Source organism: Streptomyces sp. NPDC014861 (assembly GCF_043081625.1).
In the GTDB taxonomy this organism is placed as follows: domain Bacteria; phylum Actinomycetota; class Actinomycetes; order Streptomycetales; family Streptomycetaceae; genus Streptomyces.
The window spans coordinates 1-54,778 of record NZ_JBIBWV010000037.1; the positions used below are offsets into that span (position 1 = coordinate 1).

Sequence of the window (54,778 nt, forward strand, 5' to 3'; positions counted from 1 at the left end):
CAGGCCCTCCGGGCGCTTCCTGCGCTTTCTTCGTTTCCGACTCTATCAGATCTTTCCGATCCGATTTCCTCGGTGCTTTCCGGTCCCGAATTTGTTTTCCTCGGGGCCTTCCGGCGGGGTCAAACATTACCAGGCTTTCTCGGTCCCCCTGACCATCCCCTCCGCGCTCTCCGGAAGGAACCGGGGCAGGCAGAGGTGTAGACCACTGGGGTTAGGATCTGGCTTGATAGGTGCTGCCGACCCGCGACTCAAGGCCGCGTTGGGGTCAGGCAGGAGTACGACAGTACATCCCACCGTCAGTAGAGGCAAATCGTTTCCGGTAGTCCCTAGGTCCGCCAACTGGTACGTCTCGTGCGGAACCGGGACTTCTTATGACTTACGCTTCTGAACAGTACGCGCCGCCCAGGACAGGTGTGGCGGCGCCACACGATCTCCGCCCCTGGGAGGCTTCCCATGTCAACCGTGACGTCGCCACTTGCTGGACGCGCCATCGGTCTCGCCAACGTTCCCGACCCGGTCTTCTCCGGCGCCATGGTCGGGCCCGGCACCGCCATCGATCCCGTACGTGAGGTTTCCGAGGCGGTCTCCCCCATCGACGGGGTCATCGTCTCCATGCACCCGCACGCCTTCGTCGTCGTGGACGGCGAGGGACACGGCGTGCTGACGCACCTCGGCATCGACACCGTGCAGCTCAACGGCGAGGGCTTCGAGCTCCTCGTCAACAAGGGGGACACCGTCACGCGCGGCCAGGCCGTCGTGCGGTGGAACCCCGCCGCGGTCGAGGCCGCCGGCAAGTCCCCCATCTGCCCCGTCGTCGCCCTCGAGGCCACGGCCGACTCGCTCTCCGACGTCCGTGAGGACGGCGACGTGAAGGCCGGCGACCAGCTCTTCGACTGGAGCTGAGCCCGGTCCGTCCTCAGGACGGCCGCGAGTACGACATTCAACGCGGCGGCATCGGCCGCCGCTCTATCGGAGACGGGTGAGATGGAGACAACGCTGCGAGGCGTCGGCGTCAGCCACGGAGTGGCGATCGGCCAGGTGCGGCACATGGGCACGGCGGTCCTGGAACCGCCCGCCAAGTCGATCCCCGCCGAGGAGGCGGAGCGCGAACAGGGGCGCGCCCGTCAGGCGGTGGAGGCCGTGGCCGCGGACCTGATCGCGCGCGGCAACCTGGCCGGCGGTGAGGCCCAGGCGGTGCTGGAGGCCCAGGCGATGATCGCCCAGGACCCTGAGCTCATCGCCGACGTCGACCGCCGGATCGCGGTCGGCAGCACGGCCGAGCGCGGTATCTACGACGCCTTCTCGCACTACCGCGAGCTGCTGGCGGGTGCCGGCGAGTACATGGCGGGCCGGGTCGCCGACCTGGACGACGTGCGGAACCGGATCGTCGCGCGGCTGCTCGGCGTGCCGATGCCCGGTGTCCCGGACAGCGACGAGCCGTACGTGCTCATCGCCCGCGACCTGGCGCCGGCGGACACGGCGCTGCTCGACCCCGCGCTGGTGCTCGGGTTCGTGACCGAGGAGGGCGGGCCAACCAGCCACAGCGCCATCCTGGCGCGTGCCCTGGGCGTGCCGGCCGTGGTGGCGCTGCCGGGCGCCGGTGAACTGGCCGAGGGCACGGAGATCGCGGTGGACGGTTCCACCGGCGAGATCTTCGTCGACCCGAGCGAGGAGAAGAAGGCGGCGCTGACCAAGGCCGCCGAGGAGCGGAAGGCCGCGCTGTCCGCGTCCAGCGGTCCCGGCGCCACGTCGGACGGTCACAAGGTGCCGCTGCTCGCCAACGTCGGCGGCCCCGCCGACGTGCCGGCCGCGGTGGAGGCGGGCGCCGAGGGCGTCGGCCTGTTCCGTACCGAGTTCCTCTTCCTCGACGACAGCCAGAAGGCTCCGTCCGAGGAGAAGCAGGTCGACGCCTACCGGAAGGTGCTCGAAGCCTTCCCCGAGGGCCGTGTGGTCGTGCGGGTGCTCGACGCCGGTGCCGACAAGCCGCTCGACTTCCTGACGCCGGTGGACGAGCCCAACCCGGCGCTGGGCGTGCGGGGGCTGCGGTCCCTGCTCGACCACCCCGAGGTGCTGCGGACGCAGCTGACCGCGCTGGCCAAGGCCGCCGAGGGTCTGCCCGTGTACCTGGAGGTCATGGCGCCGATGGTGGCCGACCGGACGGACGCGAAGGCGTTCGCCGACGCGTGCCGCGAGGCGGGGCTCCGGGCGAAGTTCGGCGCGATGGTGGAGATTCCCTCCGCCGCGCTCCGGGCCCGCTCGATCCTCCAGGAGGTCGAGTTCCTCTCCCTGGGCACCAACGACCTGGCGCAGTACACCTTCGCCGCCGACCGTCAGGTGGGCGCGGTGTCGCGGCTTCAGGACCCGTGGCAGCCGGCGCTGCTCGACCTGGTGGCGATGTCCGCCGAGGCGGCCAAGGCCGAGGGCAAGAGCTGTGGTGTCTGTGGCGAGGCCGCCTCGGATCCGCTGCTCGCGTGTGTGCTGACGGGTCTGGGGGTCACCTCCCTGTCGATGGGCGCGGCGTCCATCCCGTACGTGCGGGCGACGCTCGCGAAGTACACGCTCGCGCAGTGCGAGCGGGCGGCGTCCGCGGCGCGTGCCGCGGACACGGCGCACGAGGCGCGGCTGGCCGCGCAGGCGGTGCTGTCCGGGGAGTGATCCCGGAGTCGTAGCGCGTGGTCCGGAGGGGCTTCCCGTCACCAGGTGACGGGAAGCCCCTCCGTCGTGTCCGGGGTCAGTCGCGGTCCGGGCGGTGCTCGTGGGGGCCGGGGGCGAGGGGGAAGCCCGCGCGGTGGTCGACGCCGTGCTCGGGGGGAAGGGGTTCGCCGGTGCGGGCGTCGGTGCAGTAGGCGGCGAAGACCTCCGCCTCGGTGAGGGGGCTGAGGGTGCCGTCGGTGAGTCGCCAGCCGTGGAGCCGGTCGGGGCGGCCGGGGTGGGTGGCGCGCAGGACGAGGCCGCCCGGGGACGCGAGGACGATCCCGGCGGCGAGGACGGCGGTGAACTCGGTGGCGGCGGTGGGGTCGTGGTGGTTCGTGCCCTGTTCGTCCCGGCTCGTGTGGAGCACGGCCAGCAGGTGGTCGTCGGCCGCGGGGACGCTGCAGACGAGATGGTGGGCGCCGGTGCCCGCGCCGTCGAGGAGGCCGAGGAGCAGGCGGGTGGCGCGGTCGAAGGCGTCGCGGCCGAGGTCGACGCCGCAGTCCGGGCAGTCTCCGGCGGTGGCGAGGACGGTGGTGGCGTACTCCCAGGTGGCGCGGCGGACGGCGGTGTCGACGAGTTCGGGGAGGAGGACGGTGAGGGGCTGGCCCGTGTAGACGACGCGGGCGCCGGTGGTGGCCAGGTGGTCGGTGAAGCGGCTGCGGCTGGTGGGGTCGTCGGGCGCGAGGCCCGTCTCGGCGCAGAAGGAGAGGTATTCGTCGGGGTCGAAGAGGGCCACGGTGGTGTGGGTGCCCTGGCGGGCGAGGGATTTGAGGAGCGCCTCGACCTCCTTGAGGTAGGCGGAGTGGTCGTCGAAGAGGAACGTGCGGTAGCGGCGCATGGCGGTGAAGTCCTGCTCGTCGGCGAGGAGGCCGACGGTGCTGGGGATCTCGCGGCGCAGGGCGCGGCGGAGGCGGGTCGCGGTGCGGGTGGTGGTCATGGGTCCCCCTCGGGTGCGGAGCTCCGATCACGGACGATCAGCGCTCACTCACCGTAACCGTCGCCACTGACAGTGACGACGGGGTGGGCTTCTCGACGCGGTCGCGGAGGAGGCGGTGCTGGGCCGCGGCGGCTCCGACGAGGGCGAGGCCGAGGACGGGCCAGGCGAGGGGGCCGACGGTCATGACGCCGGTGACGAGGAGGGGGCCGGCGAAGCGCTGGGTGGACTGGGCGAGGCCGTGGACGCCGAGGTAGGCGCCTTGGGCGTCGGCGGGCGCGAGGGCGACGGAGAGTTCCCACGAGGAGGTGGCGTGCAGGATCTCGGCGAAGGTGAGGGCGACGACCGCGACGACGAGAGCGGCGATGGCGAGGGTGCGGCCGCCGGCGGCGGACGCGGCGAGCGCGAGGGTGCCGGCCACGAAGAGTCCGGAGAGGGGGACGAGGAGGCGGCGGGCGGCCCGCGTGGTGGCTCCGAAGCGGGCGAGGGGGACCTGGAAGAGGACGACGAGGACGGTGTTGAGGACGAGGAGGAGCGGGACGAGGCCGACGGGGGCGTCGGTGGCGTGGACGATCCAGAGGGGGACGGCCACCTGGAGGATGGTGTCGTCGAGGAAGAGGGCGGCGTCGGTCGCGGTGTAGCCGAGGAAGGTGCGGTCGCGCCAGGGCCCGGCGGACTCCGGGCGGGGGGCGTCGGTTGGTGTGGCGGCGGCGCGGGCGGGGGCGGGTGGTTCGGCGCAGCGCAGGGTGAGGACGGCGATGGCCAGGTAGGAGAGGACGTTGCCGATCAGGAGGTAGGTGTACGCGCGGTCGGAGCCGGTGGCGAGGGCGGCCGCGGCTCCGACGCCGCCGAGGGACCAGCCGATGTTGACGGTGGTGCGCTGGATGGCCTGATAGCGGACGCGGTCGGCGCCGGCCTGGCGGGCGGCGTACAGCTTGATGAGGACGCTGCCGGCGCGGTCGGGGAGGGCTCCGAGGGCGGAGTAGAGGACGAGGAGGAGGAAGTGATCGGTGGTGAGGAGGGCGAGGAGGGCGGCTCCGCGCATGAGCTGGGTGCCGACGATGACGCGGACGAGGGGGAAGCGGTCGGCGAGGAGGCCGGCGAGCGGGGCTCCGGCTATGCCGACGCCGCCGGAGACCGTCATGAGGAGGCCGACCTGGGCGAGGCTCAGGCCGGAGACGTAGGTGAAGTAGAGGGCGGTGCAGCCTGCCCAGAGGCCGGTGCCCGTCTTGTCGATGATGCTGACGACGAGCATGCGGCGGCCGTCGCGGCCTCCGGGGATGCGGTCGAGTGCGGTGCGGTGCCACGAGGACGGGCGGCTCACGTGATTCCCCCTTGACGCGAGTTATGTATTGATACATAGTTTTGAACGTGGCAACACAATATGCGATCGAAGGAACGACGGCCAAGGGGATTGCCGCGTCCGTGGAACGCGGCGTGGCCGAGGGCGAGCTCGCGCCGGGCGACGCGCTGCCCCCCGTACGGAAACTGGCGGACGATCTGGGGGTCAGCCCCGGCACGGTGGCGACCGCCTACAAGGAACTCCGGGGGCGGGGGCTCGTGGTGACGCGGGGCCGGGGCGGCACGGTCGTGGCCGAGGCGCCTTCCGTGGCGTCCCGGCGCCCTCCCCGGATCCCTGAGGGGCTGACCGACCTGGCGAGCGGCCTGCCCGACCCGGCCTTCCTGCCGGTGCTGCACCCGCCGGGCGACGTGACGCCCGTCCACGGCTCGCACCGGGCCGCCCCTCGGCTCGCCGCTCTGGAGGAGCTGACCCGGACGTGGTTCCGGCGGGACGGCGTGCCCGCGGAGCGGGTGACGTTCGCGCACGGGGCGCTCGACTGCATCGCCCGGCTCCTCGCCGTGGAGCTGCGGCCCGGTGACGCCGTGGCCGTCGAGGACCCCGGCTTCCACCACCTGCTGGACCTGGTGCCCGCGCTGGGGCTGCGGATGGTGCCGGTCGCCGTGGACGGCGAGGGGATCACGCCGGACGCGGTGCGGGCGGCGCTGCGGGCCGGGGTGCGGGCGATCGTGTTCAGCCCGCGCGCGCAGTGCCCCACCGGAGCCGCGCTCACGCCCGCGCGGCGGGACGAACTGGGAGCGTTGTTCCAGGAGTTCCCCGAGGTCCTGGTGATCGAGGACGACTACCTCGCCGAGCTCGACGCTCCCCCGGCGCCGACCGTCGGCGCGCTGCGGCCGGCCCGGTGGGCGCAGGTGCGCACCGTCTCGAAGCGGCTGGGCGTGGACCTGCGGTGGGCCGGGCTGACCGGGGACGCGGTGACGCTCGCACGGCACGACGGCCGGATGCTGATGACCTCCGGCTGGGTCAGCCACGTGCTCCAGGAGACCGTCGTCCGGCTGTTCACCGATCCGGAGGTGGCGCGGCTCGTGGCGCGGGGCGAGGCCGCGTACGCCGAGCGGCGGCGTGCCCTGATCGACGCGCTGGGCGCGCGGGGGATCCGCGCGGTCGGGCCCGGGGGACTGAACGTGTGGGTCCCCGTGCGGGACGAGTCGGCGGTGGTCAACGGGCTGCGGACGCACGGCTGGTGGGTGGCGGCGGGCGCCCGGTTCCGGATCGACGCGCCACCCGCCGTACGGATCACCGCGTCGATGCTCCTGCCGGAGGCGGCGGAGCGGCTGGCCGGGGACTTCGCGCGGGTGCTCGGCGACGCGCAGGCGACGTACGGGGGGTGAGGGAGCGCGTGAGCCCGCCGTCCGGGCCGGGGAGGGCCGGACGGCGGGCTCACGCGCGCGTGCGCGGGTGGTTCAGCGGGTGCGGTAGGCGTTGCCGAGGGTCTGGTCGAGGGTGTTGCCCGCGATGTCGGTGAGGGTGGCGCGCAGCGAGACCGTACGGCCCGGGGCCGGGTTGCGGATCTCGACGGCGCCGTCGACGACCGGAGCCTCGGTCCACGTGGTGCCGCCGTCGACGGAGACCCGGACCTGGAGGGAGCGCGGGCCGGGCTCGGCGGCGGATCCCTGGACCGTGACCGGCACGCGGACCGTCGCCCCCGCGGGGGCGGTGCCGTCGAGGGCGAGCGGCGGGGTGAAGCGGACGACGCTCAGCGGGAGCGCGGCCGGGGCCGCGGTCGCGGCGGAGTCGAAGGTCCAGACGGCGGTGGTGCGGCCCTCGCCCGTGCCCGTGCCCGTGCCGTGCGAGGCGGTGGCGGTGAGCCGGTAGCGGGCCGGGTCGGGTGCGCTGAGGGTGAAGGAGGCCCGGCCCGGAGTGCCCCGGTGCGTGCCGACGAGGACGCCGTCGCGATGGAGGGTCGTGGCGGCCGAGCGGAAGACGGGATCAGAGGGGGCGTGGCCCTCGCCGTCGGCGAGCAGCGGCAGGTCGAGGGCGATCCGGTCGCCTTCCCTGACGAGCGCGGGCGGCGCGTCGGGGCCCGGGTCGAGGGCCGGACCGCGGACGGCGTTGTCGAAGGTGTGCGTGGTGGTGGCGCCGGGGCGGACCTGGACGTCCCGCGCCTCGTACAGGTTCGGTCGGGCCCCCGGCGTGCCGGGGGTCATGTACGAGAGCTCCCAGGTACCGCGTTCGGGGGTGACATGGAAGGTGGCGGTGCCGGGACGGACGAGTTCACTGGTGAGTCCCACGGTGGTGCCCTCGGACGGCTGGATCGCGGCCGCGCCGACACCGCCGGCGCCCTCCGGATCGGCCGCGGTGGCCCGGACGGTGGCCAGGTCGCCGGGGGTGGGCCTGCGCACGAAGCCGGTGAGGGCGCGGCCGGAGGAGAAGCGGTAGCCGAGACCGTAGTCGGACCGTTCGCCGATCCAGTAGGCGTCGAACGTGGCCGTCACGGAGCCGGGTTCGGCGGCGGGGCCGAGGTGGGCCACGCGCAGGCCGGTCGCCGAGGACATCAGGTTCACGGAGCGGGTCTGTCCGCCGTGGTGGACCTCGACGAAGGACATGGCGTGCCGGGGTTCGGCGCCGGTCTCGGGCGGGCGCACGTCGACCGGGGACGTGGTGCGGGGGTCGATGGTGACGGTCGTGTCGCGGTCGAGGTCGAGGCGGGGCTGGACGAGCCAGTCGGTGCCGGCGCCCTGGTGGAGGGGGTACACCTCCGAGTCGAGGAGGTAGCGGCCCTTGGGCAGGCGGAGGGTGAGGGTGCCGGAGGCGTCGCGGGCGGCTTCCCTGACGTCCTCGCCCGGTCCGGAGATGCCGGTCACGCGGGTCGAGTAGGCGTCGGTCGGGGCGCCGGTGCGGTCGAGGTGGCGGAGGGTCAGGGTGACCGTCTCGTTCTGCGCGGCGGCGGCCGGGACCGCGGGCGGGGCGGTGAAGGCGGTGGCCGTGAGGGCGGCGACGAGGGCGAGGGCGGGGAGGGCGGGGCGGATCCTGGATCCGGTAGGTCGGACATCGGATCCAGCAGGTCGGATCTTGGATCCGACAGGTCGGACATCGGATCCAGCAGGTCGGCCATCGGATCCAGCAGGTCGGATGTTGGATCCGGTCTTCGGTGTTTCGTTCATGCAGGGAACTGGGCCCTGGGCGGACGGAGTTCCCGTGACCTGCGCCACAAGGAGGGCAGGGCCGGGATGCCGTGTGGCGCGGGTCACGGGAACCCGGGTGAACCGGCGGTCAGTACCCGGTGTGGAACAAGAGATGAGAGAACGTTTCCGGGCCGGGGATCCCTCCGCGCTCGGTGAGGCGTACGACGAACACGCGCGGGTGCTCTTCCAGTACGCGTACCGCGTGTGCGGCGACCGGGCCGCGGCCGAGGACGCCGTGTCGGCGACCTTCCTGGAGGCGTGGCGCTGCCGGGGCAAGGTGCACGCCGAGGGTGGCAGCCTGCGGCCGTGGCTGCTCGGGATCGCGACCAACGTGCTGCGCGGGGCGGCCCGGGAGGCGCGGCGGCGGGACGCGGCGCTGGCGCGCGTGCCCGATCGCGGGGTGCTTCCGGACTTCAGCGACGCGGTGGCCTCGCGGCTCGCGGACGAGGAGAGGCTCCGGGCCGCCCGGGTGGCCCTCGGTCGGCTCCGGCGCCGCGAGCGGGAGGTCTTCGGGCTCGTCGTGTGGGCCGGCCTCGACTACGCGACGGCGGGCGAGGCGCTGGGCATCCCCGTCGGCACCGTACGGTCCCGGCTCTCCCGGGCCAGGGAGCGACTGCGGGCGCTCGCGGAGGCGGAGCTGCGCTCCGGCCGCCGTACGCGCGGCCCGCGGGCGCCCGGAGGCGGCCCGGTCCCGGCCCCCGCGCCCGCGCCCGCTCCCCCGCCCGAGCCCGTGACCCGGCCCGCGCCCCTCTCCGGTGCCGTGCCTTCCGGCATCCCGGCCGGCGCCGCCCCGCCCGCGCGTACGGGCCGTACCGTCCTCGTCCCCCGAACCTCCCCGGAGAAGCCGGCATGAACGACATCGATCCCCGCCCTCAGGACACGCTGCGCGCGGAGCTGACGGAGCTGCTGCCCCCGCCCGCCGTACCGGAGTTCGCGCCGGACCGCGAGCGGGAGCTGCGGCGGAGCCTGATGGCCGCGGCGCGGCCGGCGCGGCCCGCCGTGTGGTGGACCCGGAAGGCGGTGCGGTTCGCCGTGCCCGCCGTGGTGTGCGGCGTCGCGGCCGGGGCGGTGCTCGTGGCCGCTCCCCCGGAGCCGCGCGACCAGCGCCCGGTCGTCCGGGCCGAGGGTGCCTCCGCGCTGCTGTCGCGGGCCGCGCTCGCGGCCGCCTCCGCGCCCGCGCCGGACGCGCGGCCGGAGGAGTTCGTGTACGTGGAGAGCCTGGTGTCCCGGGCCGGGCGCCCGGCCGATGGCGGGGCCGTCGTCGTGGAACCCGCGCACCGGCGACAGGTGTGGCTGTCGGCGGACGGGAGCCGGGCCGGGCTGCTGCGGGAGGAGGGGGCCGCCGACGAGGAGCTGTCGCCGCGGCTGCCCGTGTACGAGCTGGAGCATCGGGGCGCCGAGCCCCGGCGGACGTTCCTGGAGCCGGAGGGGCCGTCGGTGACGGCTCCGACGCACGCCTTCGTGGCGGGGCTGCCGACCGACCCGGAGGCGCTGCTGCGGCTGGTGCGCGAGCAGACCCGGGCGAGCGGCGGGGACGCGGACCAGCGGGCGTTCACGGCGATCGGGACGCTGCTGGCCGAGACCTGGGCGCCGCCGGAGGTGACGGCGGCGCTGTTCGAGGCGGCCGCGCGGATCCCGGGTGTCGTGACGGTGCCCTCGGCGCGGGACGCGGCCGACCGGGAGGGCGTGGCCGTGGCCCGTACCTCCGGCGGTGAGCGGACCCAGTGGGTCTTCGACCGGTCGACGTCCGCCTTCCTCGGGGAGCGGACCGTGCTCGCGGTCGCCTCGGACGCCGGGCCCGCGGGGACGGTGCTGAGCGGGACGGCGGTGCTGGCCAAGGCCGCCGTGGCCCGTGCCGGGCAGCTGCCCGGCTGATCCCGGACGTGGTCCGTCCTGGAGGGGCGCCCCCCGCGGGGGGGGCGCCCCTTCGGCGCGTCAGGCGCCGCGGGTCGCCGCGAGTGCCTCGTAGAACCGCAGGAGGTCGAGGTTGTCGACGGAGCCCGCGTTGACGGCCTTCTCCAGGGGGGTGCCCTGGAGGAGGCGCTTGACCGGGACCTCGATGCGCTTGCCGGTGAGCGTGTGGGGGACGCCGGGGACCTCGATGACCTCGTCGGGGACGTGGCGCGGGGAGAGCTCGGTGCGGATCGTGGTCCTGATCCGGGCGATCAGGTCCTCGTCGAGGGTGGCGCCGTCGGCGAGGTGGACGAAGAGCGGCATCCAGTATCCGCCGTCCGGCTCCTCCAGGCCGATGACGAGGGACTCGCGGATCTCGGGGAGCCGTTCCACGGCCTCGTAGATATCGGCGCTCCCCATCCGGACGCCCTGGCGGTTGAGGGTGGAGTCGGAGCGGCCGTGGATGACGACCGAGCCGTGGTCGGTGATCGTGATCCAGTCGCCGTGCCGCCACGCGCCGGGGAACATCTCGAAGTAGCTGTCGCGGTAGCGGCTGCCGTCGGGGTCGTTCCAGAAGTGGATCGGCATGGACGGCATGGGGTTGGTGACGACGAGCTCGCCGACCTCGCCGACGACCGGCTTGCCGGACGGGTCCCAGGCCTGGAGGTCGGTGCCGAGCCCGGCGGCCTGGAGCTCGCCGATGTGCACGGGGAGGGTGGGGACGGCGCCGGCGAAGCAGGAGCAGACGTCGGTGCCGCCGCTGACGCTGGCGATCCACAGGTCCTCGCGGACCTCGTCGTGCAGCCAGCGGAAGCCGTCGGGCGGCAGCGGCGAACCGGTGGTGGCGACGCACTTGACGGCGGACAGGTCGAAGTCGCGGCCGGGGTGCACGTCGGCCTTGGCGCAGGCCATCACATAGGCGGCGGAGGTGCCGTACAGGGTGGCGCCGGTGCGCTCGGCGATGCGCCACTGGGCGCCGGTGTCCGGGTGGCCCGGGCTTCCGTCGTACAGGACGACGGTGGTGCCGGTGAGGAGACCGGAGACGAGGAAGTTCCACATCATCCAGCCGGTGGACGTGTACCAGAAGAAGACGTCCTGGGGCCCCAGGTCGCAGTGGAGGCCCAGCTGCTTGAGGTGCTCGACGAGGATGCCGCCCTGGGACTGGACGATGGCCTTCGGCAGGCCGGTGGTGCCGGAGGAGTACAGGACCCACAGGGGGTGGTCGAACGGCACCTGCTCGAAGACCGGCTCCACGTCGGCGGCGACCAGGCCGTCCCAGTCGAGGGCGCCCTCGGGGGCCGGGGTGCCGAGCAGCGGGATGTGGACGACGGCGCGGAGGGTGGGGAGTTCTGCGCGCAGCTCGGCGACGGTGTCGCGGCGGTCGTGCTGCTTGCCGCCGTAGCGGTATCCGTCGACGGTGAAGAGGACGACCGGCTCGACCTGCTGGAAGCGGTCGAGGACGGAGCGGGCGCCGAAGTCGGGGGCGCAGGAGGTCCAGACACCGCCGACGGCGGCGGTGGCGAGGAGGGCGACGACGGCCTGGGGGACGTTCGGCAGGTAGCCGCTGACGCGGTCGCCGGGGCGGACGCCGAGGGTACGCAGCTCGGCGGCGAGCGAGCCGACCTGGCGGCGCAGTTCGGCCCAGGTGATCGGGGTGGGTTCGTGGGTCTCGTCCACGTGGAGGAGCGCGGTGTCGTGGGGGCGCTCGTCCGCGGCGCGCAGGGCGTGCTCGGCGTAGTTGAGGCGGGCGCCGGGGAACCATTCGGCGCCGGGCATGGAGCGGTCGCCGAGCACGCGCGCGTAGGGGGTGGAGAAGCGGACGTCGAACCATTCGGCGACGGCCTGCCAGAAGGTCTCCAGCTCGTCGACGGACCAGCGGTGCAGCGCGGGGTATCCGCCGTCCGCCGGGGCGCCGTGGCGCTCGGCGGCCCACGCCTGGAAGCGGGTGACGGCGGCGTGGGCGATGCGCTCCTCGTCCGGCTGCCAGAGCGGCTCGGTCGGCTCGGTCGGCGCAGATGTCATCGGGTGGCTCCCTGGCTGTACGCGGGTCGGCGTGTGTCGCGCGCACGTGCGGGGGTGTGCGCGTGACACGGCTGACAGGACGATGCCATGGGAGCGGCTTTCGCACCAGGGCAGCCCGCCCGTGGTCGGCAGGTTGAACATGTGCTCCCACCACGGGTGAACGGCAGTTGAACGGGGCTCGCGACGCCGCCGGCGGCTGGCAGTGTGATCTCCATGGACGGTCGTGGACTGGTGCGTTCGGTGAGGGTGTTCGGTTCGGTGCGGGGGCTCAGGACGGTACGGGCGGAGTGGCGTCAGCGGCGGGCGGACGCGGCGGCGCTGCCGCGGCGGGGGGCGGAGCGGGCCCGGGTGCCGGGCCTCGCGGAGGGTGCGGAGGGGCTGCCGGGCGGGGGGATCGTGCGGTTCGCCCGGTCGTCGCTGCGGGTCTGCGTGTCGGCGGGCGGCGCGGTCTTCTGGGGGTGGGACGGGGCGGCGCCCGAGCCGTCGTACGCGCTGGCGGGTCCGGTGCCCGAGCCGGACCCGCGGGCGGTCCTGGAGCCGGACACGGACGGCGGCTGGCGGGTGGTGTCGGAGCGGGTGACGGTGGCGGTCTCGCGGCACGGGGCCGTGGAGATCCGGACGCCCGGCGGGGTGATGCTCCGCAGGGACCTGCCGCCACGCTGGTGGGAGCCGGTCGGCGGGGGGCCGTCGCGGTGGGCGCAGCGGGCCGAGGTGCCGGCGGACGCCCGGTTCTTCGGGCTGGGCGGGCGTTCGTCGGGGCCTCGGCTGCGGGACGGCTCGTACCGGCTGTGGAACACCGACCCCAAGGGGCGGTTCGGGCCGGGCGACGATCCGCTGTACATCACGATGCCGGTGCAGTTCGTGGTCGCGGACGCGGGCACGCACCTGGCCTTCCACGACAACGCGTGGGACGGGCGGGTGACCCTGGCGGAGGGCGAGGAAGGGGCAGGATCGGGGCACGACCGGCCGGGCACGAGCGAGCTGCGGATGGAGGGCGGGCCGCTGCGCTGCTGGGTGGTGGTCGGGACCCCCGCGCGCGTGCTGCACCACTGGGCCGCGCTGACCGGGGCGCCGGCGCTCCCGCCCGCGTGGGCGCTGGGACCGCAGCACGCGCGCTGGGGGTTCGGCAGCGCGGCCGAGGTGCGGCGGGTGGTGGCCGGGTACCGGGATCGGGGGCTGCCGCTGTCGGCGCTCCATCTGGACATCGACCACTACGACGGGCACCGGGTGTTCACGGTGGACCGGGAGCGGTTCCCCGATCTGCCGGGGCTCGCCGAGGAGCTGCGCGAGGAGGGCGTGCGGCTGGTGTCGATCGTGGACCCGGCGATCGCGGCGGAGCCGGGGAACGTGCTGTACGAGGAGGGGCGGGCGGCCGGGGCGTTCGTACGGGACGCTCGGGGCGAGGAGGTGCGGGGGGTGGTGTGGCCCGGGGAGTGCGCCTTCCCGGACTTCACGGATCCGGCGGTACGGGAGTGGTGGGGCGGCCTGTACGAGGAGCGGCTGCGGCAGGGCTTCTCGGGCGTGTGGCACGACATGAACGAGCCGGTGTCGTTCGCCCCGTTCGGCGATCCGACGCTGCCCCGGTCGGCCCGGCACCATCTGGACGGGCGGGGTGGCGACCACCGGGAGGCGCACAACGTGTACGGGCTCCTGATGGCGCGGGCGGGCCACGAGGGGCTGCGGCGGCTGCGGCCGGAGGAGCGGCCGTTCCTGTTCACGCGCTCGGGGTGGGCGGGGATGCAGCGGTACGGGGGCACCTGGTCCGGTGACGTGGCCACCGGGTGGCCGGGGCTGCGGGCCTCGCTGGCGCTGGTCCTGGGGCTGGGCCTGTGCGGGGTGCCGTACTCGGGGCCGGACGTGGGCGGTTTCGACGGGAGTCCGTCGCCGGAGCTGTTCCTGCGCTGGTACCAGCTGGGCGCCTGGCTGCCGCTGTTCCGGACGCACGCGGCGCTGGACGCGGGACGGCGCGAGCCGTGGGAGTTCGGCCCGGAGGTGCTGGAGCACGCGCGCGTGGCGCTGGCCGAACGGGAGCGGCTGCACCCGTACTTCACGACCCTCGCCCGGCTCGCGCGGATGACGGGGGCGCCCTACGCGCGGCCGGTGTGGTGGGGGACGCCGGAGGACCGGCAGCTGCGGGAGTGCGACGACGCGTTCCTGCTGGGCGACGCGCTGCTGGTGGCTCCGGTGCTGCACCGGGGCGCGGACCGGCGGGCGGTGCGGCTGCCGCGCGGCCGCTGGTACGACACGGCGACCGGCGCGGCGTACGAGGGCCCGGGGCAGGTGCTGCTCGACGCGCCCCTCGCGCGCGTGCCGGTGCTGGCCCGGGCGGGTGCGGTCCTGCCGGTGCGGGGGGACGACGGCGGCCTCGGGCTCGAGGTGTGGGCGCCCGCGGAGGGGCGGACGGGCGGAGGCCTCGTCGTCCGGGACACCGGCGACGGCTGGGAGCCAGCGGAGATCGAGCGGTACCAGTCGCGGCTCGTGGAGGGCCGGGTGGTCGTGGAGCGCATGACGGAGGACGGGCCGGTGGAGGCGGGGCTGCCGGTGCGGGTACGGGGGGTGTGAGGGCGGGCGAGGGGGGCTGGGGCGGGGGGTCGAGGCGGGCTGAGGTGGGCGCCGGGGGTCGAGCCGGGCGGGTGACGCGGGGAGTGAGGCCGAGGCAGGGCGCCGGGGGCCGAGAGCTGCCGGGGGGAGCGGCGAGGGGTGTGCGGGGGCGGAGGGTGTTGTCGGACCCTGCGCCTAGCATCCGGAGCATGAACCCTGAAGCCCTGCTGGGCGCTGACGTCGAGCTTCCTCCCGGCCGCCTGGTCACGGCGGACGAAGGGGGCGGTGACACACGGCCGTTGTGGCTGAGCGACGGGCCCGCGCCCTTCGGGGCATGGGGGCGGATACGGGCCGCGCACGCGCGGACCGGGCTGTGGCCGCTGCTGCTCGAACCGCTGCGCGCGGGCGCCGAAGAGTTCCGGCCGTGGGCGACGGGCGAGCTGTACCCGGACGGGGCGTCCCGTCCCGCCGACCACGCCCCCGAGGCGGTGCTCGTCCGCTGGTGGGAGTCCGCCACCTCGGTGGAGGAGGACGACTTCCTCTCCCCCGAGCAGCGGCACGCCGTCACCGCCCCGTACGGCGCGGTCTGGCCCGGCCTCGCCCCGGGACGGGAGGCGGTGGAGGACCCCGACCTACTGGCCGCCGAGCTCACCGACCTCCTCCTGTCCTTCGGCACCGAGGCGCGGCTGGGGCTGGTCGAGGCGGCCTCCGGGGCTGAGGCGCTGGCCGTCGCCGGCTGGTCGGGGCCGGCCAACCACGAGGGCGACACCGCGCGGATCGCCGCCGTCGTCGCCGACTGGGAACGGCGCTTCGGCGCGCGGGTGTTCGCCGTCGGCTTCGCGACGCTGCGGCTCTCCGTCGCCGCTCCCCCGACCACCCCGGCCGAGGCCCTGCGCGTCGCCGCCGAGCACTTCGCCTTCTGCCCGGACAACGTGTGGCAGGGCTCCTGCGAGGACCTCGGGGCGTACGCGGAGCAGTTGGTGGGTGCGGACCAGTGGACCTTCTGGTGGGACTGAGCGGCGCGGTGTGGGGCTGAGGCGGCGCGGTGTGGGGCTGAGGCGGCGGGGGCCCGGTGGGGGTCAGCCGTACGCGCCGGCGAACCACTTCCTCATGGCCTCGGTGTGGAGGGGGAAGACCAGCTCGCGCGGCTCCGGCACGACGAGCCGGGCGGAGGTCTCCGAGGTCGGGGTGAAGGCGGGCAGCGTGTCCGCGGGGACCGGCGGGAGGAGACCGAAGACCAGCAGGTGCTCGGGGGAGCCGAGGACGTCGGCGAGGCGGACCCCGCCGGGGTCGGCGTCCAGGCCGGTCTCCTCCCGGAGTTCGCGGACGACGGCGGTGCGCCAGTCCTCGCCGTGGTCGATGAAGCCGCCGGGGAGGGCGATGCCGCCGTGGCCGGGGTGGATGGCCCGGGTGATGGCCAGGAGGCCGGTGCCCCGGGGGGAGGTGACGGGGAGGAGGGCGACGGCGACGGGGAGGGGGTTGCGGTAGGCGGTGGTGGCGCAGACGGGGCAGGTACGGGGCCAGGCGGTGGTACCGGCGGGGTACGGGGCTCCACAGGCCGAGCAGTGGGAGTGGAGGACGGGGGGCGCGGGCACGGTGTCGGTCACGGGGGGACCGTACGCGATGGGGGTTTCCCGGCGGGGGCGGAACTGGTAGACCCGGTGCGCATGACCGGACTCGCCTCTGCCTCGCGTTCCCTCGCCGTCACCGGCGCGGCCGTCCTCCTCGCGTTCACGGGGGCCGTCGCCTCGCCCGCCGCCGCCTCGCCCCCACCCGTCGCCTCGCCCGGCGTTGCCGTGCCCTCACCCGTCGCAGCCGCGCTCGCCGCCATCCCCCGGCCCGCCGTCGCCTCGCCCGAGCCGAAGGCGCCGCGGGAGTTCGTGGCGCTGGATTCGGTGGACCGGACGATCCTCCAGGAGATGCGGTACACCACGGCGCACAACTTCGTGGGCGAGCCGATCGACGGATATCGGCAGCCGCTGTGCGTGCTGACGCGGCCCGCGGCCGAGGCGCTGCGCCGGGCGCAGCGGCGGCTGCTGGCCCGGGGGTACACGCTGAAGGTGTACGACTGCTACCGGCCGCAGCGGGCGGTGGACCACTTCGTGCGCTGGGCGGAGGATCTGGCGGACGAGCGGATGAAGGCGGAGTTCTACCCGCTGGTGGCCAAGGAGCGGTTGTTCGCGGACGGCTACATCGCGGAGAAGTCCGGACACAGCCGGGGTTCGACGGTGGACCTGACGGTCGTGCGGCTTCCGGCGGCGCCCACGCGCGCGTACGTGCCGGGCGAGCGGCTGACGTCGTGCACCGGGCCGTGGAAGGAGCGGTTCCCGGACAGTTCGGTGGACATGGGGACCGGGTACGACTGCTTCGACACGCTCTCGCACACCGACGATCCGCGGATCACGGGCGTCCAGCGGGCGAACCGGCTGCTCCTGAAGGGCGTGCTGGAGGCGGAGGGGTTCGTGAACCTGCCGGAGGAGTGGTGGCACTTCACGTTCCGGCCGGAGCCGTTCCCGTCGACGTTCTTCGACTTCCCGGTGGCGAGGAGGTCGGTGGCCGGGCACTGACCAGCTCCGTCCCCCGCGTCCCCGCGTCCCCGTCCCCGCGCCCCCCGCGTCCCCCGCCTCCGGGAGGCCGCCCGGGCCGGCACCGGTGTCTTCCCCGGCCGGTGGAGCCGTGCCAGACTCGGGACCAGACTTCTGACGCTTCGCCAGATCGGCGGGAGGTTCCGGAGATGGCTCGGACGCGCAGGCCCGTGGTGGCGGGCTGGTTCACCGACGACACGGTCCCGGAGGGGGAGTTCCGGCTCCTCGCCACCCGGTGCTCGGCCTGCGCGGCGGTCTTCTTCCCGCGCGTGGACGACTTCTGCCGGAATCCGGGGTGCGGGGGTGACGGCACGCTCGACGAGCTGCCGCTCCCGCCGCGCGGGCGGGTGTGGTCGTACACCGACGGGCGCTACCGCCCGCCCGCGCCGTACGTCTCCGACCCGGACGCGTCCTGGGAGCCGTACGTCCTCGTCGCCGTCGAGCTGGGCGCGGAGGGGATGGTGGTGCTCGGGCAGGTCGCGGACGGCGTGCGGACGGCGGACCTCGCGGTGGGGGCGGAGGTCGAGGTGGTGCCCGGGGTGCTGAATGAGGACGCCGAGCACGTCTGGACCACCTGGCGGTGGCGGCCCGTGGCGACGACGGAGGGCCGGGCGTGAACGACATCGCCGTCATCGGGGCCGGAATGCACCCCTGGGGCAAGTGGGGGCGGAGCTTCGTCTCGTACGGGACCGCCGCCGCCCGCTCCGCGCTCGCCGACGCGGGCGTGCGCTGGTCGGACATCGGATCCGTCGTCGGGGCCGACACCGTGCGGTGCGGCTATCCCGGGTACGTGGCCGGGGCGACCTTCGCCCAGGCCCTCGGCTGGCAGGGAGCGCGGGTGACCAGCGTCTACGCGGCGTGCGCCTCGGGCGCGCAGGCCATCGGCGCGGCCCGGGCGCAGATCCTGGCCGGGCTCGCCGACGCGGTCCTCGTCGTGGGCGCGGACTCCGCCCCCAAGGGGTTCTTCGCCCCCGCCGGAGGGGAGCGCCCGGACGATCCGGACTGGCTGCGCTTCCGGCTCCTCGGCGCGACCAACCCCGCCTACTTCGCGCTCTTCGCCCGCCGCCGGATGGCCGTGCACGGGGACACCGTCGAGGACTTCGCGCAGGTGAAGGTGAAGAACGCGGCCGCGGGGGCGCTCAACCCGCTGGCCCGCTACCGCAAGGCGGTGACGCCCGAGGAGGTCGCCGCCTCCGCGGTCGTCGCCGATCCGCTGCGGCTGCTCGACATCTGCGCCACCTCCGACGGCGGGGCGGCGCTGGTGCTGTCCAGCCTGGACTTCGCGCGCCGGCACGGGCACCCGGACCCGGTGCGGATCCGGGCGGTGTCGACGGTCTCCCCCACGTACCCCAGGACGGTCCTCGACCTGCCCGACATCGCCACCGACTCGACGACCGCCGTGGCGCCGTCGCCGCACTCCTTCCGCGCCTCGATCGCGCGGGCCGCGTACGAGGAGGCGGGGCTCGGGCCGGAGGACCTGTCGCTGGCCGAGGTGTACGACCTGTCCACCGCCCTGGAACTGGAGTGGTACGAGGACATCGGGCTGTGCGGTCGCGGCGAGGGCGCCAAGCTGCTCCGGGACGGGGTGACCCGGCTCGGCGGCGCGCTGCCGGTGAACACGAGCGGCGGGCTGGCCTCCTTCGGGGAGGCCGTGCCCGCGCAGGCGATCGCCCAGGTCTGCGAGCTGACCTGGCAGCTGCGGGGCACGGCCGGCGCCCGGCAGGTGCCGGGGGCACGGGCCGGGATCACCGCCAACCAGGGCCTGTTCGGACACGGTTCCGCGGTGGTGGCGGTCCGCTGAGCCGCCGCCCGGGGCCGGGGCGCCCGGACAGCGCTCGGACACCGGTCAGGTCGCCACCGGCTCGTGGCCCCGGTCGGCGAGGACGAGGGCGTGCTCGACCAGGGCGACGAGGACGCCCTTGACCGACTCGCGGTCGCGGGCGTCGCACATCACCAGCTCGACCTCGGGGTCGAGGTCGAGCGCCGCCCGCACGGTCTCCGTCGGGTAGCGGCCGGCACCCTCGAAACAGTTGACGGCCACCGTGAAGGGGATCCCGCGCCGCTCGAAGTAGTCGATGGCGGCGAAGCTGTCCTCCAGGCGGCGGGTGTCGGCGAGCACGATCGCGCCGAGCGCCCCCTGCGCCAGCTCGTCCCAGAGGAACCAGAAGCGGTCCTGTCCGGGGGTGCCGAACAGGTACAGCACGAGGTCCTCGCGGAGGGTGATCCGGCCGAAGTCCATGGCGACCGTGGTGGTCGTCTTCGCCTCGACGCCGTGCAGGTCGTCCACCGGGCGGCCGGCCTCGGTGAGGACCTCCTCGGTCCGCAGCGGCCGGATCTCGCTGACCGCGCCGACCAGTGTCGTCTTGCCGACCCCGAAGCCGCCCGCGACCAGGATCTTCAGCGTCACCGGCTCGACGGGGTTCTTCTTGCGGCTAGAGCGCCCGAAGGCCATTGATCACCTCGCGGAGGATGCTCACGTCCGGCAGCTGGGCCGGCGGAACGGGGCGGGTCACGTGCACGAGTTCCTCGTCGACGAGGTCGCCCACCAGGACCCGGACCACCCCGACGGGGAGGTCGAGTCCTGCGGCGAGCTCGGCGATCGACTGGGGCTGCTCCGAGCAGCGTTCGACGATCTCCACGTGTTCCGGGGAGAGCGACTGGTCGCGGCCGGGGTCGTCGGCGGCGGGTTCGGGGACCACCACGGCGATGAGGTCGAGCCGGTGGCGTTCCGCGGCGCTCGTCCGCCCGCGGGTCATCGCGTACGGGCGGACGACGGGTCCCGCGTCGTCGTCGTACCAGTGGTGGGGGGCGGGCGTCTCCCGGCCGGGGGTGTCCCGTCCGGTCCGGCCGCGCTCGGCTGCGTCGCTCATGCGGGGCGGCTCACCCTCCCGTGGACAGACCGGTCCGGGGGGCCGTGCCGAGGTGGGTGCCGACCCGCTTGACCATCAGGGTCATCTCGTACGCCACCTGGCCGACGTCGGAGTCGGCGTCGGCCAGGACGGCGAGGCAGCTGCCGTCGCCCGCGGCGGTCACGAAGAGGAAGGCGTCCTCCAGCTCGACCACGGTCTGCCGGACCCTGCCCGCCTCGAAGTGGCGGCCGACGCCCTTGGCGAGGCTGTGGAAGCCGGAGGCGACGGCGGCGAGGTGCTCGCCGTCCTCGCGGCTCAGGTCCTTCGACGCTCCGGTGGCCAGGCCGTCGCTGGACAGCACCAGGGCCTTGCGGATGGCGGAGACGCGCTGGACCAGCTCGTCGAGGAGCCAGTTCAGCTCGCCGTTGCCGTGGAAGGAGCTGCTGTTTGCTGCGGCGTTCGGTGCGGTCATCGACCGTCCCCCTCGGGTGTCGTTCCGTGTGCTGCGGTGTCGTCCGGGCCGGTGCCGTGCAGGCGTCCGCGCTGCCAGCCCCGCTGCATGGCGGCCATCCGGGCCCGCACCTCCTCGGCGTCGCGCTCGAAGTCGTCCTCGGCGGCGGGCCGGTCGGCGGGGGCCGGGCCGGCCGTCGGCGCGGTGCCGGCCGGCTGCTCGGGCTCGCGGAGCTGCGGCACGAGGCTCGCCTGACGGACCCGGCGCGGGAGCCCGGCGAGCGGCGCGGGGCGGGAGTCGGTGCTCGCCGGGTCCGCTGGCGGGTCCTCCCGGCGCGCGTCGGTGCCCTCCGGGCGTACGGGGACGAGCATGGGGCCGGTGGCGCGCTGCGGCGGCCGGCGGTCCGCGCCGGGGGCGGGGTGGGCGCGGCCGGGCTCGTCGAGCCGGCGTCCGTGGTCGACGACCAGGGTCGGCTGCCGGCGGCGCGGCAGGGGCACCGGGGCGCCCGCGGCGCCCTCGCCCGGGGTGTCGTCCTCCCCGGGAACCGCGGTCTGGTCCGGGGCCTGCTGGTGCTGCTCCCCCGCCGGGGCCGGGCCGGTGCGCCGGCGCTGGGGGCGGAAGAGGCCGCCGCGTTCGCTGTCGCTGTCGAGGAGGTCGGCGGAGCGGTCGAGGAGCGTGCCGATGTCCTCGGGGCCGAACGGCGGCTCCAGCTCGACCGGTCCGTCCACAGGACGGTCGAGCACCCGGCCCGCGTCCGCGTCGAACGCCCCGTCCCCGGCACCGGGCCGGCGTCCCGCCGGGCCCGTCCCGTCCGCCAGGTCGGGCACGCGCGCGAGGGCGGGCCGGCGCTGCGGCAGGGGGCCGTCGCCGAGCACGCCCGCGGGCGCCCCGGAGGTCGTACGGGATGATCCGCCGGAGGCGTGCCGGTCGGCGCCCTCCGGCGTGCGCGGGTCGAGGGACTTGCGGTCGAGACGGAAGCCCGCGCCCTGGGTCTCGGGGGCGTCGGTGAGCAGTGCGGCCGGGATGAAGACGACCGCGGTGGTGCCGCCGTACGGGGAGGTCTGCAGCGAGACGCGGACGTTCTGGCGCTGGGCGAGGCGGCTGACCACGAAGAGGCCGAGGCGGTCGGTGTCGGACAGCTCGAACTCGGGGGTCTCGGCGAGCCGCAGGTTGGCGTCGAGCAGGACGTCGGGGCTCATGCCGAGGCCGCGGTCGTGGATCTCCAGGGTGAAGCCGTTGGCGACGCGCTCGCCGAGGACCTGGACGGCGGTGTGCGGCGGGGAGAACACCGTGGCGTTCTCCAGGAGTTCGGCGATGAGGTGGGTGAGGTCGGCGACGGCGGGTCCGCCGACGCCGAGCCGGGGCAGCCGGCGGACCTCGACGCGCTCGTAGTCCTCGACCTCGGCGACGGCGGCCCGGACCACGTCCATCAGCTGCACGGGCTTGCGCCACTGGCGGGAGGGGGCGGCGCCGGAGAGGATCACCAGGCCCTCGGCGTGGCGGCGCATGCGGGTGGTGAGGTGGTCGAGGCGGAAGAGGTCCGCGAGCTCCTCGGTGTCCTCGGTGCGCCGCTCCATGGTGTCGAGCAGGGTGAGCTGGCGGTGGAGCAGGACCTGGTTGCGGCGGGCGAGGTTGACGAAGACCTCGGAGACCCCGCGGCGCAGCTCGGACTGCTTGACGGCGGCCTCGACGGCGGCGCGCTGGAGCGTGTTGAGGGCCTGGCCGACCTGGCCGACCTCGTCCTCGCCGTACCGCAGGTGGGGGACCTCGGTCTCGACGTCGACGGGCTCGCCGGCGGCGAGGCGGCGCATGACGCTGGGGAGGCGGACGCCGGAGACCTCCTGGGACTCCTTCTGGAGGCGGCGCAGGTCGCGGACGAGGGAGCGGCCGATCCGGACCGAGATGCCGACCGAGGCGAGGAGGGCGAGGAAGCCGAGGACGCCGGCCACGCCCGCTTTGAGCAGGACGCTGTACGCGGCGGGCTGGACGCGCTCCTGGTAGCGGTCGCCGGCGGCGGTGTTCGCGCGGGCGAGCTCGTCGAGGACGGGGCTGGCCTCGTCCTGCCAGTAGGCGGCGGTGACGGAGCGGGGGCGCTCGGTCGGGCCCGCCTCGACGAACGCCTCCTCGGCGGTGCGCAGGGCCGAGGTCTCGGGGCTGCGCCAGTACTGCTGGAAGCGCTGCCGCTCGGCGGCGGGGAGGAGTTCGAGGTTGACCTCGTAGAACTGCTTCCGCACGGCGATCAGGTCGGAGACGGCGCGGATCTCCTGGGCGGTGACGCGGTCGGCGACGAGCGCGGAGAGGACCAGGGCGTCCTCGCGGGAGAGGAGTTCGCGGGCCCGGGTGATGCCGACGAGGGCGCGGCCCTGCTTGTCCATCTCGACGTTCTCCAGCGCGTGGAGGGTGACGAGGAAGCTGTAGCAGGGGTCGACGAGGCGGTTGTAGAACTCCAGGGCCTGGAGCCTGCCGATGCCGCGCTTCTCGACCGAGCGGCGCAGGGAGGTGATCTCCTCGAACGCGGCGAGGAGCGAGTTCAGCTTCTGGGTGGTGACCGGGCGCATCTCCTCGCGGACGCCGGGGTCCTCGGCGTTGGCGCGGATGCGGTCCATCTGCCGGTCGGTGGCGAGGCGGGCCTCGCGGAGCTGGTCGAGGGCCTCGGAGCCGCGCGGGTCGGCGAGGTAGACGAGGGACTGGCGGCGTTCGAGCTGGATGACCCGGGCCGTGTCCTCGATGGGGTAGCCGATCTTGTCGACGATGTAGCCGACGTCGAGGAGTTGGTCGGCCTCGCGTCCGGTGAGGACGGTGGAGAACCCCCAGAGGCCGGTGAGGGAGACGAGCGGTACGAGGAGCAGCGCCACGATCTTCCGGCGGATGGACTTCCCGCGAAAGCGCATGGCCTCCCCCAGTACGGCCCCCGGCCACGGAGGTCCCTCGAACGGCGTCGCCGCGTCAACACGGCGCGTCAACCTTCGGTTTCAACAAACGGCGGCGTGAGCCTACTACTGCACCGCGACCATCTCGAAGGTGTGTCTGGGCGATTTTCAGCCTGCCGAGTGAGCGTTGATCATGAGATGTCCGGGAATTCCAGGAGTTGGGATCGGCCACTGTGGCGCAGGACACGTGACGGTGCGCGATTTCCCGCCCTGGGCGCAATGGCTGGAATCGTTCGTTCCGTTCGCGATGTCGGGTGACGTGGGGAAACCTTTTCCCTGTCCGGAGCGTCATGAAGTACGGGGGAACGTGCCGCCCGAGGGCGGACGGGGCGAGGACCGGCCGTCCGCGCCGTGTAGAACCGCGGGAAGCGGGCAGCCACCCCTGGGAGCGCCGTGCTGTGGGGAGTGACAGAACATGGATGACGAGACGCGGACCGCGCCTCAGCTGTGGGTGGAGGACGAGCGCGGACTGCGGAGGATGCCGGACCCGGTGCGGAACGCGGCGGTCCGGGCGGTGATGATCAGCTCGGTGACGATCATCCTGGCCGTGGTCGCCTTCCTCACCTCGGTGACGGGTTCCTGGCTGGCCTATCCGATGACGATAGCGGCCGTGGTCGCGACGGTGGTGGCCACCTGGAGCGTGCTGGACATCTGGATCACCCGCCAGGTGTGGCGGCAGCGCGCCGGCGTGGTCTCCGAGCCGAGCAGCAGCGCGTACCAGGGCCGGCGCGAGCGGGTCGCGGAGGAGCGGGTCGCGTGAACTCGGGGGGTTCGTCCGGAGGCGCCTGACCGAGCGTCGACTGATCGCGGGTCGACTGACCGAGGGGGCTTCGTCCGGGGGCGCCTGACCGAGGGGCGAACTGCGGGTCGACTGACCGCGGGGCGCATGGCCACGGGGCGACCGCCCCCGGGTGTGACGAGGGCCCGGTGGCCCAGAGAGGGATCTCTGGGCCACCGGGCCCTCGTCACGGTCACGTCCGGGATCCCGAGCGGTCACGACGCGGTCGGCGGTTCCTCGTCCTGGTGGCGGCGGAACATCCGGGTCGCCTTGATCTCGCCGTGGATCGTCTCCCCTTCGCCGGCCGGCTGCGGCAGGCCCGGCCGCAGGTGCTCCTCGACGCTGATGTACTTGAGGCCCGCCCTCAGGTCGGCGTCGTTGCGCAGCCGGATGACCAGCGGGAACTCGGCGAGTGCCGTGGTGTCGAACAGGCCCGTGGTGTACAGCAGCTGGACGCCGAGCGCGTCCGACACGGCACGCTGGAGCTCCAGCAGGTACGTGGCGTTGGCCCGGCCGATCGGGTTGTCGAGGAAGAGCGTGCCCGCGTGCCGGTGCTTGTCACGGCCCCGGTCGTTGGAGCGCAGCGCCGCCATCGTGCAGTAGAGCGCGATGGCCGCGGTGAGCAGCTGGCCGCCGGAGAAGACGTCGCCCATCTGTCCGACCGGCACCCGCTCGGCGCGCAGCACCGCGTCCGGCTTGAGGATCTCGACCGCCACGCCCTTGGGTTCGAGCGCCGCGTGCACCCCGCGCAGCAGCAGCGACATGCCGTCGCGGCGCAGGTCGGAGTTCTTCCGCACGGCGGCGCGGGTCGCCTCGTCGACGACCTCGCCGAGCCGCTCGGTGAGGGTGGCCTGGTCCGGTTCCTCGAAACGGATCCGCAGGAACTCCTGCCCGGACCACTCCCCCAGGCCCTCCGGGAGCCGGGAGAGCCGCTGAGCGGAGCGGAGGGTGGCCAGCGAGGTCTCCACCAGGCCCCGCAGCCGATCCACGATCGATTCGCGGTTCCGCTCCAGCTGGGCCAGCTCGTCGGTGAGGACCCGGAGCCGGGGCGCGAAGGCCTCGGCCCACTTGGCGGCGTGTTCGGGCAGCGCCGAGGCGGGCAGCTCGCGGATCTGCTGCCGGGCCGGGGTGCGGACCTGCTCGTAGCGGGTGGAGTTGGCGTGCCGGACGAGGATGTCGCTCGCCTCGCGGACGGAGGCGTCGGCGGCGGACAGCTCGGCGGTGCAGGCCCGCAGGGCCCTGCGGGCCTCGCCCGCGGTGGTCCTGGCCTCTTCCAGGGAGCCGGGGTACGGCTCCTGCTCCTCCTGGTCCTCCTCCGCGTGGTCGCGCAGCAGGTCGCGCAGGAGCGCGGCGGTCTCGTCGAAGCCTCCGGCGGCGTCCTCGGCGGCGCGGTGGTCGCGCAGCAGCCCGGTGTGGGCGGCGCGGGCCGCGTCCAGGGCGTCGCCGCGGGCGGCGAGTTCGGTGCTCGCGGTACGCAGCAGGGCCTGCGCCCGGTCGGCGTCGGCCGGGACCAGCTCCTCCGGCAGCTCGGTGTGGGCCCCGCCGTCCTCGGGGGCCAGCCGCTCGGCCTCGCCCCGGAGCCGTCCGAGCTTCTCGCTCGCCTCGGAGGCGCGGGTCTCCAGCATCTGCACCAAGGCCTCGGCGCGGGCCGCGGCGGCCTGCCGGGACGGGCCGTCGGCGCCGTCGGTGGACTCCAGGAGCTGCTCGGCGCGGGTGCGGACCTTGTTGGTGAGCCGGTCCAGTTCGGCGAGGGCGGCGGACTCGTCGCTCTCGGCGCGGGCCTGCTCGGCGCGCAGATCGGCGCCGACGCCGACCTTCTCGTACACCTGGGAGGCGGCCCGGTACGCCTCGCGGAGGGTGGGGAGGGCGGTGCGGGGCGCGGCGGCGTCCTCGTCCGGCAGCTGCTCGGGGGCGCCGGCGATCTCGGCGCGCTCGGCGCGCAGCGCGCGGGCGGTGCGGTGGGCGTCGTCGGCGGCGCGCTGGGCGGCCCGGCGGTCCTCGTCGGCGGCACGCGCGCGCTCCAGGCAGGTCTGGGCGCGGGCCTCGGCCTCGGCGGCGTCGTCGGCGAGCTCGCGGAGCTTGGCCTGCCAGGCGGAACGCTCCCGGAGCCGAAAGGCGAGGCCGGCGAGGGCGTCGGCGGCCCGGCGGGCGCGCTGGGCGGCCTCCTGGCGGTCGTCGCGGACGGCGAGGGCCTCGGCGGCGGTCTCCTCGGCCTCCGCGCGCGTGGCGCGGGCCTCTTCGAGGGCCCGGGCGGCGGTCTCCGCGGTCTCGCGGGCGGTGGCGGCGACGGCGGCGAGCTCGGCGAGCATGCCGGGCGGACAGTCGGCGCGCCAGGCGCCGATCCGGGCGGCGAGAGCGCGGTCGCCGGCGAGCCGGGCGGCGAGGGCGCGGATCTCCTCGTCGCGGGCGGCGGCACGCGCGCGGAGCGCCTGACGCTCCTCGTCGGCGGCGTGCTCGTCGTGCATGGCCGGGTTCGGCGGCACCAGGAAGACGCCGGTGTCCTCGCCGGCCTGCTGGGCCGGTACGGGGGCGAGGAGGGCGGCGGCGGTGCCGACGGCGACGGCGGAGCGGGGCAGCAGGGCTGCGGAGCCGAGGGCCTCGCGGGCGCGCCCGTACGAGACGGGGTCGGTGATGACGACGCCGTCGACGAGTTCGGGGCGGGCGGCCAGCACGCGCGCGTGGTCGGCGGGGTCGACGGACTGGGCGAGGTAGCGCCAGCCGGGGAGGGCGGGGATGCCGTGCTCGCCGAGGAACTCGACGGTGGCGAGGACGTCGGGGCCGGGCGGAAGCAGGCCGCCGTCGCCGAGGGCGCCGAGGATGCGGGAGTCGTCGGCGGCGGCCGTGCGCAGGTCGAAGAGCTGGCGCTCGGCGGAGGTGACGGCACCATCGAGCAGGCGGCGCAGTTCCTCGGCGTAGCGGTCGAAGTCGGTGACGGAGAGCGGCGGCTGCGCGTCGCCCTCGGGGGCCCGCTCGTCGTCCTCGGAGGTGTCGCCGTGCGTGTCGGCGGCGCGCTGGCCGGGGAGCGGGGAGCCGGAGCCGGGCAGCCCGAGGAGTTCGGCGAGGCGTTCCTCGCCGGCCAGGGCCTCGGCGGCCCGGCGCTCGGCGTCGTGGGCGTTGCCGGTGGCCTCGGCGGCGTCGGCGGCGCGGGCGGCGGCGAGTTCGGCGCGGGACTCGGCGGCGGCGGTCTCGCGGGCGCGCTCGCTCGCGGTGCGAGCCGCTTCGCGGGCGGCGTCCCAGGCGGCGACGGTGGTCTTCTCGGCGTCGGCGGCGGCGAGTGCGGCGCGGGCCGGGTCGGCGTCGGGGGCGGAGTCGTCGAGCCAGCCGGCCCGGACGGCCTCGGCGGTCTCCTGCTCGACCTCGGCGAGGCGCTGGCGCAGGTGGCCGGCCTCGCTGCGGGCGCGCTGGGCCTCGGTGGCGGCGGCGGTGGCGTCCCGGTGGGCGGCCTCGCCCGCCTCCTGGAGGGCGGTGGACCGCTCCTCCTCCTCGGTGGCGTGCCGCTCGCCCTCCTCGGCGGCGGCGGCGAGGGCGCGTACGAGGTCGGCGGCGGCGAGGGCGCGGGCGGCGAGGGCCGGGGCGGCGTCGCGCTCGGCCTCGCGGATGGCGGCGGCCACGCGCGCGGAGCGGTCGCCGGCGGCGCGGTGGCGGAGCACGGACTCGGCGGCCTGCCAGGCGGAGTGCAGGGTGCGGGCCTCGATGAGCTCGCGGCGCTGGGAGGCCGCGCCCTTCTCGGCGGCGGCGAGTGCCAGGGAGGCGTGCCGGTAGGCGAGTTCGGCGGCGATGAGGGCGCTGCGCTCGCGGGCCGTCTCGGCCTCGGAGACGGCGTGGCCGGCGGAGGTGACCTGCTGGGCCAGTTCGGCGGCGCGGGCGCGCTCGCCGGCGGCGCGGCCGGAGAGGCGGCGGGCGAGGTTCCGGGTGCGGCGCTCGGCCGCGACGTGCACCTCGCGCGCGTGGGACCGGGTTCCGGCGGCGTCGACGATCCGGTTGAGGAGGTCGACGGAGCCGGCGGTGAACTCGCGTTCGGCGGTGAGTTCGGCGCGGCGGCCGAGCTTGTTGCCGAAGCCGCCGACGAGGTCGGCGAGGCCGTCGGTGTCCCGGGTGTCGGTGACCGCGCGGAGGAGGAGGTCGGTGAAGTCGGAGTCCTTCTTGACCGCGAAGAGGCCGGCGGCCTCGCCCTCGTCGGCGTTCATCTCGCGCTGGTAGCGGAAGAGTTCGGGGTCGAGGCCGAGCTCGCCGAGGTGCTCGTTCCAGCGGTCGTGGATCTCCTCCCACACCACGTCGAGATGCGGGTACGCCTTGCCGGCCTCGGTGAGGGCGTCGCGGAAGCCCTTCATGGTGCGGCGGCGGCCCGAGGCGCCGGAGGCGCCCTCGGCGGCGGGGCGGACGGAGGTGGCCTCGGCGACCGGGAGGTTGTCGAGGCTGAGGCCGGGGCCGGGGCGGAAGGAGTACCACGCCTCGGCGAACTTCCGCGGATCGTTGGAGACCTGGCGGCCGCGCCACTCGCTGGCCTTGCCGACCACGACGAGCTCGCCGGTGAGGGTGTGCTGCCACTCCAGGGCGACGTGGCCGCAGTCGTCGGCGAGCAGGAACTTGCGGAGCACGCCGGAGCTGGCGCCGCCGAGGGTGTTGCGGTGGCCCGGGAGCATCACCGAGAAGATGAGCTTGAGGAGGACGGACTTGCCGCCGCCGTTCTCCAGGAAGAGCACGCCGGCGGGGGCGGGGCGGCGCGGCGGGCCGACCGGCTCCTCCTCGAAGAACTCCGCCTGGGTGGGGGCGGGGTTCGGCACGGGGGCGCCGACACCGCGCAGGTCCAGGACGGTGTCGGCGTAGCGGGCGCCGGCGGGGCCGATGGAGTAGAGGCGGACCCGGGACAGCTCGTACATGGCGAGGGACTCTCGTGCTCTCGTGCTCGGGAACTTCGGTCGCGCGTGCGGGTGCGGCGGCGCGCGGTGGCTGGGGCGGAGGGCGGCGGGGTGCGCCGGGGTCACGCGTGGAAGGGCAGGCCTGCGTCGGCGGCGAGGTGCAGGTCGTCGCCCTCGGGCGGCGGGACGAGGGTGGCGCTGCCGTCGCTGACCGGCACGACCCCGAGGTCGAGGAGTTCGGTCAGGGCGGCGGAACCCGCCATGTCCCGTACCTGGAGCTGGTAGCGGGCGGTGGTGCGGAAGGAGCCTCCGCTCTCGTCGCCGGTGCGCTGGAGGAAGCCGGAGTCGGTGAGGAAGGCGACGGCCTTGGCCACGATGCCGGTGGTGGAGCCGGCGAGGCGGCGGGCGTCCTTGGTGGCGCCGGTGGTGGAGCGGCGGGAGTAGACCCGCCAGGCGGCCTCCAGGCCGGGGGCGTCGGAGGCCGGGTCGGTGTTCTCGCCCTCCTCCTCGGCGCGCTGCTCCAGGCGGAGGCAGGCCTGGCGGACGAAGGAGTCCACGCCGTTGACGGTGAGGCGGCCGATGTACGCGTCGTCGGCGAGGTCCTCGGGGCGCGGGAAGGCCATCGCGGCGACCGCGAGGTGGGCGAGGCCGTGCAGGAAGCGGTCGGCGGAGTCGGTGTTCGCACGGCGGGCGTAGTCGCCCATGCGGACGGCGAAGACGGAGTCCTCGCCGGCGGTGACGGCCATGCCGGCGCGCGGGGAGACCTCCAGGACGATCAGGCCGAGACCGGTCGCGACGGCGTCGGCGAGCCGGGCGAAGGCCGGGTCCTCCTGGTAGCGGCGGAGCAGCTCGGCGTACTCGGCGTCGCGGGCGGGCAGCAGCTTGGGCTGGAGCCCGAAGGACACGAGCCGCGCGGCGTCGGCGGCGTCCGCGGGGGTGACGGCGGCGGGGGCGGTGTGCGGGGAAGCCGGGGCCGGGGGCCGGGGGGACTCCTGCTCGCTCCACGCGTCCGGGTACTCGGCGTACTCGGTGTGCTGGACGCTGTCGCTCACGGCTGGGGCTCCTCGGTGCGGCTCTCGTTCGGTACGGCTGCGGTGCCGGGGGCCCGGGGCAGGGGCAGCGGCACGGGGGTGACGGCGGCGGGTGCGGGGCTTTCGCCCGGGGCGGGCCGCGGCTCCGCCGGGGCGCCCGCGAGGCGTACGGCGCGGACCACGGGCAGGTCCCTGCGCCGCGCGGCGGCCCGGGGGGCCTCGGGCAGGGGTACGGCGCCGAGGCGGGGCCGGCCTCCGGGCTCACCGTCGGGGCGCCGCGCGCCGGGCGCTCCCGTACCGGACGTCCCGGCCTCGGCGGGCGAGTCCACGAAGGGGGGCCGGAGGCGGGGGCCGGGGGCGGCCGGCCGGGGCGCCGTCGGCGCTTCCGTGGCGGGCGGCCGCGTGGGTGCCGGGAACGGCACGGTCGGGGCGGCGACGGCTTCGGGGAAGGGGATCACGGTGGTTTCCGCGAGGGGGGCCACGGTGGCTTCGGCGGGCGGGACCACGGTGGCGTCTGCGAGCGGGACCACGGCGGCGTCCGCGGGCGAGGCCACGGTGGCGTCCGCGAGCGGGGCCACGGTGGCGTCCGCGAGCGGGGCCACGGTGGCGTCCGCGAGCGGCAACACGGCGGATTCCGCGGCGGCATCGGCGAGCGGGGCCACGGCTGCATCGGCGAGCGGGGCCACGGTGACTTCGGCGGGCGGGGCCACGGGCGCGTCCTGCGGCTCCGGCGGTGCCGCCGGGGGCTCGGCGAGGGGTGTCTCCGCGAGGAGGGCGGTCAGGGCCTCCGTCGTCGGGAGCCCCGCGCGCGTGGGACGGCGGGGCGGGTGGGGTTCCCGGCCGGAGCTGGAGGCGGGCGGGGTCGCGTCGGAGACGTACGTCATGTCGCCTCCTTACGGTCCGCGGCCATGCCGGCGGCGTCGAGGAGCGCGGTGCCGACGATGAGGTCGGCGCCGCCGAAACCGGGGTCGTCCAGCGGGGTGCCGTCGTCGACGGCGAAGAGCAGCCGCTCCTCGCCCTGCCGGTAGGCGGTGCCGACGGGCGGGCTGGCCGCGTGGACGGCGAGCAGGGCCACGAGGTAGGCGAGGTCCTCGCCCCCGGTGGCACGGGCCTCGGCGAGCAGGCCGGAGAGCCGGCGGGGGGCGTCGTGCTCCAGCTCCAGCAGGGCGAGCGCGTCGGACAGCTGGCGCTCGCTGAAGCGGGAGTCGTCCGGGGTGGCGATCAGGTCCGGCTCGGGCATCTCGGCGCCCAGGTGCTCGCGCTCGACCGGCGGGGTGAGCAGCAGGTCCACCAGGTCGCCGAGGCGGACCGAGGAGGGGGTGCGCAGGCCGGTGCCGTGGGCGAAGAAGGCGTCGGTGACGCGGGTGGCCCGCTCCACGGGGAGGGGCAGCACCGGTGCGACGAGCTGCCCGTACAGGTCGAGACCGGTGTAGCGGGTGGGGGCGGCGAAGGCCTGGCGGTCCTGCTCGGCGCGGAACAGCGGCCCCGCCTCCAGGAGCCGGGACTGGAGCTGGGTGTGGCGGCGGATGCAGTCCTTGACGATGTCGACCAGCTCGGCGGCCCGGCGCTTGTGCTCGGGGTCCTCGGCCTCGTCGCGCGCCTTGCGGATGTTGGTGAGGATCGCGTTCTCGTGGCGGTAGCGGTCGGCGACGTGGTCGAGCGCCTCGGCGATCATGTCGGGGACGCTGTTGAGCCAGTCCACCGCGCGCACGTTGCGCCGGGTGGCCTCCAGGGTCCTGCGGAGGGTCTCGGCGTACTGGACGGTCCGGTAGCGGGCCTGTTCAGCGGCGAGCTGGGCGTCGGCGAGGCGGCCCCGGCTGATCAGGACCTCCAGCTTCACCTCTGCGGCGATCTGGGCGCTGGTGACGTCGGTGTCGAGGGCGCCGACGAGCACGTTGACGGCCTCGTCGGTGGTCCGGAGGCAGACGGTGCCGCCGTACCCCGGGACCTCCTCGACGAGCTTGAAGTCGTAGTCCCGGCGGACGTACACGCCGTCGGTGCCGAAGGTGCCGTAGACGGCGCGGAAGCCCCGGTCGACGCTGCCGACGTTGATCAGGTTCTCCAGCACCCAGCGGGCCACGCGCTCGTGCTCGGCGGCCGGGCGGGCGGGGGCCTGGGCGGCGACGCGGGGCAGCAGCCGGGCGACGACCTGATCGTGGTCGGCGCCGGTGTCGAAGTCCATGTGGAGGGTGACGAGGTCGATCGCGGCGAGGGCGACCTCGGCCATCGCGTAGACCGTGTACTCGCCGGCGAGGTTCGCCTTGCGCGCGTCGAGGTCGTGCAGCGGCGCGGTGCAGGCGAGCGCGCGCAGGCGCCGCGCGAGCCCCTCGTCGGCGGCCGGCCCCTGCGCGGGGCGCGGCCCCGCGCTGAGCTGGGGCGGAGCGAGGTCCGTCGAGGCAGGCGAAGTCACGGTGCACAGAGTAGGTCCTCGCACTGACATGGGTCGAAACGGCGCAGAAACCACCGCGACGGCCCCGCCCGGGGCGGTACCCTCCCGCCGCGTGCCCGCGCGTGGGCTCCGGGCGGCGCGCGCCGTCGGCTACCCCTCCGCCGGTTCGTCCACGGCCCGGGCGTATGCGGCGCCCACGCGCGCGATGGAGTCGTCGAGGTAGCGGGCGAGGAGGCGTTCGGCGGCGGCGCGCTCCCCCGCGCGCAGGGCGTCCAGGATCTCCTTGTTGCGCTGGAGGTAGGGCTCGTGGAGGGCCCGGGCGTCGTCGACGACGTGGAAGGCGAGGCGGAGTTCGGCGAGGACGCCGCGCATGAGTTCGTCGGTACGGGCGCTGCCGGCGAGGGCGACGAGTTCGCGGTGGAAGTGGATGTTGGCCGTGGAGACCCCGCGCCAGTCGCCGTCGCGGGCGGCGGCCTCGCCCTCGGCGACGGCGGCGGCGAGTCCGGCGACCGGGAAGGGCGGGCTCCCGAGGCCCCGTACGACGGCGCACTCGACGAGCCGGCGGGTGCGGTAGATGTCCTCGACGTCGTCCACGGCGAGGACCCGGACGAAGACCCCGCGGTTCAGCTCGTGGACGAGCAGCCGTTCGTGGGTGAGGAGCCGGAACGCCTCGCGCAGGGTGTTGCGGGAGACCCCGAGCGCGCCGCCGATGCTCTCCTCGGAGAGCCGGGTGCCGGGCGGGAAGAAGCCCTCGGCGATGCGGGTGCGGAGGATGTCCGCGACCCTTTCCGCCGTGCTGGTGCGCCCGAGCAGCGCGCGGTCGTCCGCCAGTGCCCCGGTGCCCCCGGTCCTCCCGGTGCCGCTCGCGTCCACGGTCCCCCTTCCTCGCGGGCCGGTCGGCCCGTCCTCGCCCCGGCCGCCGAGTCAACCGCAGATCGCGACCGGGGACAACAGATGCCTTGTAGAATCGTTGAACAATCCTCTACCTTGGCGCCACCGCGCACCGTCACCACCGGAACACGCACCGCCCCCGCACCTGCGAAGGGAACAGCGCCATCATGAACGGGGTCCTGATCGACCTGAACGCCGATCTCGGCGAGGGCTTCGGCCGCTGGACGCTGACCGACGACGAACGGCTGCTCTCCGTCGTCACCAGCGCCAACGTGGCCTGCGGCTTCCACGCGGGGGACGCGGTCACCATGCGGCGGGTGTGCGCGCTGGCCGCCGAGCGGGGGGTACGGATCGGGGCCCAGGTGTCGTACCGGGACCTGGCCGGCTTCGGGCGGCGCTCCATGGACGTGCCCGCGGCGGAGCTGGCCGCCGAGGTGGCGTACCAGATCGGGGCCCTGGAGGTCTTCGCCCGCGCGGCCGGCTCCCGGGTGGCGTACGTGAAGCCGCACGGGGCGCTCTACAACCGGGTGGTCCGCGACACGGAGCAGGCGGCGGCGGTCGTCGACGGGGTGCTGCTCGCGGGCGGCGGGCTGCCGCTGCTGGGACTGCCGGGGTCCCGGCTGCACGAGGCGGCGGAGCGGGCGGGGCTCCCGGTGGTCGCCGAGGCGTTCGGCGACCGCGCCTACCGCGCCGACGGCTCCCTGCTGCCACGGGGGCAGGAGGGGGCCGTCGTGCACGACCCCGACGCGGTGGTCGAGCGGTCGGTGGCCATGGTCCGCGCGGGGACGGTGACCGCGCACTGCGGGACGCCCGTTCCCGTCCGGGCGCGCTCGCTCTGCCTGCACGGCGACACCCCGGGCGCGGTCGAGCTGGCCCGGCGCGTCCGGGCCGGCCTGGAGTCCGCCGGGGTCACCGTGGAGGCCTTCGCGTGAGGGTGCTGCGGGTGGGCGAACACGCCCTCCTGGTCGAACTGGCCGACCGGGCCGCCGCGGAGGCCCTCCACGCGGAGCTGCTGCGGCGCCGGACGGCGGGCGCGCTGACCGGGGTGCGGGAGATCGTGCCGGCGGCGCGGACGGTGCTGCTCGACGGGGTGGCCGAGCCGGTCCGGCTCGCGGCCGAGCTGCCGGACTGGGAGCTCCGGCCGGGGCACGCGCGCGTGGGTCAGGTCGTGGAGGTACCGGTCCGGTACGACGGGCCGGACCTCGCCGAGGTGGCCGCCCTGTGGGGGGTGTCGCCCGCCGAGGCGGTACGGATCCACTCCTCGGCCGAGTTCCGGGTGGCGTTCTGCGGCTTCGCCCCCGGATTCGGTTACCTCACGGGGCTGGGCGAGCGGTACGAGGTGCCGCGCCGGGCGACGCCCCGGACGGCGGTCCCGGCCGGCGCGGTGGCGCTGGCGGGGCCGTACACGGGCGTGTATCCGCGCTCCTCACCGGGCGGCTGGCAGCTGATCGGGACCACGGACGTGGTCCTGTGGGACACCGGGCGCGAGCCCGCGGCGCTGCTCTCCCCCGGCACGCGCGTGCGGTTCAGGCCGTCGCGGGACGACTCCGCCGGGGCGGGGGCCGGGCGATGAAGGACCGCGCCGTCGCCGTCGTCCGGGCCGGCGCCCTGACCACCGTGCAGGACCTGGGGCGGCCGGGGTACGCGCACCTCGGCGTGCCCCGCTCCGGAGCCCTGGACCCGGCGGCCGCCCGGCTGGCCAACCGGCTGGTCGGCAACGACGAGTCGGCCGCGGTACTGGAGACCACCGTGACCGGGTGCGCGCTGCGCCCCCGGAGCGCGGTGACCGTGGCGGTGGGCGGCGCGCCCTGCCCGGTCCGGGCCGACGGCCGTCCGCTGCCCTGGGGCACGACGGTACGGGTCCCGGCCGGCGCGCTCCTGGAGGTCGGCCCGGCCGTGCGCGGGCTGCGCTCGTACGTGGCGATCGGCGGCGGGATCGCCGTCGATCCGGTGCTCGGCAGCCGCTCCTCCGACCTGCTGTCCGGGCTCGGCCCGGCGCCACTGGTGGACGGGGCGGTGCTGCCGCTGGGGGCGGCCGCGGCCGTACGGGGGCCGGTCGACGCTCCCCCCTGGCCGGGTCCGCCGGACGAACTCGTCCTGCGGGTCCGGCTCGGGCCGCGCGACGACTGGTTCACGCGTGAGGCGCTGCGCACCCTCACCACGCGCGCGTACCTGGCGTCCTCGGCGAGCAACCGCATCGGCCTGCGCCTCGACGGCCCCGCCCTGGCGCGCGCCCGCCCCGGGGAGCTGCCGAGCGAGGGCGTGGTCCTGGGCGCGGTGCAGGTTCCGCCGGACGGGCGGCCGGTGGTCTTCCTGGCCGACCATCCGACGACCGGCGGCTACCCGGTGGTGGCGGTGGTGCGGGAGGCGGACCTGGGGGCGGCGGCGCAGGCGGTGCCGGGGACGCCGGTCCGCTTCGTCACGGCGCCGTAGCGCCGGTCTCCCCCTCGGCTTCCGGCGGGGGCCCCGGGCGTCCACCCGCTCGGGGACCTCGGCCACGCGCGCGTACACGGCCTCGGGGCGGACGATGTGCCGGTCGAAGAGGCGGGGCCGGTTCTGGCAGGCGATGCGCAGGGCGTCGCGGAAGCCCTCGGTGATCAGCAGCAGGGTGGGTTCGCCGCGCCGTTCCAGGAGGGCGTCGGTGGCGACGGTGGTGCCCGTCCTGACGACGGCGACCCGGTCGGCGGGGACGGGGTCGCCGGGGCCGAGGCCCATGAGGAGCCGGATCCCGGCCACGGCGGCGTCCTGGCGGCGGGCCGGGTCGGGGGAGAGCACCTTGCGGGTCATGAGCCGGCCGTCGGGGCGCCGCCCCACGACGTCGGTGAAGGTGCCGCCCCGGTCGATCCGGAACTCCCAGCGCCCGCTCGTTCCCCCGTTGTCGCCGCGAGGGCCTCGGCGAGGGCGGTCTCGGCGCGCGCGTCCGGCGGACCCGTTCCGGTGCCGTCGATCCGGTGGAGGAGTTCCTCCCCGGCGAGCAGCAGGAGCTGCGGCAGCAGGTCGCGGCTGCGCCGGAGCACCCAGCCGGTGCCGGCGGTGGCGAGCCGGCGGGCGGTCTCCGCGCGCGTGGGCGGCGGTTCGGAGGCCTCCGGGGAGGGTGCCGGTCCCCGGGCGATCCCGCGCTCGGCGAGGAGGCGGTGGAAGGCCACGGCGACGGCGCGGTGGCCGCGCTCGCCGGGGTGGAGCCGGTCGGCGCTCCACAGCGTCCGGTCGGCGGTCCAGGCGGGTTCGGCGAGGTGGAGGTGGACGGCCGCGTACCGGGCGGACAGCGCGTGCACGACCGCGTTCACGGACCGCCCGCGGCGGGCGAGCGGCCGGGCGAGCGGTCCCGGCAGGCCGAGCATGCGTCCCGGGTCGGGCAGGCAGGCGGTCAGGAGGACGGCTCCGGTCGCGTCGAGCGCGCCGAGGACCCGGTCCAGGCGGCGGGCGAACAGGCCGATGTCGAAGGTGTGCCGCAGGGTGTCGTTGACGCCCACCACGACGGAGGCGAGGTGCGGCCGGAGGGCGGCCGCGCGCGGGACCTGGTCCTCGGCACGTCGCCGCTGAGCGCGCCGCTGACGGCGAGGTTGACGAACTCCACGCGCTGCCCCGGTCCGGCGAGCCCGTCGGCGAGCAGCGCGCCCCATCCCCGCCAGGCCCCGCCGACCCGGTCCCCGACGCCCTCGCTGAACGAGTCCCCGAGCACCGCGAACCGCACCGTGGCGGCCTCCGTGACGGCAGGGGCCTCACGGTCCGACACGTATCCCGCCGGGGCGCCGGGGCCCGGGACGCCTTCGGTCCCGGCGGGGCCCGCCCGGCCCGGATCGATTCCCTCGCGGAGCGGGGTCACCCGCCGGCCCCCAGGCTCCGGGCCGGGGCCGGTTCCGTGGCGGCGGGGGCGGCGAGCGCGACCGCCGGATCGGCGGGGGGATCGGTGGCGGCCGCCTCGTGGGCGTTCAGGAAGGCCGCCACCGAGCGGTCCCAGGAGAAGCGCTCGGCACGCGCGCGTGCGGCGGACCTGCGGGCGGCCTCCGGGAGGGCGAGCAGGCCGCGGGCCGCGTCCGCGAAGGCCGCCGGGGTGTCGGCGGCCGCGGCACCGGCCGTGCCCACGACCTCGGGGAGGGCGGAGGAGGCGCTGACGACGACCGGTGTCCCGCAGGCGAGGGCCTCCAGGGCGGAGAGCCCGAAGGTCTCGGCGGGCCCGGGGGCCAGGCAGAGGTCGGCGGCCGCCTGGAGGTCGGCCAGCTCCTCCCGGTCGGCGACGTGGCCGAGGAACCGGACGGGCAGGCCCCGGTCCCGCGCCCGGCGCTCCAGGCCGGACCGCAGCGGCCCGTCGCCCGCGACGACCAGGCGGGCCGGGACGCCCGCGTCCAGCAGCCCGGCGAGGGCGTCGAGGGCGGTACCGGGCCGCTTCTCCACGGAGAGGCGGGAGCAGAGCACCAGCAGGACCCCGGCCCCCTCCGCGTACCGGGCCCGCACCCCGGGGTCCCGCCGGCCGGGCCGGCAGCGTTCCAGGTCGACGCCGAGCGGAGCCCGTACGACATTGCGGGCGCCGACCCTGAGGAACTCCTCCTCCGCCCAGGCGGTGGTGCACACGATCCGGCCGTAGGCCCAGGCGGTACGGCGGTTGAGCCGGTCGGCCGCGCGGGCGGCGAGCGGGGCGGGGACGCCCCAGGTGCGCAGGACGCCGTCGGCGGTCTCGTGGGAGACCATCACCGAGGGGACGCGGGCGCGTCTGGCCCACTCCCCCGTCCAGCGCAGGGTGGTGCGGTCGGAGACCTCGATCCGGTCGGGGGCGAGCCGTTCCAGGAGGTCGGTGAGCCGGCGCCGGTCGGCGAGGACCCGGTAGCCGCCGGTGCCGGGCAGTTCGGGCCCGGGCAGGGTGACGATCCGGCCCTGCTCCGCCGGTTCGTCGTCGGCGCGGGCACCGGGGACGACGAGGACGGGCTCGTGGCCGGCCGCGCGGTAGCCCCGGCCGAGCCGGTCGAGCGCGGTGCGCAGCCCGCCCGAGGTGGGGGTGACGAAGTTCGCGAGCCGCACGATGCGCAGCCCCTCGCGGCCGTACGAGGCACGGTACGCGCGCGTGGGGCCGCCGTTCCCGTAAAGCGGGGGCGAGGCCGGAGGTCCGGCGGGGTCCACGCCGGTCCCGTACGGCGGGGCCGGGGGCCCGGTGGGGTACGTCCCGCGGCTCCGCGCCCCGTTCACGCCGCCACCGCCGTCCGCTCGCGCAGCACCTCCAGGTAGTGGCCGACGAGTTCGTCGCCGACCGCCTCCCAGGTGCGTCCCCCGACGTCGGCCCGGCCCGCCCTGCCGTAGGCGGCGCGCAGGCCGGGGGCGGCGGCCAGGGCGGTGACGGCCTCGCGGAGGGCGAGCGGGTCCTCCGGGGGGACGAGGAGGCCGGTGCGGCGGTGGGCGACGAGGTCGAGCGGGCCGCCGGCGGCCGGGGCGATCACCGGGAGCCCGCTGGCCATGGCCTCCTGGACGGTCTGGCAGAAGGTCTCGTGGGGACCGGTGTGGACGAAGACGTCGAGCGAGGCGAAGATCCGGGCGAGGTCGTCGCCGGTGCGCCGCCCGAGGAAGTGCGCGCCCGGGAGGCGGTCGCGGAGGACCCGGGCGATGCCGTGTGCCTCCAGGTCGCGGCGGGCCGCCCGGGAGGGGGCGAGGGTACGGTCGGCCGCGCCGTGGACGGCGCGGAGCCGGCGCCAGGCGGTGGCTTCCCCGGTGCCCACGTAGGTGCGGGCGTAGCCGGCGAGGTCGGTCTGGTAGACGGCGACGGTGGGCACCCGGAGGCGGGTGGCGGCGGCCATCGCGCGGACGCCGAGGACGAAGGGTCCGGCGAGGTGGACGAGGTCGGCGCGGTGGGCGGCGATGGCGGCGGCCACGCGGCGGCTGGGGAGGGCGACCCGCACCTGGGCGTAGCCGGGCAGCGGCAGGGAGGGGACGCGGACCACCGGGCACGGCGCGTCGGCGTCGGGGGCGGGGTCGGGGACGGCCGGGGCGATCACGAGGGGCCGGTGGCCCCGGCGGACGAGGTGGCGCGCGGTCTGGAGGGCGCAGTGCGCCACACCGTTGATGTCGGGAGGAAAGGATTCGGTGACGATGACGACACGCATACGGGTGTTCTCGTCGCGCCCGACGTGGCCCCGCCGACGTGGATCTGGACGCGGGGGGAACGTCCCGTGAGCTTTTCCCGCCGCGTCCGTGCGGCACGTCTCCGATACCCGGACCGGCGGGGGCGGCCGGGGCGTCGTACGGGTGCCGGGCGCCCGCGCGGAACTGCCGGGGCACGGGGGGCGATGCACGAAGGGGCGAGGCACGGGGGGGGGGAGGTGGGGCCACGGGGGGAGGTGGGGCCACGGGGGCCCGGGGGCACGGAGCCGTACGCCGCCCGGCTTCGTCGGCGGCCGGTCCCGCCCCGGGGCGGGGCCTCGCTCGGCGGGGTCACCGCCGGGGGCCGCGCCGCCCCGGGCGGGGCGGTGGAGGGCGGGTCAGACCTGGAGGTCCGGGCCGATGCGGTTGCGGACGGCCGTCTGGACCTCGACCTCCTCGGCCGGGTCGGCGGCGAGGCGTCGCAGGCGCTCGGCCACGCGGGCGTCGGCCGTCTCGGCGTGCTGGGCCGCGATCTCGCGGGTGGTCTCCTCGCAGTCCCAGAGGCATTCGACGGCGAAGCCGCTGGCGAAGCAGGGGTCGGTGGCCGCGAGGGCGCGGGCCGTGCGCCCGCGCAGCTGGGAGGAGGCCGTCTCCCGGTAGACGTGGCGCAGCACCGGGGCCGCGCAGGCGATGCCGAGGCGACCGGCGCCGTCGACGAGGGCGCCGAGGGCGGGCGCGTCGGGTCCGGCGGCGCGGATGGCGGTGCGCAGGGCACCGAGGACGAGCTGGGCGTCCCGGTCCTCGCCGCGTGCCGCGAGGAGCTCGCCGGCCGCGGCGCCCAGGGGGTCGGGGCGGTGGACCCAGGCGCGGGCGCGGGCGACGGCGTCGTCGCCGCACATGCGGAGGTAGGCGGTGACGGCGGCCCGGGCCACGTGCAGGGCGTCGCGGTCGACGGCGCCGGGGACGTCGCCGTACGGCTCGCCCTGTCCGGACGCGTCGGCGGCGGACGCGCTGTCGAGAGGATGGACGCCGTCGGCGGCGGCCTCGACGAGGTCGAGCACGGCGGGGTCCCGGCCGGCGGCGAGGTGGTGCAGAACGGCGGCACGCGCGCCGGGGGCGCCGCCGCGGCCGGCGGCGAGCAGCTCGGGGCGGTCCTCGGGTCCGGCCACCGCGGCGAGGCAGCGGGCGGCGGGTCCGGCGAGGTCGGTGCCGCGCTCGTATCCCTCCTGGGCCCAGTCGAGGACGGCGCGCACGCTCCAGCCGGGGCGGGGCCCGGTGGGGCGCAGCTGGCGCTGCCAGCGGTCGAAGGAGCCCTGTTCCTGGGCGGCGCGGACGCGGGCGCCGACGGCGTCGCGCTGGTCCTCGGCCCACAGTCGCCAGGGGCGGGGCTCGAAGGCGTCGCGGACGGTGCGGCCGAGTTCGGCGTCGCCGGCCGGGTCCTGGGGGAAGCGGGCGAGGACGGGCTCGGCGAGGGAGCGCAGTCCGGCGTCGTCGTCGCGGAGCGCGAGCTCGTCGAGGGCCCAGGCCCAGTTGGCACCGGTGGCCGCGTAGCGCCGGAGCAGGAGCAGGGCGTCGTGGCGTCCGTAGGAGGCCAGGTGGCCGAGGACGGCGAGGGCGAGCCCGGTGCGGTGCTCCTCGGTGTCGAGGTGGTCCTCGGGCGCGAAGAGGTGCGCCTCGACCGCCTCCAGGCCTCCGTGGAGGTCGAGGTAGAGCCGGGCGTAGTAGAGGGAGCGGTTCTCGACCCGCCAGTCGTGGCGGGGGTCGGCGAGCACGCACCGGTCGAGGGCCGCGAGGGCCTCGGGGCGCGGTGCGGCGAGGGCGTGCAGGGTGCCGTCGCCGCGGCCCCTCTGGAGCAGGCCGAGCAGGGTGCCGCTCGGCGCTATGGCTGGTTCGAACATGGGAAGACGCCTCACATCAAGCTGTCGACACGACGGGGTGGACCGGGGTGGACCGGGTCGGGCGCTGGGCCCGTCCGCGCGGTGGCCGCCCTAGTAGGCCGCGGGACAACAGGTCGGGCCGTCCGTCGTACGTCGCTGCTTGTGCGCGCTGCTCATCTTCCTCTGCCTCTCGTCCGTGGCCCGGTCGGACGGCCGGGCTTGTCGTCATGATGACCGACCGTTTCCACCGCCGCGACCACATTTACGACACCGCTCCCACCTGGGGTTCAGCCTCCGTTCACCGGCCGGCGAACAGCTCCAGGAGCTCGCTCTTCCCGAACATGCGTGCGGTGTCGACGGCGGACGGAGTGCCTGACTCCGGATTCGCGCCGCCGGCCAGGAGGGCACGGATCACGGCGTCCTCACCCTTGAAGACGGCGCCGGCGAGCGGGGTCTGGCCGCGGTCGTTGGCGCGGTCGGCGTCGGCGCCGCGCTCCAGGAGGGCGGCGACCGCGGGAGCGTGGCCGTGGTAGGCGGCGAGCATGAGGAGGGTGTCGCCCCGGTCGTTGGTGAGGTTCGCGGGGACGCCCGCGTCGACGTAGGCGGCGAGGGCCGCGGCGTCGCCGGCGCGCGCCAGGTCGAAGACCTTCGACGCCAGCTCGACGACCTCGGGGTCCGGGGTCTCGCTCATTTCCACAACCGCCTTCCGTGCTCCGCCCGCGGCCCGCGCGTGTGCCGCCCGGTACCGCCTGACCTCGACCTGCGCACGGCAAGCGAGGCCGTACGAGTGAATCGACAGGGTACTGCCCTCGCGGTGACATGACCGCGTCCGGCCGAGGCGCGGATCACCGCGTCCACCGGCTGTGACCAGCGCCCCTCGGTGCTCCCTTACCCCACTTCGAGCGTTTCGCCACCCGGGACGGGGACCGGCGTCCGCCGGTCAAGTGAAAACGCCCGCCATTCACCTGAATGCACCTTTAGTCACATAGATACTTGCCGTGAACCTGGAAGGACTGATCGTGACTGTCCCCTCAACCAGGAGAACACCCCATGATCCTGTCCATCTCAGGCGTCGTCCTGCTCGGCATCATCTGCTTCCTGTTCTTCAAGAAGGACGGCCTCAAGGCCTCGCACGCCCTCGTCTGCGCGCTGTTCGGCTTCTACCTGGCGGGCACCGCCATCGCACCCAGCATCACGGCGGGCGGCCAGAGCCTGGCCGGCCTGCTGGGCGGAATCAAGTTCTGACGCCTCTCACCCCCTTCCACCACTCCAGGAGTACGACGTGGCCCGGCGACCACTCCCCCGCATTCTGAGCAGCGGCACCGCGCAGCTCGCGCGCAGCCGAGAGATCGCGCGGTCGGCCGCCGACAGCGCCACCGACGTGCTCCATCCGCTGATCACGGTCTCCCGTGGTCTGCGGAGACTGGCCGCGACCGCGCGCGCCAAGTGGGCCGCGACCCCCAAGGAACGGCGCGGTCCCACGCTGTTCCTGGTCGCGGCCTGCGTCCTGGTCGTCGCCCTCGTGCCGTACGGGCCGCTGCTCGCGCTCGTCGCGCTCATGGGCGCCGCCGCGTGGAAGGGGCGTGAGAAACCGGTCGTGAGGACCGGACCCGACGAGGCGGAGACCGCCCGGCTGAAGGGCCTGTACGAGGCCCTCGTGCCGTACTTCTCCGTCCCCGAGGACCCGGAGCCGCTCTTCGCCCACGGCGGCGACTGGAGCCGGGCCTTCGCCGACCACGCCTTCGACGGCGACGGCCGCCCGACCCGGCTGCGGATCTCCTACCCGCCGTACTTCCCGGACGGCGAGCCGGCCTCCCGCGCCCGCATCGAGCAGCTGCTTCACGCCAAGTCGGGGCGCGGCCGCGAGTACCGCTTCGACTGGGACGAGGAGGGCAACCGCCTCGTCATGCAGGTGCTGCCCGCCCTCCCGACCACCATCGCCGCCCAGCGGTTCGTCACCGCACCGGGCGAGACCGTCCTCGGCTTCACCGACGCGGAGGCCGTGCAGCGGACCGTGCCGGTCGTCTCGGCGGACGGCTCCGAGGACGCGCCCGCCGTCGTCTGGCGCACCGGCCCCCGCTCCACCGAGCCGCACCTGCTCGCCGTCGGCCAGCCCGGCAGCGGCACCTCCACCCTGCTGCGCTCCCTCGCGCTCCAGGCCCTCGAACACGGCGACGTGCTGATCGTGGACGGCGCGGGAGCCGGCGAGTACGCCTGCCTGGTCGGCCGCGACGGCGTCCTCGGCATCGAGAGCGAGCTGTCCGGCGCGCTGGAGAGCCTGGAATGGGCCTCCCACGAGACCGAGCGCCGGCTGATCTCCTCCAACCGCGCCCGGCAGGCCGGTCACCCGGCCCCCGCGGACACCCGCCGCCCGCTGTGGATCCTCCTCGACCGCCCCGGCGCCCTCGGCCACCTGGCCGCCTCCGAGGGGCGCCCCGACCCCCAGGAGCTGCTCCAGGTGCCGCTGCGCCACGGCCGCGCCGCCCAGGTGACGGTGGTGGTGGCCGAGCAGTTCGAGACGGCCGACGCGCTCCACGAGGGGGTACGCGCCCACACCCGCGCCCGCGTGGTGCTCGGTCCCGCCTCCGCCGAGCAGATCGCCGCGGTCCTCGGCGTCGCTCCGCACACCACCCCCACCCCGCAGGTCCCGCCAGGCCGCGGCTACGCCCGCCTGGGCACCGGGCAGGTCCTCCGGCTCCAGGTGCCGGCCACGCCCGACCCGTACGACGACGCCGTCGGAGACACCGACCGGCAGGCCGTCCTCGACCTGCTCCCGGATCGGCGGTCCGCGGCCACGGTGGCCCTGGAGAAGGTCCCGGAGGCGGCGGCCGAGCCGATCCCCGGCGTCCTCCCCCACCACGCCCCGGTCCCGGCGGAGGGCTGACCCGCCCGGACCCCGCGACGGCGAAGGCCGGTACCGACCCTGACAGGGCGGTACCGGCCTTCGCCGTTCCCACGCGCGCGTGGCGCCACGTACGGCTCGGCGCCGCGCGGCCGTTCCCACGCGCGCGCGTGGGAGACGTCATCGCAATCGCACGCGCGCGTGAGCGAGGTCAGCGCACGGACGGGCGCCCGTGCGGGGGGGCGGTCGCGGCTCAGGCCACGAACGTCCGCGGCGGCTCCACTCCCCCGCCGAGGCCCGACTCCACCAGCCGGGCCGCGGCCGCGAGTCGGCTCGCGGCCTCGTCGGCGACCGGGCCGCCGACGGTGAACGGCAGACGGACGTACCCCTCGAAAGCGCCGTCCACGCCGAACCGGGGGCCGGAGGGCACCCGGACACCGACCCGCTCGCCCGCCTCCGCGAGCCGCGAGCCGGAGAGCCCGCCGGTGCGCACCCAGAGCGTCAGCCCGCCCTTCGGCACCTCGAACTCCCACTCCGGCAGTTCCCTGCGGACCGCGGTCACGAGCGCGTCGCGGTTCTCCCTGGCCTGCGCCCGCCGCAGCGCGACCGCCTCCTCCCACCCTCCGGTGCGCATCAGCCAGTTGACGCCCAGCTGCTCCAGGACGGGCGTGCCCAGGTCGGCGTAGGCGCGGGCGGCGACCAGGGAGCGGATGACGTCGGGTGCGGCGCGCACCCAGCCGATCCGCATCCCGGCCCAGAACGCCTTGCTGGCCGAGCCGACGGTGAGGACGGTGGAGCCGGCCGGGTCGAAGGCGCAGACCGGGCGGGGCATCTCCACGTCGTCGTCGAGGTGGAGCTCGGCCATGGTCTCGTCGACGACGAGGACCGTCCCGGCCGCGCGGGCGGCCTCCACGAGCCGCCGTCGCTGGTCCTCGTCGGCGAGGGCGCCGGTCGGATTGTGGAAGTCGGCCACGACGTACGCGAGCCGGGGCGCCGCGTCGCGCAGCACCTGGCGCCAGCGGCCGAGGTCCCAGCTGCCCAGCCCCTCCGACATGGCGACGGGCACCAGCCGGGCGCCCGCCTCCCGCATGAGCTGGAGGATGTTGGCGTACGAGGGCGACTCCACGGCGATCCGCTCGCCGCGCCCGGCGAAGAGGTGGCAGATGGCGTCGATGGCGCCCATCGCCCCCGTGGTGACCATGATCTGCTCGGGCATGGTCGGGATGCCCCGGGCGGTGTAGCGCTCGGCCAGCATCGCGCGCAGCGCGGGGAGGCCGGCCGGGTAGTCGCCGTGGGTGTGCGCGTACGGCGGCAGCTCCTCCAGGGCCCCCTGGACGCCGCGGGTCAGCCACGGCTCGGGAGCGGGGAGGGCCGCGCAGCCGAGGTCGATGAGGGAGCCGAGGGTCTCCGGCGGCAGCGGTTCCAAGCCGCGCGCGGGCAGCGGGTTGCCGGCCGGGACCGCGGTCCAGCTGCCGGCGCCCCGCCGGGACTCCAGGAAGCCCTCGGTGCGCAGCGCCTCGTAGGCGGCGGCCACCGTGGTGCGGCTGACGGTGAGGGCGAGGGCGAGCTCTCGCTCGGCGGGCAGCCGGGCGGCGACCGGCACCCGGCCCTCCAGGACGAGCAGGCGGATGCCGTCGGCGAGGGCGCGGTAGGCGGGCGGCTTCCTGGCGCCGGGGCCCGCGGGGCGCGGCTGCTGCGCCTGGAGCTGCCGGGCGAGCTGGGCGGCTCCGACGGCTGAAGTCCACTGAGCCATGGAAATCAGTCCACCTTCCTCGAATTGGCCATGGTTGGCATCCGTTCTCCCGCCACAGAGTGTCATGAGTCGGTCCACCGTCACCACACCGGGCCGCGGTCCACTCCCGCACACCACCCCAGGGGGGCACGTCCATGTCCATCGCCTCCGGCTCGCGCGGCCGGCATCTCACCCGCCGGCTCGTCCAGCTCTACGCCGGCCTGGCCCTGTACGGGATCAGCTCGGCGCTGCTGGTCAGGGCGGGGCTCGGCCTGGAGCCGTGGGGCGTGCTCCACCAGGGCCTCGCCGAGCGGACGGGACTGACGATCGGAGTCGTGTCGATCATCGTCGGCGCGGTCGTGCTGCTGCTGTGGATCCCGATCCGGCAGCGCCCGGGCCTGGGCACGGTCTCGAACGTGTTCGTGATCGGCCTGGCGATGGACGGCACTCTGGCGCTGCTCCCGGACGGCCACGGCCTGCCGGTCCGGATCCCCCTCCTGGTGCTGGGCATCGTGCTGAACGGCGTGGCGACCGGCCTGTACATCGCGGCCCGCTTCGGTCCCGGCCCGCGCGACGGGCTGATGACGGGGCTGCACCGGCTGACCGGCCGGTCGATCCGGCTGACCCGGACCCTGATCGAGATCGCGGTGGTCACCACCGGCTTCCTGCTCGGCGGCTCCGTCGGCGTCGGCACGGTGCTCTACGCGCTGTCGATCGGCCCGCTCGCCCAGTTCTTCCTGCGCCTCTTCGCCGTCCCCGAGCCCGGCGCCGTCGGCGCCCCCGAGCGGGAGGCCGCCCCGGAACCGGAGCCCGCGCGCGTGCGGGGGGCCGTCTCGGAACCGGAGCCCGCGCGCGTGCGCCGCCCGGGCGCGATCGACACCGCCCCCGGGCCGGACGCCGTCGGCGCCACCCCCGAGCGGGAGGTCACCCCCGGGCCCGGCGCCGTCGACACGCCGGTCGCCGCGGAGTCACCGGAAGGCGCCATACTGCGGCGGTGACTCGCGTACGCCACCCCTACCTCGACCACCCGCTCCCGCTGCCCTTCGCCCACCGGGGCGGCACGGCGGACGGCCTGGAGAACACCGCGGCCGCCTTCCGCCGGGCCGCCGCGGCGGGCTACCGCTATTTCGAGACCGATGTGCACACGACCGCGGACGGCGTGCTCGTCGCCTTCCACGACTCCACCCTGGACCGGGTGACGGACGCCTCGGGGCTCATCCGGGACCTGCCGTGGGCGGCGGTCCGGGAGGCGCGGGTGGCCGGCAAGGAGCCGCTGCCGCTCTTCGAGGACCTGCTCCAGGAGTTCCCCGAGGCCCGCTGGAACGTGGATCTCAAGACCGAGTCGGCGCTCGCCCCGCTGGTGGACCTCGTCTCCCGGACCGACGCGTGGGACCGGGTCCTGGTCAGCTCTTTCACCGAGGCCCGCATCGCGCGGGCCCAGCGCCTCGCCGGCCCCCGGCTGGCCACCTCGTACGGCGTGACCGGCGTCGCCGCCCTGCGGATGCGCTCGCTCGGGGTCCCGGTCCCGCTGCGGGCCGGCGCGGTCGCCGCGCAGGTCCCTGAGACGCAGGGCGGGATCCGCGTGGTGGACCGCCGCTTCGTCCGGGCGGCGCACGCGCGCGGGCTCCAGGTGCACGTGTGGACCGTGAACGACGCGGAGCGCATGGACTCTCTCCTCGACCTGGGGGTCGATGGCATCATGACCGATCATCTGGAGACGCTGCGCGAGGTCCTCACCGCCCGTGGGGCATGGACCTGAGGCCGCGCGGGCGTCCCGGCGACGGGGACGAGCGAGGGGGCGTGCGGCCGTGACCGCCGAGACGACAGGTCCTGAGGGGCCCATCACCGATCCGGCCGAGCGCAGGCGGGAGCAGCGCGGCTGGTACTTCTACGACTTCGCCTGCTCGGTCTACTCGACCAGCGTCGTCACCGTCTTCCTGGGGCCGTACCTCAAGACGGTGGCCGAGAACGCCGCCGGCGGCGAGGGACGGCTCGTGTACCCGCTGGGCATACCCGTGGCCCCGGGTTCGCTCTTCCCGTACGCGGTCTCCGTCTCCCTGGTGGTGGCCATCGTGGCGATGCCGCTGGTGAGCGCTGCGGCGGACCGCTGGGGCCGCAAGAAGCCGCTGCTCGCGGCGGCGGCGTACCTCGGGGCCGGCGCGACGACCGGCATGTTCTTCCTGGAGGGCACCCGGTACCTCCTCGGCGCCTTCCTGCTGATCGTCGCGAACGCCTCCTTCGCGGTCGCGATGATGCTCTACAACGCCTATCTGCCGCAGGTCGCCGACCCCGAGGAGCGGGACAAGGTCTCCTCGCGCGGCTGGGCCTTCGGCTACACGTCCGGCGCCCTGGTCCTGGTGCTCAACCTCGTCCTGTACTCGGCGCACGAGTCCTTCGGCCTGGAGGAGGGCGAGGCGGTCCGGATCTGCCTGGCCTCGGCGGGCCTGTGGTGGGGCGCGTGGGCGCTGATCCCGCTGCGACGGCTGCGGGACCGGCGGCTGCCGCCCCCGGCGGGCCCGGACCGGCCGGCGGGCGGGGGCGCGGTCGGCGCGGGCTGGCGACAGCTGCGGTCGACCATCAAGGACATGCGCAAGCACCCGCTGACGCTCGCCTTCCTGCTCGCCTACCTCGTCTACAACGACGGGGTGCAGACGGTGATCTCGCAGGCGGCGATCTTCGGCGAGGAGGAGCTGGGCCTGGAGAAGACCACGCTCATCACGGCGGTGCTGCTGGTGCAGGTGCTCGCGGTGGCGGGCGCCCTGCTGATGGCCCGCTTCGCCCGGACGTACGGCGCCAAGCGGACGATCCTGGGCGCGCTCGTCGTGTGGACCGTCATCCTGATGGCCGGGTACATGCTCCCGGCCGGGGCGCCGGTCTTCTTCTACTGCCTGGCCGCGGCGATCGGCCTGGTGATGGGCGGCACCCAGGCGCTGTCCCGCTCGCTCTTCTCGCACCTGGTCCCGGAGGGCAAGGAGGCGGAGTACTTCTCGGCGTACGAACTGAGCGACCGAGGGCTGAGCTGGCTGGGTCCGCTGATGTTCGGGCTCGTGTATCAGCTGACGGACAGCTATCGAGCTGCCATCATCTCTCTGGTGATCTTCTTCGTGGCTGGTTTCGCGCTGCTCGCCAGGGTTCCCGTACGGGACGCCGCGCACGAGGCGGGCAATGTCGTACCCGAGCGAATTTAGACGCGGAAGTGAAAGGCCGGTAGTGTACGCGTTTGGCCTGCCAGGCGGACCGTTACTGCGTGCTGCTTTAGTGAAAGCGCCGTGTCATATCTGCCGCCAGATGTGACAAAACGGGCACTGGTGGGTACAACAAGGGGCGGCACGACGGGCGACGCATGACCCGGAACGGGAATCTTTATCGCCGACCGGACGTTGACCGGATGACGACGACAGCGACACCTGTCCTGTGGGCGACAAGCCCGGGAGGCACGATTCATGAGTGAGCGAGCTCTTCGCGGCACGCGCCTCGTGGTGACCAGCTACGAGACCGACCGCGGCATCGATCTGGCCCCGCGCCAGGCCGTGGAGTACGCATGCGAGAAGGGCCATCGTTTTGAGATGCCCTTCTCGGTGGAGGCGGAGATTCCGCCGGAGTGGGAATGCAAGGTCTGCGGAAGCCAGGCGCTTCTGGTGGACGGCGACGGACCCGAGGAGAAGAAGGGCAAGCCTGCGCGTACGCACTGGGACATGCTGATGGAGCGGCGTACCCGTGAGGAGTTGGAGGAGGTGCTGGCCGAGAGGCTGGCCGTCCTGCGCTCCGGCGCCATGAACATCGCGGTGCATCCGCGCGACAGCCGCAAGTCCGCCTGACGGACGCCGCGGCGACAGCAACGCCGAGGGGCCCGGTACACGATCCGTGTACCGGGCCCCTCGGCGTTCCCGGGTGACTCCGCGGTACCCCGGGCACGGCACCCCCGCACGGTGCCGGGAACACCCTCGCGCTGTGCCGGGGCATCCGCGCGCGGTGCCGTGCCGGGGAACGGGCCCGCTCAGGGCGTCAGCGGCGGGCGCTGCCCGTCGGCGGGGCCGTACGGGCTCCGGGGCGCGTCGTCGCGGATGACCTCGCCCTGGACCACCTTGCCGTCCGGACGGTGCATACGGGCCTGCTGGAAGGCGTCCTGGAGGGTTCCGGGAGGTGCGGCGGCCATCCGGCGCTCGACGGCCCTCTCCGCGGCGCGCCCGAGGGCCGTGCGGACCGGAGGCACGAGCAGCAGCAGGCCGGCGACGTCGGAGATCAGCCCGGGGAGCATCAGGAGCAGGCCGCCCAGCATCAGGAAGCCGTTGCGGTCCTCGGCGCCCTTGCGGTCGGCGGCGCTCGGTGCCGTACCGCTCTGCGCGGCGGCCTGGGCCTGCTGGAAGGTGGAGGAGAGGTTGGCGAAGGCCCGGCGGCCGGCCCGCTTGACGACGGCGGCGCCGAGGACGGCGCCGCCGACGAGGAGCAGCAGCACGGTGAGGCCGCCCGCCGCGTTCGCCACGACGGTGAGCAGCCAGATCTCCAGGACCAGCCAGGCGGCGAGGCCGAGCGGGAGGAAGGTGCGCGCGCGGGAGCGCTTGGGGGCGTGAGGGGGCGTTGCGCCGGTCGTCATGCCGTCCAGTGTGCCTGGCGCGCCGCAGGAACGTCGTAAGGAAAGGATCAGCCCGGACCGTGCGACGGTCCGGGCCGGGTGGGCAGCCACGGACCGTACGGCGGTCCGGTTCCGCGGACCAGCCGCGGACCGCGAGAGGTCCGCGCCGGGTGGGCTGCCGCGGACCGTACGGCGGTCCGATTCCGCGAACGAGCCGCGGACCGTGCGGAGGCCCGGGCGGGGTGGGCTGCCGCGGGCCGTGCCGGGTCCGGGCCGGTGGGTCGGCCGCGGACCGTACGGAGGTGCGGGCCGGGTGACCGCGAGAGGTGCGGGCCCGCGGGTCAGCCGCGCTTGCGGCCGAGCAGCTTGGTGACCTTCTCGGCGCGGGCGGTGAGGCCCCAGCCGGTGACACGCCACAGCGCCTCGACGAGGATGTCGCGGCTCATCTTGGAGTCGCCGACCTCGCGCTCGACGAAGGTGATGGGGACCTCCACGACGTGGAAGCCGGCCGCGACGGCCCGGCGGGCGAGGTCGACCTGGAAGCAGTAACCGGCGGAGGCCACGTCCTCCAGGCCCAGGCCCTCCAGGGTCTCCTTGCGGAAGGCGCGGTAGCCGCCGGTGACGTCGCGGATCGGGACGTCGAGCATCACGCGGGAGTAGAGGCTGCCGCCGCGGGAGATGAACTCGCGGGACTTCGGCCAGTTCACGATCCGGCCGCCCGGGACCCAGCGGGAGCCGAGCACCAGGTCGGCGCCCTTCAGGGCGGTGAGCAGCCGGGGCAGCTCCTCGGGCTGGTGGGAGCCGTCGGCGTCCATCTCGACGAGGACGTCGAAGCCGTTCTCGATGCCCCAGCGGAAGCCGGCCAGGTAGGCGGCGCCGAGCCCTTCCTTGCCCTTGCGGTGCAGGACGTGGACGTGGTCGTCCTCGGCCGCGATCTCGTCGGCGAACTTGCCCGTGCCGTCGGGGCTGTTGTCGTCGGCGACGAGGATGTACGCGTCCGGCACGGCCTCCCGTACGCGCGCGACGATCGGCCTGATGTTGTCCGCCTCGTTGTAGGTCGGAATGATCACCAAAGCCTTGCCGAGCGGGCCGTAACGCCTCACGCCACCGTCGTTCACTACTGCCCCTTCGGATACAGACACAGGCCCCCACCTTAGCGAGGTCTCCGGCGTGGTCCGGTCCAGCGGGGTGTGAGACGTGCGACGCGGGGGCGCGGGACGCGTGCGGTGCGGGGCCCGAAGTCCTTCGGTCCGACCCGGGACCCGCTGGCTGCGGATCGGCCGAAGGCCGTTGTCTACTGAACGTCCGGGCCCCACCCGGGTCGCACCTTCCGCCGGTGAGACCTTCCCTCGCGGCCGAGGCGCGGGCGGCGGTCGGCGCCGGCGAGGAGGTGTGGTCCGGTCGGACGTCCTGTGGTGGACGCCCGAGAACCTACCGGGCCATGGCGGTCGGCTGTCAACACCCGTTTGACCTGCGAGGTTCCCGAGAAGCCGCAGGCCGGACGGGAAGATCCGCAGGTCGGGGACGAACCCGTGGTGCGTACATCCGGGTGGCCGTCAACCCGACATCACTCGTTCGGCCGTACGAAAACCGTCTGTCCGTACACCACGGTCCGCAGGCAGACCGGGAGGTCCACACCGGGGGACAGATCGGGCAGACCGGGCGTGCCGGAGCGAGGGTCGGTGGACCAGCGGGCCACCCGGTCGTCCGGGGCCTGGACCACCAGGTCGCCGGTCCGCCAGATCGCGTAATCGGCGGGGGCGCCGGGCACCAGGGTGCCGGCGTCGTCCCGGCCGACCGCGCGCCAGCCGCCGCGGGTGTGGGCGGTGAAGGCCGCCCGGACCGAGATCCGGTGCTCGGGGGTGCGGTGGAAGGCGGCGGCCCGGACGGTCCCCCACGGGTCGAGCGGGGTGACCGGGCTGTCCGAGCCGAAGGCCAGCGGCACACCGGCGCGCAGCAGGGCCGCGTACGGGTTGAGGGTGCGGGCCCGCTCGGCGCCGAGGCGGTCGGCGTACATGCCCTCGTCGCCGCCCCACAGGGCGTCGAAGGCGGGCTGGACGGAGGCGGTGAGCCCGAGCTCGGCGAAGGCGGCGACCGTCTCGGGGGTGAGCATCTCGGCGTGCTCGACGCGGTGCCGGGCGGCGCGGATCCGGGCGAGGCCGAGCTTCTCGGCGGCGGCCCGGACGCCGTCCACGACGGCGGAGACGGCGGCGTCGCCGATGGCGTGGAAGCCGGCCTGGAGGCCCGCCTCGGTGCAGGCCACGACGTGGGCGGCGACCTCGGCGGCGTCCAGGTGGACGGAGCCGGTGTGGCCCGCGGAGTCCGCGTACGGCTCGTGGAGGCAGGCGGTGTGCGAGCCGAGGGAGCCGTCGGCGAAGAGGTCGCCGGCCGCGCCGAGGGCGCCGAGCGCGCGGGCCCGGTCGATGTCGAGGTCGGCCCAGTAGCCGACCACCCGGGGACCGGGCTCGTCGCGGGCGAGGTCCAGCAGACCGGTGAAGTCGTCCTCGGAGGAGATCTGCGGACCGCCGCACTCGTGGAGCGTGCCGATGCCGAGCGAGGCGGCGTGGGCCCGGGCGGCGCGCTGGGCCTCGGCGCGCTGGCGCGGGGAGACGGCGGCGAAGGCGGCGGCGCGGACGGCGTGGTGGGCGTCGCCGGTCAGCGGGGCACGCCCGCCGTGGAAGCCGTCGAGCTCCCGCACCCCGGGGACGAGGTCGAGCAGCGCGGTGGTGACGACGGCGGAGTGCACGTCGATCCGGGTGAGGTAGAGCGGACGGCCGCCGGTGAGGCCGTCCAGCTCCTCGCGCGTGAGCGGGCGCCGCTCGGGCCAGCGGGAGGCGTCCCAGCCGTGCCCGACGAGGATGCGGTCCTCGGGGCGGGCGGCGGCGTGGGCGCGGATCAGCTCCGCCGCCTCGGCGAGCGAGGCGGCGGTGGAGAGGTCGAGGCCGGTGAGCGCGAAGCCGGTGGCCGTGGTGTGGACGTGGGCGTCCACGAAGGCCGGGGTGACGAGCGCGCCCTCCAGGTCGATCACCTCGTCCACGCCGGAGGCGAAGGCGTCGGCGGCGCCCTCCTCGCCCACCCAGGCGATGTGGCCGCGCTCCACCACCATGGCCGTGGCGAAGGGGTCGGCGGGGCTGTGGACCTCTCCCCCGCGCAGGAGCACGGTGCGGTGGTCGCCGGAGTTCAGGCTGTCGCTCATGCGACCAGGCTAAATGCGCGGCGGCCTGGCTTCGTACGGGGTGGACAGGACGACGGTGGTGCGGCTGGAGACGTGCGCCTGGGACCGGATGCGGCTGAGCAGGTGCTCCAGCTCCAGGGGGGTGGCGACCCGCACCTTGAGGATGTAGTTCTCGTCGCCGGCGACGCTGTGGCAGGCCTCGATCTCGGGGATGTGGGCGAGCCGGTCGGGGGTGTCGTCGGGGGCGCTGGGGTCGAAGGGTTTGACCGAGATGAAGGCGGTCAGCGGCAGGCCCACCGCCTCGGGGTCGACGACGGCGGCATAGCCGCGGATGACACCGCGCTGCTCCAGGCGGCGGACGCGCTGATGCACCGCCGACGTGGACAGGCCGGTGGCCTTGCCCAGGTCGGTGTAGCTCATGCGCCCGTCCTTGACGAGCAACTCCACGATCTGACGATCCAGCTCCTCCATGCGCCGACCCTATTGCGCCGAAGGGCTCCGGGCCCAGCCGGGAGCGGACGGTATCCGCCGCTATGGGTGGTCCCGGGGCACCTGCACCGGGCATGTGACGAACGCCACAGGTTCGGACCAGGCATCGGGGTGCGGTTCACGGTTATGCGGAGTTCCGCATGGGAAGGGCTTGCTGTGGTTCCGGCCGCACAGTACCGGCCGACCTGTTCCGAGGGGGAGTCTCCATGCAGGAGCCCGTTGATTCCGTCGATCCCTTCGACGAGTTCGACATGTACGACACGTTCGAGATGTTCCGGGTGATCTGCCCGGCGTGCGATCAGCCGATCGCCCTGCTGGCGGACGAGGACGCGCTGCCCGAGCACGCGCTGTGCCCGTCGGCGTGGAACCCCTTCACCCTCACCGTCTGCCCGGGCACCGGCCGGGCCGCCGCCGAGGCGCGCTCCGCCGACGACGGCGCCGGCGTCCAGGAGCAGGACACCGCACTGCTCCTGACGCTGCCCCAGGGCCTCGACTGGCGGACCCAGCCGTTCTCGCACATCGGCGGCCCCGGCTCGCAGCCGATCCGCGCGGCGCAGCTGCGCCGCGCGGCCTGAGCCCGGCGGGATCCGACCTAGATGTATTGACCCGCAGGGTTGTTGACGCGGGTGATGGGTGGGTGTCCGTCGAGTGCGGTGTGGCAGCGGTGGTGGTTGTAGGTGTGGAGGAAGTCT

At 75.4% G+C, this 54,778-nt stretch carries 44 protein-coding genes and 3 pseudogenes; 21 read left to right on the forward strand and 26 right to left on the reverse strand.

What is annotated here, in order from left to right; genetic code table 11:
• Window positions 1–453 precede the first annotated feature (453 nt).
• The gene (locus tag ACF1BN_RS36470; protein ID WP_392335903.1) at window positions 454–903 is read left to right on the forward strand and encodes a PTS glucose transporter subunit IIA; all 450 of its coding nucleotides are present in this window, start codon (window positions 454–456) and stop codon (window positions 901–903) included.
• An 81-nt stretch (window positions 904–984) separates the two neighbouring features.
• A complete protein-coding gene (gene ptsP, locus ACF1BN_RS36475; protein ID WP_392335904.1) occupies window positions 985–2,655 on the forward strand; it encodes a phosphoenolpyruvate--protein phosphotransferase in 1,671 nt (556 codons plus the stop codon).
• A gap of 76 nt (window positions 2,656–2,731) precedes the next feature.
• Here the strand turns inward: ptsP and ACF1BN_RS36480 are convergent, their stop codons facing one another.
• Window positions 2,732–3,631 carry a hypothetical protein gene (locus ACF1BN_RS36480; protein WP_392335905.1) on the reverse strand — a complete coding sequence of 300 codons (900 nt, stop codon included), beginning with the start codon at window positions 3,629–3,631 and terminating at the stop codon, window positions 2,732–2,734.
• Between the two features lie 37 nt (window positions 3,632–3,668).
• The gene (locus tag ACF1BN_RS36485) at window positions 3,669–4,952 is read right to left on the reverse strand and encodes an MFS transporter (protein WP_392335906.1); all 1,284 of its coding nucleotides are present in this window, start codon (window positions 4,950–4,952) and stop codon (window positions 3,669–3,671) included.
• Between the two features lie 47 nt (window positions 4,953–4,999).
• Between ACF1BN_RS36485 and ACF1BN_RS36490 the strand changes: the two genes are divergently transcribed.
• Window positions 5,000–6,319 carry an aminotransferase class I/II-fold pyridoxal phosphate-dependent enzyme gene (locus tag ACF1BN_RS36490; protein WP_392335907.1) on the forward strand — a complete coding sequence of 440 codons (1,320 nt, stop codon included), beginning with the start codon at window positions 5,000–5,002 and terminating at the stop codon, window positions 6,317–6,319.
• Between the two features lie 72 nt (window positions 6,320–6,391).
• On the opposite strand, the gene ACF1BN_RS36495 is transcribed toward ACF1BN_RS36490, so the two are convergent.
• Window positions 6,392–8,092: a serine protease gene (locus ACF1BN_RS36495; RefSeq protein ID WP_392335908.1), complete on the reverse strand. Its 1,701-nt coding sequence runs from the start codon at window positions 8,090–8,092 to the stop codon at window positions 6,392–6,394.
• Between the two features lie 133 nt (window positions 8,093–8,225).
• On the opposite strand from ACF1BN_RS36495, the gene ACF1BN_RS36500 reads away from it, so the two are divergent.
• Both ACF1BN_RS36500 and ACF1BN_RS36505 read left to right on the forward strand, forming a co-directional pair.
• Complete coding sequence (locus ACF1BN_RS36500) at window positions 8,226–8,966, forward strand: RNA polymerase sigma factor (protein ID WP_392335909.1); 741 nt, start codon at window positions 8,226–8,228, stop codon at window positions 8,964–8,966.
• Window positions 8,963–9,988, forward strand: a complete 1,026-nt coding sequence (locus ACF1BN_RS36505; protein WP_392335910.1) for a CU044_5270 family protein — start codon at window positions 8,963–8,965, stop codon at window positions 9,986–9,988. The genes ACF1BN_RS36500 and ACF1BN_RS36505 overlap by 4 nt, the downstream gene beginning before the upstream one ends.
• A gap of 60 nt (window positions 9,989–10,048) precedes the next feature.
• On the opposite strand, the gene ACF1BN_RS36510 is transcribed toward ACF1BN_RS36505, so the two are convergent.
• Window positions 10,049–12,028: an acetoacetate--CoA ligase gene (locus tag ACF1BN_RS36510; protein WP_392335911.1), complete on the reverse strand. Its 1,980-nt coding sequence runs from the start codon at window positions 12,026–12,028 to the stop codon at window positions 10,049–10,051.
• Between the two features lie 213 nt (window positions 12,029–12,241).
• Between ACF1BN_RS36510 and ACF1BN_RS36515 the strand changes: the two genes are divergently transcribed.
• Both ACF1BN_RS36515 and ACF1BN_RS36520 read left to right on the forward strand, forming a co-directional pair.
• Window positions 12,242–14,590, forward strand: a complete 2,349-nt coding sequence (locus ACF1BN_RS36515; RefSeq protein ID WP_392335912.1) for a glycoside hydrolase family 31 protein — start codon at window positions 12,242–12,244, stop codon at window positions 14,588–14,590.
• Window positions 14,591–14,778: 188 nt separating this feature from the next.
• On the forward strand, window positions 14,779–15,585 hold the full coding sequence (locus ACF1BN_RS36520; protein WP_392335913.1) for a DUF4253 domain-containing protein: 807 nt from the start codon (window positions 14,779–14,781) through the stop codon (window positions 15,583–15,585).
• A gap of 63 nt (window positions 15,586–15,648) precedes the next feature.
• Here the strand turns inward: ACF1BN_RS36520 and ACF1BN_RS36525 are convergent, their stop codons facing one another.
• On the reverse strand, window positions 15,649–16,176 hold the full coding sequence (locus ACF1BN_RS36525) for an NUDIX domain-containing protein (RefSeq protein WP_392335914.1): 528 nt from the start codon (window positions 16,174–16,176) through the stop codon (window positions 15,649–15,651).
• Between the two features lie 60 nt (window positions 16,177–16,236).
• On the opposite strand from ACF1BN_RS36525, the gene ACF1BN_RS36530 reads away from it, so the two are divergent.
• The 3 genes from ACF1BN_RS36530 (at window position 16,237) to ACF1BN_RS36540 (ending at window position 18,955) form a co-directional block, all read left to right on the forward strand.
• Entirely contained in the window at window positions 16,237–17,136 is a 900-nt protein-coding gene (locus ACF1BN_RS36530; RefSeq protein WP_392335915.1) for a M15 family metallopeptidase, read from the forward strand.
• A 167-nt stretch (window positions 17,137–17,303) separates the two neighbouring features.
• Window positions 17,304–17,771, forward strand: a complete 468-nt coding sequence (locus tag ACF1BN_RS36535; protein ID WP_392335916.1) for a Zn-ribbon domain-containing OB-fold protein — start codon at window positions 17,304–17,306, stop codon at window positions 17,769–17,771.
• A complete protein-coding gene (locus ACF1BN_RS36540) occupies window positions 17,768–18,955 on the forward strand; it encodes a lipid-transfer protein (RefSeq protein ID WP_392335917.1) in 1,188 nt (395 codons plus the stop codon). Before ACF1BN_RS36535 ends, ACF1BN_RS36540 begins: the two co-directional genes overlap by 4 nt.
• A 45-nt stretch (window positions 18,956–19,000) precedes the next feature.
• Here the strand turns inward: ACF1BN_RS36540 and ACF1BN_RS36545 are convergent, their stop codons facing one another.
• The 4 genes from ACF1BN_RS36545 to ACF1BN_RS36560 are packed head-to-tail and all read right to left on the reverse strand — an operon-like array spanning window position 19,001 to window position 23,345.
• A complete protein-coding gene (locus ACF1BN_RS36545; protein ID WP_392335918.1) occupies window positions 19,001–19,606 on the reverse strand; it encodes an ATP/GTP-binding protein in 606 nt (201 codons plus the stop codon).
• A complete protein-coding gene (locus ACF1BN_RS36550; protein ID WP_392335919.1) occupies window positions 19,587–20,024 on the reverse strand; it encodes a DUF742 domain-containing protein in 438 nt (145 codons plus the stop codon). Before ACF1BN_RS36550 ends, ACF1BN_RS36545 begins: the two co-directional genes overlap by 20 nt.
• Before the next feature lie 10 nt (window positions 20,025–20,034).
• Window positions 20,035–20,475: a roadblock/LC7 domain-containing protein gene (locus ACF1BN_RS36555; protein WP_392335920.1), complete on the reverse strand. Its 441-nt coding sequence runs from the start codon at window positions 20,473–20,475 to the stop codon at window positions 20,035–20,037.
• Window positions 20,472–23,345 carry a nitrate- and nitrite sensing domain-containing protein gene (locus ACF1BN_RS36560; protein WP_392335921.1) on the reverse strand — a complete coding sequence of 958 codons (2,874 nt, stop codon included), beginning with the start codon at window positions 23,343–23,345 and terminating at the stop codon, window positions 20,472–20,474. Before ACF1BN_RS36560 ends, ACF1BN_RS36555 begins: the two co-directional genes overlap by 4 nt.
• 454 nt (window positions 23,346–23,799) lie before the next feature.
• Here ACF1BN_RS36560 and ACF1BN_RS36565 point away from each other — a divergent pair, with 454 nt between their 5' ends.
• Window positions 23,800–24,144, forward strand: a complete 345-nt coding sequence (locus tag ACF1BN_RS36565) for a hypothetical protein (protein WP_392335922.1) — start codon at window positions 23,800–23,802, stop codon at window positions 24,142–24,144.
• A 233-nt stretch (window positions 24,145–24,377) separates the two neighbouring features.
• Here the strand turns inward: ACF1BN_RS36565 and ACF1BN_RS36570 are convergent, their stop codons facing one another.
• The 5 genes from ACF1BN_RS36570 to ACF1BN_RS36590 form a co-directional block, all read right to left on the reverse strand.
• Complete coding sequence (locus ACF1BN_RS36570) at window positions 24,378–29,042, reverse strand: hypothetical protein (RefSeq protein ID WP_392335923.1); 4,665 nt, start codon at window positions 29,040–29,042, stop codon at window positions 24,378–24,380.
• Window positions 29,043–29,143: 101 nt separating this feature from the next.
• Entirely contained in the window at window positions 29,144–30,073 is a 930-nt protein-coding gene (locus ACF1BN_RS36575; protein ID WP_392335924.1) for a hypothetical protein, read from the reverse strand.
• Window positions 30,070–30,936 (reverse strand): hypothetical protein, encoded by an 867-nt coding sequence (locus tag ACF1BN_RS36580; RefSeq protein ID WP_392335925.1) that lies wholly within the window; start codon window positions 30,934–30,936, stop codon window positions 30,070–30,072. Before ACF1BN_RS36580 ends, ACF1BN_RS36575 begins: the two co-directional genes overlap by 4 nt.
• Window positions 30,933–32,462, reverse strand: coding sequence for a hypothetical protein (locus ACF1BN_RS36585; RefSeq protein ID WP_392335926.1), 1,530 nt, complete (start codon window positions 32,460–32,462; stop codon window positions 30,933–30,935). Before ACF1BN_RS36585 ends, ACF1BN_RS36580 begins: the two co-directional genes overlap by 4 nt.
• A gap of 129 nt (window positions 32,463–32,591) precedes the next feature.
• On the reverse strand, window positions 32,592–33,314 hold the full coding sequence (locus tag ACF1BN_RS36590) for a GntR family transcriptional regulator (RefSeq protein ID WP_392335927.1): 723 nt from the start codon (window positions 33,312–33,314) through the stop codon (window positions 32,592–32,594).
• A gap of 185 nt (window positions 33,315–33,499) precedes the next feature.
• Here ACF1BN_RS36590 and ACF1BN_RS36595 point away from each other — a divergent pair, with 185 nt between their 5' ends.
• Genes ACF1BN_RS36595 through ACF1BN_RS36605 form a run of 3 tightly spaced genes read left to right on the forward strand, consistent with a single transcriptional unit; the run spans window position 33,500 to window position 35,765 of the window.
• A complete protein-coding gene (locus ACF1BN_RS36595) occupies window positions 33,500–34,264 on the forward strand; it encodes a LamB/YcsF family protein (protein WP_392335928.1) in 765 nt (254 codons plus the stop codon).
• Window positions 34,261–34,905 (forward strand): allophanate hydrolase subunit 1, encoded by a 645-nt coding sequence (locus tag ACF1BN_RS36600; protein WP_392335929.1) that lies wholly within the window; start codon window positions 34,261–34,263, stop codon window positions 34,903–34,905. The genes ACF1BN_RS36595 and ACF1BN_RS36600 overlap by 4 nt, the downstream gene beginning before the upstream one ends.
• Window positions 34,902–35,765, forward strand: a complete 864-nt coding sequence (locus tag ACF1BN_RS36605) for a biotin-dependent carboxyltransferase family protein (protein ID WP_392335930.1) — start codon at window positions 34,902–34,904, stop codon at window positions 35,763–35,765. The genes ACF1BN_RS36600 and ACF1BN_RS36605 overlap by 4 nt, the downstream gene beginning before the upstream one ends.
• Before the next feature lie 23 nt (window positions 35,766–35,788).
• Here ACF1BN_RS36605 and ACF1BN_RS36610 read toward each other — a convergent pair.
• The 6 genes and pseudogenes from ACF1BN_RS36610 to ACF1BN_RS36635 all read right to left on the reverse strand — a co-directional run.
• A pseudogene (locus tag ACF1BN_RS36610) lies at window positions 35,789–36,176 on the reverse strand (hydantoinase/oxoprolinase N-terminal domain-containing protein); the annotation flags it as partial.
• Entirely contained in the window at window positions 36,116–36,955 is an 840-nt protein-coding gene (locus ACF1BN_RS36615) for an SGNH/GDSL hydrolase family protein (protein WP_392335931.1), read from the reverse strand. The pseudogene ACF1BN_RS36610 and the gene ACF1BN_RS36615, both read right to left, overlap by 61 nt.
• A 199-nt stretch (window positions 36,956–37,154) precedes the next feature.
• A complete protein-coding gene (locus ACF1BN_RS36620; protein WP_392335944.1) occupies window positions 37,155–38,357 on the reverse strand; it encodes a glycosyltransferase in 1,203 nt (400 codons plus the stop codon).
• A gap of 152 nt (window positions 38,358–38,509) precedes the next feature.
• The gene (locus ACF1BN_RS36625) at window positions 38,510–39,421 is read right to left on the reverse strand and encodes a glycosyltransferase (protein WP_392335932.1); all 912 of its coding nucleotides are present in this window, start codon (window positions 39,419–39,421) and stop codon (window positions 38,510–38,512) included.
• Window positions 39,422–39,796: 375 nt separating this feature from the next.
• Window positions 39,797–41,296, reverse strand: a complete 1,500-nt coding sequence (locus ACF1BN_RS36630; protein WP_392335933.1) for a HEAT repeat domain-containing protein — start codon at window positions 41,294–41,296, stop codon at window positions 39,797–39,799.
• A gap of 277 nt (window positions 41,297–41,573) precedes the next feature.
• Window positions 41,574–41,966, reverse strand: coding sequence for an ankyrin repeat domain-containing protein (locus ACF1BN_RS36635; protein ID WP_392335934.1), 393 nt, complete (start codon window positions 41,964–41,966; stop codon window positions 41,574–41,576).
• Between the two features lie 359 nt (window positions 41,967–42,325).
• On the opposite strand from ACF1BN_RS36635, the gene ACF1BN_RS36640 reads away from it, so the two are divergent.
• On the forward strand, window positions 42,326–42,520 hold the full coding sequence (locus tag ACF1BN_RS36640; protein ID WP_030493667.1) for a hypothetical protein: 195 nt from the start codon (window positions 42,326–42,328) through the stop codon (window positions 42,518–42,520).
• Between the two features lie 37 nt (window positions 42,521–42,557).
• Window positions 42,558–44,159, forward strand: a complete 1,602-nt coding sequence (locus ACF1BN_RS36645; RefSeq protein ID WP_392335935.1) for a hypothetical protein — start codon at window positions 42,558–42,560, stop codon at window positions 44,157–44,159.
• A gap of 211 nt (window positions 44,160–44,370) precedes the next feature.
• Here the strand turns inward: ACF1BN_RS36645 and ACF1BN_RS36650 are convergent, their stop codons facing one another.
• Window positions 44,371–45,870, reverse strand: a complete 1,500-nt coding sequence (locus ACF1BN_RS36650; RefSeq protein WP_392335936.1) for a PLP-dependent aminotransferase family protein — start codon at window positions 45,868–45,870, stop codon at window positions 44,371–44,373.
• Between the two features lie 134 nt (window positions 45,871–46,004).
• On the opposite strand from ACF1BN_RS36650, the pseudogene ACF1BN_RS36655 reads away from it, so the two are divergent.
• From ACF1BN_RS36655 to ACF1BN_RS36670, 4 genes and pseudogenes are all read left to right on the forward strand, one after another.
• Window positions 46,005–46,628: pseudogene (locus ACF1BN_RS36655) on the forward strand (YitT family protein); the annotation flags it as partial.
• A gap of 215 nt (window positions 46,629–46,843) precedes the next feature.
• Complete coding sequence (locus tag ACF1BN_RS36660; RefSeq protein WP_392335937.1) at window positions 46,844–47,608, forward strand: glycerophosphodiester phosphodiesterase; 765 nt, start codon at window positions 46,844–46,846, stop codon at window positions 47,606–47,608.
• A gap of 49 nt (window positions 47,609–47,657) precedes the next feature.
• Window positions 47,658–49,037 carry an MFS transporter gene (locus ACF1BN_RS36665; RefSeq protein ID WP_392335938.1) on the forward strand — a complete coding sequence of 460 codons (1,380 nt, stop codon included), beginning with the start codon at window positions 47,658–47,660 and terminating at the stop codon, window positions 49,035–49,037.
• Window positions 49,038–49,292: 255 nt separating this feature from the next.
• Window positions 49,293–49,667 carry an RNA polymerase-binding protein RbpA gene (locus ACF1BN_RS36670; protein WP_026278069.1) on the forward strand — a complete coding sequence of 125 codons (375 nt, stop codon included), beginning with the start codon at window positions 49,293–49,295 and terminating at the stop codon, window positions 49,665–49,667.
• Window positions 49,668–49,846: 179 nt separating this feature from the next.
• Here the strand turns inward: ACF1BN_RS36670 and fxsA are convergent, their stop codons facing one another.
• From fxsA to ACF1BN_RS36690, 4 genes are all read right to left on the reverse strand, one after another.
• Complete coding sequence (gene fxsA / locus ACF1BN_RS36675; protein WP_392335939.1) at window positions 49,847–50,443, reverse strand: FxsA family membrane protein; 597 nt, start codon at window positions 50,441–50,443, stop codon at window positions 49,847–49,849.
• A gap of 320 nt (window positions 50,444–50,763) precedes the next feature.
• A complete protein-coding gene (locus tag ACF1BN_RS36680; RefSeq protein ID WP_392335940.1) occupies window positions 50,764–51,540 on the reverse strand; it encodes a polyprenol monophosphomannose synthase in 777 nt (258 codons plus the stop codon).
• A gap of 449 nt (window positions 51,541–51,989) precedes the next feature.
• A complete protein-coding gene (locus ACF1BN_RS36685) occupies window positions 51,990–53,618 on the reverse strand; it encodes an amidohydrolase (protein ID WP_392335941.1) in 1,629 nt (542 codons plus the stop codon).
• 9 nt (window positions 53,619–53,627) lie between these two features.
• Window positions 53,628–54,068, reverse strand: coding sequence for an Lrp/AsnC family transcriptional regulator (locus tag ACF1BN_RS36690; RefSeq protein ID WP_392335942.1), 441 nt, complete (start codon window positions 54,066–54,068; stop codon window positions 53,628–53,630).
• Window positions 54,069–54,292: 224 nt separating this feature from the next.
• Here ACF1BN_RS36690 and ACF1BN_RS36695 point away from each other — a divergent pair, with 224 nt between their 5' ends.
• Window positions 54,293–54,661: a hypothetical protein gene (locus ACF1BN_RS36695; RefSeq protein ID WP_392335943.1), complete on the forward strand. Its 369-nt coding sequence runs from the start codon at window positions 54,293–54,295 to the stop codon at window positions 54,659–54,661.
• Between the two features lie 17 nt (window positions 54,662–54,678).
• Here the strand turns inward: ACF1BN_RS36695 and ACF1BN_RS36700 are convergent.
• Window positions 54,679–54,778 (reverse strand): annotated as a pseudogene (locus tag ACF1BN_RS36700) (IS481 family transposase); the annotation flags it as partial.

Coding starts and splice junctions, on each gene's coding strand:
- ACF1BN_RS36640 (WP_030493667.1), top strand. CDS start 42,326: ATGATCCTGTCCATCTCAGGCGTCGTCCTGCTCGGCATCATCTGCTTC.
- ACF1BN_RS36480 (WP_392335905.1), bottom strand. CDS start 3,631: ATGACCACCACCCGCACCGCGACCCGCCTCCGCCGCGCCCTGCGCCGC.
- ACF1BN_RS36560 (WP_392335921.1), bottom strand. CDS start 23,345: ATGCGCTTTCGCGGGAAGTCCATCCGCCGGAAGATCGTGGCGCTGCTC.
- ACF1BN_RS36470 (WP_392335903.1), top strand. CDS start 454: ATGTCAACCGTGACGTCGCCACTTGCTGGACGCGCCATCGGTCTCGCC.
- ACF1BN_RS36530 (WP_392335915.1), top strand. CDS start 16,237: ATGACCGGACTCGCCTCTGCCTCGCGTTCCCTCGCCGTCACCGGCGCG.
- ACF1BN_RS36550 (WP_392335919.1), bottom strand. CDS start 20,024: ATGAGCGACGCAGCCGAGCGCGGCCGGACCGGACGGGACACCCCCGGC.
- ACF1BN_RS36630 (WP_392335933.1), bottom strand. CDS start 41,296: ATGTTCGAACCAGCCATAGCGCCGAGCGGCACCCTGCTCGGCCTGCTC.
- ACF1BN_RS36580 (WP_392335925.1), bottom strand. CDS start 30,936: ATGACGTACGTCTCCGACGCGACCCCGCCCGCCTCCAGCTCCGGCCGG.
- ACF1BN_RS36695 (WP_392335943.1), top strand. CDS start 54,293: ATGCAGGAGCCCGTTGATTCCGTCGATCCCTTCGACGAGTTCGACATG.
- ACF1BN_RS36685 (WP_392335941.1), bottom strand. CDS start 53,618: ATGAGCGACAGCCTGAACTCCGGCGACCACCGCACCGTGCTCCTGCGC.
- ACF1BN_RS36690 (WP_392335942.1), bottom strand. CDS start 54,068: ATGGAGGAGCTGGATCGTCAGATCGTGGAGTTGCTCGTCAAGGACGGG.
- ACF1BN_RS36565 (WP_392335922.1), top strand. CDS start 23,800: ATGGATGACGAGACGCGGACCGCGCCTCAGCTGTGGGTGGAGGACGAG.
- ACF1BN_RS36570 (WP_392335923.1), bottom strand. CDS start 29,042: ATGTACGAGCTGTCCCGGGTCCGCCTCTACTCCATCGGCCCCGCCGGC.
- ACF1BN_RS36670 (WP_026278069.1), top strand. CDS start 49,293: ATGAGTGAGCGAGCTCTTCGCGGCACGCGCCTCGTGGTGACCAGCTAC.
- ACF1BN_RS36495 (WP_392335908.1), bottom strand. CDS start 8,092: ATGAACGAAACACCGAAGACCGGATCCAACATCCGACCTGCTGGATCC.
- ACF1BN_RS36555 (WP_392335920.1), bottom strand. CDS start 20,475: ATGACCGCACCGAACGCCGCAGCAAACAGCAGCTCCTTCCACGGCAAC.
- ptsP (WP_392335904.1), top strand. CDS start 985: ATGGAGACAACGCTGCGAGGCGTCGGCGTCAGCCACGGAGTGGCGATC.
- ACF1BN_RS36605 (WP_392335930.1), top strand. CDS start 34,902: ATGAAGGACCGCGCCGTCGCCGTCGTCCGGGCCGGCGCCCTGACCACC.
- ACF1BN_RS36595 (WP_392335928.1), top strand. CDS start 33,500: ATGAACGGGGTCCTGATCGACCTGAACGCCGATCTCGGCGAGGGCTTC.
- fxsA (WP_392335939.1), bottom strand. CDS start 50,443: ATGACGACCGGCGCAACGCCCCCTCACGCCCCCAAGCGCTCCCGCGCG.
- ACF1BN_RS36500 (WP_392335909.1), top strand. CDS start 8,226: ATGAGAGAACGTTTCCGGGCCGGGGATCCCTCCGCGCTCGGTGAGGCG.
- ACF1BN_RS36515 (WP_392335912.1), top strand. CDS start 12,242: ATGGACGGTCGTGGACTGGTGCGTTCGGTGAGGGTGTTCGGTTCGGTG.
- ACF1BN_RS36625 (WP_392335932.1), bottom strand. CDS start 39,421: ATGCGTGTCGTCATCGTCACCGAATCCTTTCCTCCCGACATCAACGGT.
- ACF1BN_RS36635 (WP_392335934.1), bottom strand. CDS start 41,966: ATGAGCGAGACCCCGGACCCCGAGGTCGTCGAGCTGGCGTCGAAGGTC.
- ACF1BN_RS36510 (WP_392335911.1), bottom strand. CDS start 12,028: ATGACATCTGCGCCGACCGAGCCGACCGAGCCGCTCTGGCAGCCGGAC.
- ACF1BN_RS36505 (WP_392335910.1), top strand. CDS start 8,963: ATGAACGACATCGATCCCCGCCCTCAGGACACGCTGCGCGCGGAGCTG.
- ACF1BN_RS36535 (WP_392335916.1), top strand. CDS start 17,304: ATGGCTCGGACGCGCAGGCCCGTGGTGGCGGGCTGGTTCACCGACGAC.
- ACF1BN_RS36545 (WP_392335918.1), bottom strand. CDS start 19,606: ATGGCCTTCGGGCGCTCTAGCCGCAAGAAGAACCCCGTCGAGCCGGTG.
- ACF1BN_RS36650 (WP_392335936.1), bottom strand. CDS start 45,870: ATGGCTCAGTGGACTTCAGCCGTCGGAGCCGCCCAGCTCGCCCGGCAG.
- ACF1BN_RS36615 (WP_392335931.1), bottom strand. CDS start 36,955: ATGGGGCGCGCTGCTCGCCGACGGGCTCGCCGGACCGGGGCAGCGCGT.
- ACF1BN_RS36520 (WP_392335913.1), top strand. CDS start 14,779: ATGAACCCTGAAGCCCTGCTGGGCGCTGACGTCGAGCTTCCTCCCGGC.